General features: G+C 74.0%; 54 protein-coding genes and 1 tRNA gene (2 of these 55 only partly in view). 22 read left to right on the top strand and 33 right to left on the bottom strand.

The genetic code is table 11. From position 1 onward, the window contains the following. From ftsH to dacB, 5 genes are all read right to left on the bottom strand, one after another. Positions 1–876, bottom strand: partial view of an ATP-dependent zinc metalloprotease FtsH gene (ftsH, locus tag QRT05_RS03745; protein ID WP_289445394.1) — the beginning only. Its footprint begins 1155 nt before the window's first position; the window shows 876 of its 2031 coding nt (coding positions 1–876); its start codon is at positions 874–876; its stop codon lies off the left edge, out of view. 119 nt (positions 877–995) lie between these two features. After that, positions 996–1550 (bottom strand): hypoxanthine phosphoribosyltransferase, encoded by a 555-nt coding sequence (gene hpt / locus QRT05_RS03740; protein WP_289445392.1) that lies wholly within the window; start codon positions 1548–1550, stop codon positions 996–998. Between the two features lie 2 nt (positions 1551–1552). Further along, on the bottom strand, positions 1553–2869 hold the full coding sequence (gene tilS, locus QRT05_RS15520; protein WP_326522631.1) for a tRNA lysidine(34) synthetase TilS: 1317 nt from the start codon (positions 2867–2869) through the stop codon (positions 1553–1555). A 4-nt stretch (positions 2870–2873) separates the two neighbouring features. After that, positions 2874–3896, bottom strand: a complete 1023-nt coding sequence (locus QRT05_RS03730; protein WP_289445390.1) for a zinc-dependent metalloprotease — start codon at positions 3894–3896, stop codon at positions 2874–2876. Positions 3897–3961: 65 nt separating this feature from the next. Then, on the bottom strand, positions 3962–5392 hold the full coding sequence (gene dacB, locus QRT05_RS03725) for a D-alanyl-D-alanine carboxypeptidase/D-alanyl-D-alanine endopeptidase (RefSeq protein ID WP_289445388.1): 1431 nt from the start codon (positions 5390–5392) through the stop codon (positions 3962–3964). A gap of 168 nt (positions 5393–5560) precedes the next feature. On the opposite strand from dacB, the gene QRT05_RS03720 reads away from it, so the two are divergent. Beyond that, positions 5561–6055 (top strand): inorganic diphosphatase, encoded by a 495-nt coding sequence (locus tag QRT05_RS03720; protein ID WP_124344043.1) that lies wholly within the window; start codon positions 5561–5563, stop codon positions 6053–6055. 590 nt (positions 6056–6645) lie between these two features. Here the strand turns inward: QRT05_RS03720 and QRT05_RS03715 are convergent. The 3 genes from QRT05_RS03715 to QRT05_RS03705 all read right to left on the bottom strand — a co-directional run bounded on the left by QRT05_RS03715 (position 6646) and on the right by QRT05_RS03705 (position 10430). Beyond that, positions 6646–8070, bottom strand: a complete 1425-nt coding sequence (locus tag QRT05_RS03715; protein WP_289445382.1) for a C40 family peptidase — start codon at positions 8068–8070, stop codon at positions 6646–6648. A gap of 236 nt (positions 8071–8306) precedes the next feature. Further along, complete coding sequence (locus QRT05_RS03710) at positions 8307–8681, bottom strand: hypothetical protein (protein ID WP_289445380.1); 375 nt, start codon at positions 8679–8681, stop codon at positions 8307–8309. 195 nt (positions 8682–8876) lie between these two features. After that, positions 8877–10430, bottom strand: coding sequence for an Ig-like domain repeat protein (locus tag QRT05_RS03705; protein WP_289445378.1), 1554 nt, complete (start codon positions 10428–10430; stop codon positions 8877–8879). Between the two features lie 362 nt (positions 10431–10792). On the opposite strand from QRT05_RS03705, the gene QRT05_RS03700 reads away from it, so the two are divergent. From QRT05_RS03700 to QRT05_RS03690, 3 genes are all read left to right on the top strand, one after another. Then, complete coding sequence (locus QRT05_RS03700) at positions 10793–12112, top strand: bifunctional o-acetylhomoserine/o-acetylserine sulfhydrylase (protein WP_289445376.1); 1320 nt, start codon at positions 10793–10795, stop codon at positions 12110–12112. Positions 12113–12196: 84 nt separating this feature from the next. Further along, a complete protein-coding gene (metX, locus tag QRT05_RS03695) occupies positions 12197–13414 on the top strand; it encodes a homoserine O-acetyltransferase MetX (RefSeq protein WP_407650291.1) in 1218 nt (405 codons plus the stop codon). Between the two features lie 46 nt (positions 13415–13460). Beyond that, the gene (locus QRT05_RS03690) at positions 13461–14183 is read left to right on the top strand and encodes a maleylpyruvate isomerase N-terminal domain-containing protein (RefSeq protein WP_289445374.1); all 723 of its coding nucleotides are present in this window, start codon (positions 13461–13463) and stop codon (positions 14181–14183) included. Here the strand turns inward: QRT05_RS03690 and QRT05_RS03685 are convergent. Continuing rightward, the gene (locus QRT05_RS03685) at positions 14180–14857 is read right to left on the bottom strand and encodes a DUF5995 family protein (protein ID WP_289445372.1); all 678 of its coding nucleotides are present in this window, start codon (positions 14855–14857) and stop codon (positions 14180–14182) included. The genes QRT05_RS03690 and QRT05_RS03685 overlap by 4 nt on opposite strands. A gap of 51 nt (positions 14858–14908) precedes the next feature. On the opposite strand from QRT05_RS03685, the gene QRT05_RS03680 reads away from it, so the two are divergent. The 3 genes from QRT05_RS03680 to QRT05_RS03670 all read left to right on the top strand — a co-directional run bounded on the left by QRT05_RS03680 (position 14909) and on the right by QRT05_RS03670 (position 17668). Further along, entirely contained in the window at positions 14909–15865 is a 957-nt protein-coding gene (locus QRT05_RS03680; RefSeq protein ID WP_289445370.1) for a zinc-binding dehydrogenase, read from the top strand. A gap of 4 nt (positions 15866–15869) precedes the next feature. Beyond that, complete coding sequence (locus QRT05_RS03675; protein WP_289445368.1) at positions 15870–16838, top strand: alpha/beta hydrolase; 969 nt, start codon at positions 15870–15872, stop codon at positions 16836–16838. Positions 16839–16969: 131 nt separating this feature from the next. Further along, positions 16970–17668 carry a PadR family transcriptional regulator gene (locus tag QRT05_RS03670; RefSeq protein WP_289445367.1) on the top strand — a complete coding sequence of 233 codons (699 nt, stop codon included), beginning with the start codon at positions 16970–16972 and terminating at the stop codon, positions 17666–17668. Positions 17669–17792: 124 nt separating this feature from the next. Here QRT05_RS03670 and QRT05_RS03665 read toward each other — a convergent pair whose 3' ends face one another. The 8 genes from QRT05_RS03665 to QRT05_RS03630 all read right to left on the bottom strand — a co-directional run bounded on the left by QRT05_RS03665 (position 17793) and on the right by QRT05_RS03630 (position 26415). Then, entirely contained in the window at positions 17793–18260 is a 468-nt protein-coding gene (locus QRT05_RS03665) for an NUDIX domain-containing protein (protein ID WP_289445364.1), read from the bottom strand. Between the two features lies 1 nt (position 18261). Continuing rightward, positions 18262–19305 carry an NAD(P)-dependent alcohol dehydrogenase gene (locus QRT05_RS03660; RefSeq protein ID WP_289445362.1) on the bottom strand — a complete coding sequence of 348 codons (1044 nt, stop codon included), beginning with the start codon at positions 19303–19305 and terminating at the stop codon, positions 18262–18264. Between the two features lie 40 nt (positions 19306–19345). Beyond that, on the bottom strand, positions 19346–20644 hold the full coding sequence (locus tag QRT05_RS03655; RefSeq protein WP_289445360.1) for a hypothetical protein: 1299 nt from the start codon (positions 20642–20644) through the stop codon (positions 19346–19348). 152 nt (positions 20645–20796) lie between these two features. Further along, positions 20797–21093, bottom strand: a complete 297-nt coding sequence (locus tag QRT05_RS03650; protein WP_289445359.1) for an MTH1187 family thiamine-binding protein — start codon at positions 21091–21093, stop codon at positions 20797–20799. 47 nt (positions 21094–21140) lie between these two features. Next, positions 21141–24059 carry an FAD-binding and (Fe-S)-binding domain-containing protein gene (locus QRT05_RS03645; protein WP_407650306.1) on the bottom strand — a complete coding sequence of 973 codons (2919 nt, stop codon included), beginning with the start codon at positions 24057–24059 and terminating at the stop codon, positions 21141–21143. Between the two features lie 139 nt (positions 24060–24198). Continuing rightward, a complete protein-coding gene (locus QRT05_RS03640; protein ID WP_289445354.1) occupies positions 24199–24612 on the bottom strand; it encodes a VOC family protein in 414 nt (137 codons plus the stop codon). A 1-nt stretch (position 24613) separates the two neighbouring features. Continuing rightward, a complete protein-coding gene (locus QRT05_RS03635; RefSeq protein ID WP_289445352.1) occupies positions 24614–25045 on the bottom strand; it encodes an OsmC family peroxiredoxin in 432 nt (143 codons plus the stop codon). 80 nt (positions 25046–25125) lie between these two features. Then, positions 25126–26415: a M15 family metallopeptidase gene (locus QRT05_RS03630; RefSeq protein ID WP_289445350.1), complete on the bottom strand. Its 1290-nt coding sequence runs from the start codon at positions 26413–26415 to the stop codon at positions 25126–25128. A gap of 131 nt (positions 26416–26546) precedes the next feature. On the opposite strand from QRT05_RS03630, the gene QRT05_RS03625 reads away from it, so the two are divergent. The 4 genes from QRT05_RS03625 (at position 26547) to QRT05_RS03610 (ending at position 32192) form a co-directional block, all read left to right on the top strand. Next, positions 26547–26831: a hypothetical protein gene (locus QRT05_RS03625; protein ID WP_289445348.1), complete on the top strand. Its 285-nt coding sequence runs from the start codon at positions 26547–26549 to the stop codon at positions 26829–26831. 96 nt (positions 26832–26927) lie between these two features. Next, positions 26928–27509: a protein-L-isoaspartate O-methyltransferase family protein gene (locus QRT05_RS03620; protein WP_289445347.1), complete on the top strand. Its 582-nt coding sequence runs from the start codon at positions 26928–26930 to the stop codon at positions 27507–27509. Between the two features lie 143 nt (positions 27510–27652). After that, positions 27653–31552: a S8 family serine peptidase gene (locus QRT05_RS03615; protein WP_289445345.1), complete on the top strand. Its 3900-nt coding sequence runs from the start codon at positions 27653–27655 to the stop codon at positions 31550–31552. 145 nt (positions 31553–31697) lie between these two features. After that, a complete protein-coding gene (locus tag QRT05_RS03610) occupies positions 31698–32192 on the top strand; it encodes a DUF3806 domain-containing protein (protein ID WP_289445344.1) in 495 nt (164 codons plus the stop codon). On the opposite strand, the gene QRT05_RS03605 is transcribed toward QRT05_RS03610, so the two are convergent. Continuing rightward, complete coding sequence (locus QRT05_RS03605) at positions 32169–32669, bottom strand: ribonuclease H family protein (RefSeq protein ID WP_289445343.1); 501 nt, start codon at positions 32667–32669, stop codon at positions 32169–32171. The two genes, QRT05_RS03610 and QRT05_RS03605, sit on opposite strands and share 24 nt — an antisense overlap. Positions 32670–32759: 90 nt before the next feature. On the opposite strand from QRT05_RS03605, the gene QRT05_RS03600 reads away from it, so the two are divergent. After that, positions 32760–33311 carry a hypothetical protein gene (locus tag QRT05_RS03600; RefSeq protein ID WP_289445341.1) on the top strand — a complete coding sequence of 184 codons (552 nt, stop codon included), beginning with the start codon at positions 32760–32762 and terminating at the stop codon, positions 33309–33311. 51 nt (positions 33312–33362) lie between these two features. On the opposite strand, the gene QRT05_RS03595 is transcribed toward QRT05_RS03600, so the two are convergent. The 6 genes from QRT05_RS03595 to QRT05_RS03570 all read right to left on the bottom strand — a co-directional run bounded on the left by QRT05_RS03595 (position 33363) and on the right by QRT05_RS03570 (position 39176). After that, complete coding sequence (locus tag QRT05_RS03595; RefSeq protein ID WP_289445339.1) at positions 33363–34313, bottom strand: 5'-3' exonuclease; 951 nt, start codon at positions 34311–34313, stop codon at positions 33363–33365. Positions 34314–34325: 12 nt separating this feature from the next. After that, the gene (locus QRT05_RS03590) at positions 34326–34949 is read right to left on the bottom strand and encodes a DUF4203 domain-containing protein (protein WP_289445337.1); all 624 of its coding nucleotides are present in this window, start codon (positions 34947–34949) and stop codon (positions 34326–34328) included. Positions 34950–35047: 98 nt separating this feature from the next. Continuing rightward, a complete protein-coding gene (locus tag QRT05_RS03585; RefSeq protein ID WP_289445335.1) occupies positions 35048–36454 on the bottom strand; it encodes a hypothetical protein in 1407 nt (468 codons plus the stop codon). A gap of 90 nt (positions 36455–36544) precedes the next feature. Next, positions 36545–37087 (bottom strand): RNA polymerase sigma factor, encoded by a 543-nt coding sequence (locus QRT05_RS03580; RefSeq protein WP_326522630.1) that lies wholly within the window; start codon positions 37085–37087, stop codon positions 36545–36547. A 109-nt stretch (positions 37088–37196) separates the two neighbouring features. After that, positions 37197–38651, bottom strand: coding sequence for a MinD/ParA family ATP-binding protein (locus QRT05_RS03575; RefSeq protein ID WP_289445334.1), 1455 nt, complete (start codon positions 38649–38651; stop codon positions 37197–37199). A gap of 78 nt (positions 38652–38729) precedes the next feature. Continuing rightward, positions 38730–39176: an ATP-binding protein gene (locus tag QRT05_RS03570; RefSeq protein ID WP_289445332.1), complete on the bottom strand. Its 447-nt coding sequence runs from the start codon at positions 39174–39176 to the stop codon at positions 38730–38732. Positions 39177–39387: 211 nt separating this feature from the next. Between QRT05_RS03570 and QRT05_RS03565 the strand changes: the two genes are divergently transcribed. From QRT05_RS03565 to QRT05_RS03545, 5 genes are all read left to right on the top strand, one after another. Further along, positions 39388–39576 (top strand): hypothetical protein, encoded by a 189-nt coding sequence (locus QRT05_RS03565; RefSeq protein ID WP_289445330.1) that lies wholly within the window; start codon positions 39388–39390, stop codon positions 39574–39576. Further along, a complete protein-coding gene (locus QRT05_RS03560) occupies positions 39558–42449 on the top strand; it encodes a helix-turn-helix transcriptional regulator (protein ID WP_289445328.1) in 2892 nt (963 codons plus the stop codon). Before QRT05_RS03565 ends, QRT05_RS03560 begins: the two co-directional genes overlap by 19 nt. 40 nt (positions 42450–42489) lie before the next feature. Continuing rightward, positions 42490–43557, top strand: coding sequence for a DNA polymerase domain-containing protein (locus tag QRT05_RS03555; RefSeq protein WP_289445326.1), 1068 nt, complete (start codon positions 42490–42492; stop codon positions 43555–43557). Next, positions 43541–44968, top strand: a complete 1428-nt coding sequence (locus tag QRT05_RS03550; protein WP_289445323.1) for a DHA2 family efflux MFS transporter permease subunit — start codon at positions 43541–43543, stop codon at positions 44966–44968. The genes QRT05_RS03555 and QRT05_RS03550 overlap by 17 nt, the downstream gene beginning before the upstream one ends. A gap of 132 nt (positions 44969–45100) precedes the next feature. Next, a complete protein-coding gene (locus tag QRT05_RS03545) occupies positions 45101–46045 on the top strand; it encodes a DUF3806 domain-containing protein (RefSeq protein ID WP_289445321.1) in 945 nt (314 codons plus the stop codon). A gap of 45 nt (positions 46046–46090) precedes the next feature. On the opposite strand, the gene QRT05_RS03540 is transcribed toward QRT05_RS03545, so the two are convergent. Beyond that, on the bottom strand, positions 46091–46384 hold the full coding sequence (locus QRT05_RS03540) for a hypothetical protein (protein ID WP_289445319.1): 294 nt from the start codon (positions 46382–46384) through the stop codon (positions 46091–46093). A 37-nt stretch (positions 46385–46421) separates the two neighbouring features. Further along, the gene (locus QRT05_RS03535; protein ID WP_407650290.1) at positions 46422–47264 is read right to left on the bottom strand and encodes a patatin-like phospholipase family protein; all 843 of its coding nucleotides are present in this window, start codon (positions 47262–47264) and stop codon (positions 46422–46424) included. A gap of 414 nt (positions 47265–47678) precedes the next feature. Here QRT05_RS03535 and QRT05_RS03530 point away from each other — a divergent pair, with 414 nt between their 5' ends. After that, the gene (locus QRT05_RS03530) at positions 47679–48122 is read left to right on the top strand and encodes a hypothetical protein (RefSeq protein ID WP_289445315.1); all 444 of its coding nucleotides are present in this window, start codon (positions 47679–47681) and stop codon (positions 48120–48122) included. 5 nt (positions 48123–48127) lie between these two features. Here the strand turns inward: QRT05_RS03530 and QRT05_RS03525 are convergent, their stop codons facing one another. Beyond that, the gene (locus QRT05_RS03525; protein ID WP_289445313.1) at positions 48128–48652 is read right to left on the bottom strand and encodes a PH domain-containing protein; all 525 of its coding nucleotides are present in this window, start codon (positions 48650–48652) and stop codon (positions 48128–48130) included. 271 nt (positions 48653–48923) lie between these two features. Here QRT05_RS03525 and QRT05_RS03520 point away from each other — a divergent pair, with 271 nt between their 5' ends. After that, on the top strand, positions 48924–49262 hold the full coding sequence (locus QRT05_RS03520; RefSeq protein ID WP_289445311.1) for an STAS domain-containing protein: 339 nt from the start codon (positions 48924–48926) through the stop codon (positions 49260–49262). Between the two features lie 21 nt (positions 49263–49283). Further along, the gene (locus QRT05_RS03515) at positions 49284–49766 is read left to right on the top strand and encodes an ATP-binding protein (RefSeq protein WP_326522629.1); all 483 of its coding nucleotides are present in this window, start codon (positions 49284–49286) and stop codon (positions 49764–49766) included. Between the two features lie 107 nt (positions 49767–49873). Here the strand turns inward: QRT05_RS03515 and QRT05_RS03510 are convergent. The 5 genes from QRT05_RS03510 to QRT05_RS03490 all read right to left on the bottom strand — a co-directional run bounded on the left by QRT05_RS03510 (position 49874) and on the right by QRT05_RS03490 (position 54495). Further along, positions 49874–49949, bottom strand: a tRNA-Thr gene (locus QRT05_RS03510). 71 nt (positions 49950–50020) lie between these two features. After that, positions 50021–51556 carry an alpha/beta hydrolase gene (locus QRT05_RS03505; RefSeq protein ID WP_289445309.1) on the bottom strand — a complete coding sequence of 512 codons (1536 nt, stop codon included), beginning with the start codon at positions 51554–51556 and terminating at the stop codon, positions 50021–50023. 50 nt (positions 51557–51606) lie between these two features. After that, on the bottom strand, positions 51607–52743 hold the full coding sequence (locus tag QRT05_RS03500; protein WP_289445307.1) for a DNA polymerase III subunit delta': 1137 nt from the start codon (positions 52741–52743) through the stop codon (positions 51607–51609). After that, positions 52740–53360, bottom strand: coding sequence for a dTMP kinase (gene tmk / locus QRT05_RS03495; RefSeq protein WP_289446108.1), 621 nt, complete (start codon positions 53358–53360; stop codon positions 52740–52742). The genes QRT05_RS03500 and tmk overlap by 4 nt, the downstream gene beginning before the upstream one ends. A 130-nt stretch (positions 53361–53490) precedes the next feature. Further along, positions 53491–54495 carry a Gfo/Idh/MocA family protein gene (locus tag QRT05_RS03490; RefSeq protein WP_289445305.1) on the bottom strand — a complete coding sequence of 335 codons (1005 nt, stop codon included), beginning with the start codon at positions 54493–54495 and terminating at the stop codon, positions 53491–53493. 28 nt (positions 54496–54523) lie between these two features. On the opposite strand from QRT05_RS03490, the gene QRT05_RS03485 reads away from it, so the two are divergent. Both QRT05_RS03485 and QRT05_RS03480 read left to right on the top strand, forming a co-directional pair. Then, positions 54524–55813 (top strand): alpha-amylase family protein, encoded by a 1290-nt coding sequence (locus QRT05_RS03485; protein WP_289445303.1) that lies wholly within the window; start codon positions 54524–54526, stop codon positions 55811–55813. After that, a complete protein-coding gene (locus QRT05_RS03480) occupies positions 55810–56253 on the top strand; it encodes a hemerythrin domain-containing protein (RefSeq protein WP_289445301.1) in 444 nt (147 codons plus the stop codon). The genes QRT05_RS03485 and QRT05_RS03480 overlap by 4 nt, the downstream gene beginning before the upstream one ends. 5 nt (positions 56254–56258) lie before the next feature. On the opposite strand, the gene topA is transcribed toward QRT05_RS03480, so the two are convergent. Continuing rightward, positions 56259–56535 carry the end of a type I DNA topoisomerase gene (gene topA / locus QRT05_RS03475; protein WP_289445299.1) on the bottom strand. 2450 nt of this gene lie beyond the right edge of the window, so only the last 277 of its 2727 coding nucleotides appear in the window; its start codon lies beyond the right edge, outside the window — the gene reads right to left on this strand; the stop codon is at positions 56259–56261.

Genomic DNA, 56535 nt, shown 5'->3' with positions numbered 1-56535 from the left:
GTTGAGAGTCTGCTCGCGCTCGTCGTGGCCGCCGCCGAGGCCCGCGCCGCGGTGACGACCCACGGCGTCGATCTCGTCGACGAAGATGATGGCGGGGCTGTTCTCCTTGGCCTGCTGGAACAGGTCACGCACGCGGCTCGCGCCCACGCCGACGAACATCTCGACGAAGTCCGAGCCCGAGATGGAGTAGAACGGCACGCCCGCCTCGCCCGCGACCGCGCGGGCCAGCAGCGTCTTGCCGGTTCCGGGCGGGCCGTACAGCAGCACGCCCTTGGGGATCTTGGCGCCGACCGCGAGGAACTTGGCCGGCTCGGAGAGGAACTCCTTGATCTCCTGCAGCTCGTCGAGAGCCTCGTCGACCCCGGCGACGTCCGCGAACGTGACCTGCGGCGACTCCTTGTTGGCCAGCTTGGCGCGCGACTTGCCGAAGCTCATCACCTTCGAGCCGCCGCCCTGCATGTTCGACATGAGGAACCAGAAGACGGCCAGGATGATGATGAACGGGATCACGATGCCCAGCAGGCCCGACCACCAGGACGGCTGCGGGTTCACCGACGAGTAGCCCTTGGGCGGGTCGGCCGCGGTGATCGCCTCGGCCACCGTGGTGCCCTGGGGCTCGGTGTAGCTGAAGTACACCCGCTTGCCCTTGTTCTCCTTGCCGTCGACGAAGTCCTGCGACAGCGTGAGGTCGACGCGCTGGACGCCGTCCGTCATCTTGGCCTGCTCGACCGTGGTGCCCTTGAGCAGCGCGAAGCCGTCGGAGATGTCGATGCTGGAGACCTTGGGCGACGCCAGGGTGCTCATGCCGATCCAGATGAGGATCACGGCGAGGAGCACCCAGAGGAAGGGGCCACGAGTGAGGCGCTTGAGGTTCATCGGCGGTCGGGGCGAGCCCTTCCTCCTGTGTTCGCAGGGCTGGTCGGCTCGAAACTACACGGTGAATCTGTAGGCTCCGGCCGCTGTTCGCCCAGGGCACACACCGCTGAGGCCGTGGCTCAGGCCCCGTAGACGTGCGGCGCGAGCGTCCCGACGAACGGCAGGTTCCGGTACTTCTCGGCGTAGTCCAGGCCGTACCCGACGACGAACTCCGGCGGGATGTCGAAGCCGACGTAGCGGACGTCCACCTCGACCTTGGCGGCCTCGGGCTTGCGGAGCATCGTGGCGATCTCCACGCTCGCGGGCCCACGGCTGCGCAGGTTCGACAGCAGCCAGGACAGCGTGAGCCCTGAGTCGATGATGTCCTCGACCACGAGCACGTGGCGGCCGGTGAGGTCGGCGTCCAGGTCCTTGAGGATGCGCACGACCCCCGACGACTTGGTGCCGGACCCGTACGACGAGACGGCCATCCAGTCCATCTGCACCGACGAGTGCAGGCGGCGGGCCAGGTCCGCCATCACCATGACGGCACCCTTGAGGACGCCGACGAGCAGCAGGTCCTTGCCGGCGTAGTCGGCGTCGATCTGAGCGGCGATCTCGTCGAGCCGCGCGTGCAGCTGCTCCTCGCTGAGCAGGACCTTCTCGAGGTCGTCGCCCATGTCCGCAGGATCCACCGCTACTCCTCGTTCGTGTGCCGGTTCTGGACATCGCGCCGCCGGCCCGCCATCCGCACGCCCGAGAGGGCCGCGGGCGAGCCGATGACAAGCCTGCCACACGCGCGCGCACCCGCCAGCCCGCCCGGCAGCGCCGCGGCGCCCTGCCCGCGCCAGTCCGTGACCAGCGCGTCCAGGGCCAGCACGTGCACGCGGTGCAGCGAGCCCGGCGGGCTCCCGGCCTCGACGGCCGCGGCGCGCAGCGCCCGCCTGCGGACGGCCGTCGCGGCGCGCCCGAGCACGTCGAGATCGAGCCAGACCACTGCTGCCGCGGCCTGGCCGCTTTCGTGGGCGGTGTGCGCGGGGCGCTCGTCGCCTTCGTGCCCGGTGCGCGCCGCGCTCGCGTCGTCCGCGTGCCCGGTGCGCGCCGCGCTCGCGTCGCCCGCGCGCCCGGTGCGCGCCGCCCTCGAGTCGTCACTTCCTCGTCGGGTCGCTACTTCAATGTCACGGTTCGAGGCGAAAGCGCCGACCCGTCCGGGGTCCAGCGACGCGGTGTGCGGCGGGGCCCCGACCGTCGGGGCGTCCGGGGGGGCGACGCGGGACGCCGCGAGGAGCTGCGACGCGAGCGCGTCGAGCGCCTCCGCGTCCTGCGCGAGCTGCTCGGCCGTGCGGGCGAGCGCCTGCGGCACCCCGGGCCCGAGGACGCGCGCGAGGGCCGGCATCACCTCGGCGCGCAGCCGGCTGCGCACGGGGTCGTCGGGCGCTCCCGCGTTGGTGGGGTCGTGCCACGGCTCGAGCCCCTGCGCGCGGCAGGCCGCCTCCGTCTCGGACCGCCGCAGGCCGAGCAGCGGCCGCCGGAGGATCCCCCGGACCGCCGGCATCCCGGCCAGCGAGCGCGCGCCCGAGCCGCGCGCGAGCCCCAGCAGCACGGTCTCGGCCTGGTCGTCGAGGGTGTGGCCGAGCAGCACCGCCCCCGCGCGCTCGTCGTCCGCGGCCTCCTCGAGCGCCGCGTAGCGGGCGTCGCGCGCCGCCTTCTCCGGTCCCCCGCCGCCCGACACGTCCACGCGCCGCACCAGGACAGGGTCCAGGCCGAGCGACCGGCACGCGTCCGCGGCCTCGTTCGCGACGTCGGCCGAGCCCTGCTGAAGGCCGTGGTCGACCACGACGGCCCCCGCGCGCAGCCCGGCGCGCCGGGCGACGAACGCCGTGGCCGCCGCCAACGCGAGCGAGTCGGCGCCGCCCGAGCACGCCACCAGCACGAGCGCACCGGCGGGCAGGTCGGCGGTCGCGTCGGCGACCGCGACCCGCGCGGCGGCGACCGCCGGGTGCGGCCCGCTCATCTCGTCAGCCGTGCACGCGACGCACCCACGCGGGCGGGTCGGCGATCTCGGCGGCGGTCGGCAGGTTGTGCGGGCCCGCCCAGACGGCGTTGAATCCGCCGCGGCCCACGTCGCGCTGGACCGCACGGACGAACCTCGCGCCGTCCCGGTACTGCGCGAGCTTGGTGTCCAGGCCCAGCAACCGGCGCAGCACGCGCGCCGCACCGCCGGCGGAGGCGCCCTGGTCGCGCTTGGCCTCGAACTTGGCACGGATCTTCTTCACGCTCGGCACCACCCACGGACCGACCTCGTCCATCGCGTGGTCCGCGTGTCCCTCGAGCAGCGCCATCGCAGCGCCCATCTCCTCGAAGATGCCGCGCTGGTCCTCGGTGAGCACGTCGAACACCGAGCCGCCGTTCAGCACGCTGCGCACGGACATGACCAGGTCCCCGCGGCGCTCGTCGGTGAAGTCGCCCAGCAGCGCCGCGGACCGCTCGGCCAGGTGGCCGGCGAGCCACGGCGCGGCGGCGAACTGCAGCGCGTGGGTCTGCTCGTGCAGGGCGACCCACAGACGGAAGTCGGCGGGCTCCACGCGCATGGTGCGCTCGAGGTGCAGCACGTTCGGCGCGACGAGCAGCAGGCGCCCGCGGCCGTCGGCGGTGGGCGTGAACGGGTCGAACTGACCCAGCACCTTCCCGGCGAGCAGCGCGAGCACACCGCCCACCTGCGTCGCGGCCGCCAGCCGAGACGCGCTCGTGGTGCGCTTCCCCGCGTCGGCGAGCGGTGCCGCCATGACGGCGAACATCTGGGTGTTGGCCCGGGCCCAGCCGGGGCGGTCGACGACGAGCACCCGGGAGACGTCGGCGGGCGGCCTGCCGTCCGCCGGGACCAGATCCGTGGTCCGCGAGACGTGCTCGGCCGCCGGGCCGGCCACGTCGCGCAGCTGCCCGACGAGCTCCTCGAGCTGGACGCGCGCGGCGCGCGGCCCGGGCGGGGCGAGCCGGCCCGCGACCCTGGCGGCGGCGTCCCAGTCGACCGGCTGATCCATGCGGGCCACGCTAACCCGGCGGGCCGGGGTTCAGCCGTGGTTGCGCCCAGCGCGCAATCGGCGGCTCAGCTGCAGCCGCAGGCCGCCAGCCTGGTGGCGAAGGCGTCGACCGCCGTGCGGGGGACGGCCTGCCCGATGGCACCCGTCTTGTCGGCCAGGACGGCGAACACCAGCTGCCGGCCCTCGGCGTCGACCACGGTGCCGGACAGCGCCGTGACCGACTGCAGGCTGCCGGTCTTGGCCCGCAGCAGGCCGCGGGCGGGCGAGCGCGTGAACCGGTCGGCCAGCGTCCCGGTCAGGCCCGCGATCGGCATCCCGATGGCCACCGGCCGCAGCATCGGCTCAGCCGGGTCGGTGGAGAGCCGCACCAGGTCCGCGAGCATCGCGGGCCGCAGCCGCGAGCCGCGGGCGAGGCCCGACGCGTCGGCCAGGTGCGCGCCGGTGGTGTCCACGCCGGCCTGCTGCACCGCCCGCAGCACGGCCTGCGTGCCGCCCTCGAAGCTCGCGGGCAGCTCCTGGTGCACCGCGACGATCCGGGAGACCACCTCGGTGATGGTGTTGTCCGAGGTGTCGAGGAAGTAGTGCACGATCTGCTCGAGGGGCGCACTGCGCACGACGCCCAGCTCCTGCGCGTCGGCGTCGGCGAGGCCGCGCGTCGGCGTGCCCTGCACGGTGATCCCGGCGGCCTCGAGCCGTGCCGCGAACGTCTTCGCCGCCTCGAACGCGGGCGCGGCCGAGCGCGGCGGGTAGTCCTCGCTGCTGCGGAACGGCCGCGTCGCGGCAATCTGGACCGCGAGCGGTGTCACGGGCGCGACGTAGCCGGCCACGACGTCCGCCGGGTCCCAGTCGGGGTTGATCGTCGGCCCGGAGAAGAGCGAGTCGTCCCACTGCACGCGCACCGCCGTGGTCCCGGCGAGCTTGAGCTTGGCGGCGACCGAGCGCGCGAGGTCACCCAGCCCGGCATGGCCGAGCACGGCGTCGGGGTCGCCCTTGTCGGCCGCGAGCATCATGTCGCCGCCGCCCACCAGCACGACGGTGCCCGCGCCGGCCCGGACGACACGGGTCGGCAGCGTGGTGTCCGCAGGCAACGACGCGAGCGCGGCGACGGCGGTCACCAGCTTGGCCGTCGACGCCGGCGTCCGGCCTCGGTCGGGCAGGTGCGCGCCCAGCAGGTCCCCCGTCAGCCGGTCGGTCACCACGACGCCCACGTGCGACGGGGTGCCCAGTCGGTCGTCGGTCGCGACCTCGTCGACCAGCGCCTGGATCCGGGTGGCCGTGGGGACCGGCGCCTGCGGGTCGAGGTCGCTCAGGGCGGGCTCGGCGTCCGGGGCGTCGACCGCTCCGGGAGCCGTCGGGAACGGGGGCGGCGGCGTGGGCGACGGCTCGAGGGTGAGCGGACCGGGGACCACGTCGTGCGCGTCGCCCGTGAGGTAGGCACCCGCCGCGAGGCTGAGCACGAGCACGAGCGTGCCGGCGACCCGCGCGCCTGTGGCCATGATCACCTGTCCTCACCCAGAACCGACGGAGCACGCGCCCCGGCGGTGCGTCAGACTACTGTCCGAGACAAAGGCGCCCCCGACACCCAGGCGCGCCGTCACCACGACACGTGTCGCGCGTCGCAAGGCCCCGGGACCCGGTCGCCGTCAGCGCGGTGGAGGAGAGCTGTGGAGTTCGACGTCACGATCGAGATCCCGAAGGGCCAGCGCAACAAGTACGAGGTGGATCACGCCACCGGGCGCATCCGCCTCGACCGGATGCTGTTCACCTCGACGCGCTACCCCGACGACTACGGGTTCATCGAGGGCACCCTGGGCGAGGACGGCGATCCCCTGGACGCCCTCGTGCTGCTTGAGGAGCCCACGTTCCCGGGCTGCCTCATCCGCTGCCGCGCGCTGGGCATGTTCCGCATGCGCGACGAGGCCGGCGGCGACGACAAGGTCCTGTGCGTGCCCACGGGCGACCAGCGCGCCGCCTGGCGCCAGGACATCGACGACGTCTCGGACTTCCACCGCCTGGAGATCCAGCACTTCTTCGAGGTCTACAAGGACCTCGAGCCGGGCAAGTCGGTGGAGGGCGCGCACTGGACCGGTCGCGCCGAGGCCGAGGCCGAGATCGAGCGGTCGCGTCAGCGCGCGATCGACGCGGGCTACAACCACTGACCCACGACGAAGGCCGCCCACCCCTGCGGGGGTCGGGCGGCCTTCGTCATGCTGCGGCGGCCGATCAGCACGCCGATCCCGCATCACCTCGCCGATTCGAGTCGGCGAAGCGGTGCGCATCGGCGAAGCGATGAGCAATCGGCGAAGCGATGTGCAATCGGCGAAGCGTGGGCAGGCGGCGACGCGATGAGCCGTCAGCACGCCGATTTGGCATCAGTACGCCGATTCGAGTCGGCGAAGCGATGAGCAATCGGCGAAGCGATGAGCAATCGGCGAAGCGTGGGCAGGCGGCGACGCGATGAGCCGTCAGCACGCCGATTTGGCATCAGTACGCCGATTCGAGTCGGCGAAGCGATGAGCAATCGGCGAAGCGATGAGCAGTCGGCGAAGCGTGGGCAGGCGGCGACGCGATGAGCCGTCAGCACGCCGATTCCGCATCAGTACGCCGATTCGAGTCGGCGAAGTGATGCGGAATCGGCGAAGTGACGGGTAGTCGGCGAGGTGATGAGCAGCCGACGACGTGAGGAGGGGCGGCCCGGGGTGACCTGGCCGGACCGGGCCTGGACGTCGCCAGGCAGCCAGAGCCGCGGTCAGGGGCGGCCGGCGTACGGCATGGTCCCCGCCCATCGCATGGGGACCAGCCGGAGCGGCTTGCCCGGCCGCGCGGCCTCCATGATCTGCCCGTTCCCGGCCCACATCGCCACGTGGTAGATCGCGTCGGCGCTGCCGGGGTCGGAGGACCAGAACACCAGGTCGCCCACCCGCAGGTCGTCGTAGCGGATCTTGAGCACCTGCTTGTACTGGTCGCGCGAGGTGCGGTTGAGGTACACCCCCGCCGCCCTCCACGCCGACATCGTCAGGCCCGAGCAGTCGTAGCCGTCGGGGCCGGTCCCGCCCCAGATGTACGGCAGCCCGATCTTGGTCTTGGCCCACGCCAGCGCCGCGCGGCCGCCGGAGGCCGAGCCGCTCGACACCCCGGTGCCGAGCCCGTACGCAGGCGCCTGGGTCGGCTTGGGGGTCGGCTTCGGGCTGGGTCGCGGAGGAGCGACCGTGGGGTTCGCGGTCGGCTGCGGGTCCGCCGTCGGCCGAGGCTCCTTGGTCGGCTTCGGGTCCGAGGTCGGCTTCGGGTCGGAGGTGGGCTGCGGGTCCTTCGTCGGCCTCGGGTTCGAGGGCGGGTCGGACGGCGGGTTGGACGCGGGCGGGTTGGACGCGGGCGGGTTCGACGCGGGCGGGTCGTCGGTGGTGTCGTTCTCCCGCTCCTGGCGCGCCTCGTCGTCAGCCCGCTGACGACGGTCCGCGTCGAGCTGGTCCTGGCGCGCGCGTTCGACCGCCACGCTCGTCTGCCGGGCGGCGGCGAGCGCGCCGATGAGCTCGTCGCGCTCGATCGCCGCACCCGCGACCGCCTCGTCGGCCTCCTGCTGCGACTTCTCCGCGGACTTCAGCGCAGCCGCCGCAGCCTTCGACGTGCGGGTCGCCGTGGCCGCCGTCGACTTCGCGTGCTCCTCGAGGGTGGTGGCCACGAGGGTGGCCGCGCGGAACTCCTGCACCGCCTCGTCGGCCTTGCCGCTGACGCGGTCGAGCGCGCTGGTGCGCTCCGCCACCTCCTGGAAGCCGTCGGCGGACAGCAGCGCCTCGATCTGGTCCGCGGAGCCGCCCGAACGGGCCATCTCGCGCGCGATGGCGACGAGCGTGCGCCGCGCCTGCTCGGCCTCGTCCGCGGCGCGGCGAGAGGCGGCCGCGGCGTCCTCGGCCGCGTCCTGAGCGTCCTGCGCGTCGACGAGCGCCCGGGTGTAGGCCTCGCCCACCTGCTGGACCTTCAGCTCCGCCGCGTCGCTCGCGACGCTGAGCTCGGCGAGCCTGACCTCCATCTGGGCGACCGAGCGCTTGGCGTCGTCCACCGCGCTGCGCGCGTCCCGGACATCGCTGTCGCTGGGCGGCGTCGGGTCCGCGCTGGCCAGCGGCGCGCCGCCGATGAGCAGCCCGGAGACCGCGAGCGCGGCCACGAGACTGCCCACCACGGGACGTCTGCGCGCGCTGCTGCCCTGCGTCACTGGCCACTCCCTCGCTCGGCGCTCAGGCGGCGCACAGTCGGGGCCGCCCCGAGGGACGCTACCCGGGCGAGTCCCAGAAGTGAACACCAGTCACACGAGTCACACCCGTCACACGGTCCGCAATCGGGCATATCGGCCACCGGTGAGCCAGGATCACCCGTTCGCCGCACGCGCCCGCGCGCCGCGCGGCCGGGCGTCGCTCAGCGCGGGCGCGACGGGGCGCCCACGCGGCGGAACGTGACCAGCGCGGGATCGACCCGCGCCGTGACCGCCAGCACCGCGAACGTCCGGCAGGCGTACTCGCACCGCACCCGGCGGTCCTGGTCGCCGATCCCCTCGGCCACCGGCACGCCGTCCGCCTGGAGGACCCAGTGCCAGCGGTAGGTGTCGGTCAGCCGGAGCACGGTGCTCAGGTCGTCCAGGCGTCCGACGACGGTCGCGACCGCGTCCCGCGCCTCGTCCAGCGATCCCACACCGTGGGGCATGCGCGCCACGCCGCGGCCGTTGGGGCTCACCAGTCGCCACCAGACGAGGTCGTCGTCGGAGAACCGGTAGAGCTGGAACGTTGCCGGCACCGCGCGGACCCCCTCGTCGCGGCCGCCGTGCGCGGCCCCCGAGGTGGCAGTCCACCGTGCCCCGCCGGTGCGTGGGCGTCGGGCGGGCGACGGGTGGACGAACGGCAGGCGACGATCGGCCGACGGCTCTCCGCGCCCGGCGCCGGCCGGCCACGCGTGGTGACCGACCGGCGCCGGGTTGTCAGGTGCCGGGCGTCAGCTCCTGACCGTGAGGTGCACCGTCGGAGCCTGGTCCTTCGCGACGAGCGAGGAGCCCAGGTAGAACACCTTGAGGTGGTGCGTGCCCGGCGAGAGCCGGGGCAGCGTCGCCGTGATCTTGCCGTGGTGCGAGCTCGTGAGCGTGACCGTCACGAGCGGCGTGCTGCCGTCGTAGACCCGCACCTTTCCGGTCGGCGTCACACCGGGCGCCGTCACGACGACCTTGACCTTGCCGTGCGCCGTCCGGCCGATCGTCGGGGCGACCAGCGCCGCCCTTGCGGTCGCCGTCGCCTTGACCACCTTCACGCGCACCGACGTCTTCGACGGCGCCAGCGCGGTCGCGCCGCTGTACTTCACGGCGAGCGTGTAGGTGCCCGGCTTGAGCGCCTTGGCCTTGAGCGTGACCTTGGCCTTGCCCGACGACAGCGCCGCCTTGCCCACGAGCTTCGACCCCTTGAACACCGACACCGTCCCCGTGGGGGTGACGCCGACGGCCGTGACCTTCGCCGTGAGCTTGGCCGTCTTGCCGTACCGCCACACGCTCGGCGCGACGGCCGTCGTCTTCGTGGTCCGGCTGGTCAGCGCCAGGAAGTGGTAGCCACCGCCGGCGAGCGCCGAGTACCGGGTGCCGGCCGGCGCCGCGGGCACGTCCAGGAGGCCGTTCGCCGAGCTGCCCCACGTGACGATCTTGCCCTTGTTCGTCAGTGCGGCGCCCGTGAAGTACGTCGCGGCGACCGCGACGAACTTCGATCCGCTCGGCGGGTGGGGCGGGGTGGCCTGGCCGTCGGAGTTGTAGCCGAAGCCGACCACCTTGCCGTCGGAGCGCAGCGCCAGCGTCAGGCCGTAGGTCGTCGTGACCGCCGTGTAGTGCACGCCGCTCGGCGGGTTGGCGATGGTCGTCTCCCCCGCGATCGGCGAGCCCCAGGCGACGATGCGGCCGTCGCTGCGCAGCGCGGCCGCGTGCGCGTAACCCGCCGCGACCGCCGTGTACCGCAGGCCGGCGGGGAGCGCGGGCACGGTCGTGGTGCCGTACCCCGTGTACCCGGCCGCTGCGATCCGGCCGTCCGACCGCAGCGCCAGGCTCCAGTAGTTCCCCGCCGAGACGGCCTTGTACCGGGCACCAGCCGGCAGGGCCGGGAGGTTGAGCTCGCCGTACGTGTTGTCCCCCGAGCCGCGGACCTGGCCGTCGGAGCGCAGGTAGAGGTAGTGGGCCGAGCCCGCCGAGACGCCGATGTACTTCTGCGACCCTGCGAGGGCCGGTGCCGTCGGCGAGCCGTAGCCGAATCCGGCCACCTGACCATCGGAGCGCACGGCGAGGCTCGCGGAGTCCCCGCCGCTGATCGCGCGGTAGGCGACGCCCGGCGGCAGCTCGGGCACGGTGGTGCGACCGTCGCTGGCGAGGCCCCACGCGACGACGTCGCCGCCCGTGGAGACGCGAGCACCCTCGGGGACGGCGTGCGCCGGCCCGAGGGTGGTGAACGTGAGTGCTGCGGCCGCGAGCAGTGCGACGCCGGTGCGTCGCAGAGCCGGGGCCTTCGAAGCTGTCTGCATGATCGTCCCCTCGTCGTGCGGCGCATCGGTGCGCCGCTGGCATGCAGATCAAGGGCGGAGCGTCGGTGCGCCAGATACGGGCGCGAGAGTGGACGTCTCGGATGTCAAGATGGGCGTTCCACCCACAGGGACGAGCGCCCTACCCTCGGCGCATGACCTGCCGAATGTGTCGCTGACCAGCGCACGCTCGGCTGTGCCCGCGGGCAGGTCGTCGCCGTCGATGACGGACGGACGACGCACCCCGCCACGAGCCTCGCTCGATCCGTGCGCCCCTTCGATCCCCCCGCGGGACGGGCAGCAGCGCGCACAGCTCCCCCGCGGTCGTCCACCCGACTGATCCCGCAGACCTGAGGAGCACCACCGTGAGCAACGAGAACTGGAACTTCGAGACCCGCCAGATCCACGCCGGCCAGACGGCTGATCCGGCGACCGGCGCCCGCGCGCTGCCGATCTACCAGACGACCTCCTTCGTCTTCGACAGCGCCCAGCAGGCGGCCGACCGGTTCGCGCTCAAGGAGCTCGGGCCCATCTACACGCGCATCGGCAACCCGACGCAGGAGGTCGTCGAGAACCGCATCGCCTCGCTCGAGGGCGGCGTGGGCGCGCTGCTCGTCTCGTCGGGCCAGGCGGCCGAGACGCTGGCGATCCTCAACATCGCCGAGGCTGGCGACCACGTGGTCGCGAGCCCGTCGCTCTACGGCGGCACCTACAACCTGCTCCACTACACGCTGCCCAAGCTCGGCATCGAGACGACGTTCGTCACCGACCCGCACGACGCCCAGGCGTGGAAGGACGCGATCCGCCCCAACACCAAGCTGTTCTTCGCGGAGACGATCCCCAACCCCAAGGCCGACGTGCTCGACATCGAGCTCGTGGCGGGCGTCGCGCACGAGTACGGGGTGCCGCTCGTCGTGGACAACACGGTGGCCACGCCGTACCTCATCAACCCGCTGCAGTGGGGCGCCGACGTGGTGGTGCACTCGGCCACCAAGTACCTGGGCGGGCACGGCTCGGCCATCGGCGGCGTGATCGTGGACGGCGGCTCGTTCGACTACGCGCAGTACCCGGAGCGCTTCGCCAACTACAACACCCCCGACCCGTCCTACAACGGGCTCGTGTTCGCGCGCGACCTCGGCGTCGGCGGCCTGTTCGGCGTCAACCTCGCCTTCATCCTCAAGGCGCGCGTGCAGCTGCTGCGCGACCTCGGCTCGTCGCTCTCGCCGTTCAACGCGTTCCTCATCGCCCAGGGCATCGAGACGCTCTCGCTGCGCGTGGAGCGGCACGTGGAGAACGCGGCCAAGGTCGCGGCGTGGCTCGAGGCCCGTGACGACGTGCTGGCCGTGCACTACGCGGGCCTGGAGTCCTCGCCCTGGCACGCCAACCAGCTCAAGTACGCGCCGCGGGGCGCGGGCGCGGTGCTCGCGTTCGAGGTGGAGGGTGGCGCCGCCGCCGGCCAGGCGTTCGTCTCGGCGCTCGAGCTGCACTCGAACGTGGCCAACATCGGCGACGTGCGCTCGCTCGTGATCCACCCGGCCTCCACGACGCACAGCCAGCTGACGCCGGAGGAGCAGGCCTTCTCGGGCGTGACCCCCGGGCTCGTCCGCCTGTCGGTGGGCATCGAGCACATCGACGACATCCTCGCCGACCTCGACGCGGGCTTCCGCGCCGCCAAGGGAGCGTGATCGACGGTGGGCGGGCCGGGGCTGCCCGTCCCGCCCACCGGTCGGCGCCCGCTGGATCCCGACCCCTTGCGTAGATTGGTCGCCGTGCCCGACGATCTCCCCTCCTTCGCGCCCTCCCGCGCCCGCGCCTCGACGCGCGCGAGCCGGGTGCCGGTGCCGTCGCGACCCGCGGTGCCGGCCACCGCGGCGTGGCGTGCGGGAGACCCCGTCGGCCGTCGACAGTTCGCCGACCTCGGGCCGTTCGCGCTCGAGTCGGGCGGGCGCCTGCCCGCCGTCCGGCTCGCGTACGAGACGTGGGGCACCCTCAACGAGGACGGCACCAACGCGGTCCTCGTCCTGCACGCCCTGACCGGCGACTCGCACGTGATCGGGGACGCCGACGAGGCGCACCCGACGCCCGGCTGGTGGTCGTCGATGGTGGGGCCCGGTGCGCCCATCGACACCGACGAGTGGTTCGTCGTCGCGCCCAACGTGCTGGGCGGCTGCCAGGGCTCGACCGGCCCCGCCTCACCCGCTCCGGACGGCCGCCCGTGGGGCAGCCGCTTCCCGCTGCTCACCGTCCGCGACCAGGTGGCCGCCGAGGTGCGGCTCGCCGACCTGCTGGGCGTCGACACGTGGGCCCTCGTCATCGGCGCCTCGATGGGCGGGCTGCGCGTGCTCGAGTGGGCGGCCTCCGAGCCGCATCGGGTCGAGGCGTTCGCGGCCATCGCGACAGCGGCTCAGACGTCCGGCGACCAGATCGCCGGCTTCCACACCCAGCTCGCGGCCATCGCCGCCGACCCGCGGTTCCGCGACGGCGACTACTACGACGCCGCGGACGGCGACGGCCCCCACGTCGGCCTCGGCCTCGCGCGGCAGATCGCGCACCAGACCTACCGCAGCGCCTACGAGCTCGACGAGCGGTTCGGCCGCATCCCCCAGGGCGGCGAGGACCCGCTCGAGGGCGGGCGGTTCGCGGTCCAGTCCTACCTGGACCACCACGGCGACAAGATCACGCGCCGGTTCGACGCCAACACGTACGTGACGCTGACCCGGTCGATGATCACCCACGACCTGGGCCGCGACCGCGGTGGGGTCGAGGCGGCTCTGGCGAGCATCACGGCGCGCGGGCTGGTCATCGCGGTCGACTCCGACCGGCTGTTCCCGCCCGCGCAGTCCGAGCGCATCGCGGCGGGCGTGCCCGGCGCCGGGCCGGTGCGCACCGTGCACTCCGACTACGGCCACGACGGCTTCCTCATCGAGGAGGACCAGGTGGGCCGGCACGTCTCGGAGTTCCTCAACGAGTCCGTGCGGGTGCGCTGACCCGATTCACCCCGCGGGGACTGCCCGGTGCGGGCAGGATGAGGGCGTGAGCGCCACCATCGCCGAGGCCTCGTCGGCCCTGCACGCCCAGTGGGACCGCCTGCGCGGCTGGATCGCGGAGGTGGTCGACGACGAGGTCGGGGCCCAGCAGTCGGTGCTCGAGGGCTGGTCGGTCGCCGAGCTCGTCGCGCACCTGGGCCGGGCGATGGACGCCCTCGCCGTGTGCACGCCCGCACCCGCCGGCACGGTCCCGCTCAGCCTGGCCGAGTACCTGGGCACGTACGTCGCGCGCGCCGCGGACATCGCGCAGACCACGCGCGAGCTGGCCGCCCAGATCTCGGGCAACCCCCTGGCCTGGGTCGACCAGCACGCCGCGGCGGCGTTCGCGCGGCTCGACGAGCTGGGCCCCGGCGACCTCACGGTGCAGGCGCGGCGGGGGCCTGTCCTGCTCTCCACGATGACCATCTCGCGCGTGATCGAGCTCGTGGTGCACGCCGACGACCTGGCGGGCTCCGTCCGTCGCGCGGCCGCCGCCGGAGCCGGCCCGGACCCGATCGACCACGCCGCGCTGACGCTCGTCGCCGACACGTTGCTCGGCATCGTCGTGGCCCGCGGCGGCTGGGACCTCGAGGTCGCCGACGAGAAGCGCTGGCTCCGGCTCGCCGCCGGGCGCAGCCCGTACGACGTCGACGAGCTCGCGCGTGCGCTGCGGCCCCGCTACACGTCGGAGGGCGTCCCCGACCTCGGGCTCATGCTGCCCGTGCTCTAGACCTGGACCAGCAGCTGGCGCCCCACCAGGCCCACGGTCCGGGCGAGCGCATCGCGCGCGGCCCGCGAGACGAAGCCGATCTCGCGCACGGCCCACAGCGTCACGGCGGACGCCCATGCGGCGTCGCGCGCCTTGTCGATGGAGAAGGTGCTGACCAGGTCGGCGACGGGCGACAGCGGGGCGCCGGCCTCGACCACGCACCGGTCGAGGAACGACTGGCGGATCGGCCGCACCACCTCGGCCAGCACCCCGTTGACGCGCTCGAAGTCCGCGTAGACGCCCGCGCTCGCCGGGGTGACCCCGCGCGCCTCGCACGTTGCGACCACCGCGAGCGCGAGGTCGTGGTTGATGTGCGCGTTCATGCCGGCGAGCGCGAACTGGACCGGCTCGATGCCGCGCAGACCACGCCGCTCGACGAGCGGCGCCCACGCCCTGTTCACGCGGCGGCCCGCCGCGAGGTCCCGGGGGACGTCCAGGAACAACCCCGCGAACCGCACGTCGAGGTCCTCGACGAAGCGGGGATCGCGGAACGTGGTCCCCGCCACGCGCTCCTCGACCAGCACGGTGACGCGCCGGTAGACGTCGAGGAACACCCCGAGCCCGTCGTCGCGCGCCCACCCGCCCCGCACGCGGTCCATGGCCGCGACCACCTGCCCGATCGGCGTCTGTGACATGTGCTCACCCTGCCCACTCCCGTCGCGACCGACCAGAGCTAGGTTGGGTCCGTGATCGCTGCCTACGCCGCCCGGTTCGCCGACGACGCCGTCTCGGGGCTGGAGGTGGGCGAGCGGCCCGCCCCCACCGCGCGCGACGGGTGGTCCGTGGTGGACGTGCGCGCAGCCGCCCTCAACCACCACGACCTGTGGTCGCTGCGGGGCGTCGGCCTGCGCCCCGAGCAGCTGCCCATGATTTTGGGCACCGACGCGGCGGGCGTCACCGCCGACGGACGGGAGGTGGTGCTGCACGGCGTGATCGGCGGACCGTCGGGCCGCGGCGTCGACGCCGACGAGCCGCGCTCGCTGCTGTCCGAGCGCTACGACGGGACTCTCGCCGAGCAGGTCGCCGTCCCGACGTGGAACCTCGTGGACAAGCCGCCCGAGCTGTCGTTCGCCGAGGCCGCCTGCCTCCCGACGGCCTGGCTGACGGCCTATCGGATGCTCTTCACCGCCGGCGGCGCCACACCCGGTCAGCGGGTGCTGGTGCAGGGCGCCGGTGGCGGGCTCGCCACCGCGGCGATCCTGCTGGGCGCCGCGGCGGGGCTCGAGGTGGTCGTGACCAGCCGGTCGTCGGCGCGCCGCGAGCGCGCGCTGACTCTCGGCGCGGCGGCGGCCGTCGAGCCGGGAGCGCGCGTGCCCCGGGTCGAGCTCGTGCTCGAGAGCGTCGGCCGCGCCACGTGGTCGCACTCCGTGCGGTCGGTGCGGCCCGGCGGCACGATCGTCGTCGCGGGCGCGACGAGCGGCGACGCGTCCCCCGCCGAGCTCACGCGGATCTTCTTCACCGAGCTGACCGTGCGGGGCGTCACGATGGGTTCGCGCGACGACCTGCAGCACCTGCTCGCGTTCCTGGCCCGCACCGGCGTGCGGCCGCTGGTCGACTCGACGTTCCCGTTGACCGACGCACGCGGGGCGCTCGGCCGGCTCGCGGAGGGTGAGCAGTTCGGCAAGATCGTCGTGGAGCCCTGACGCCGTGCCGGTCGAGTGGGTCCCGGACGTCCTGGGCGACGGGTTCGAGGTGGCGACCCTGGAGCTCGTGCCCGACGAGGAGGGCCCCGTCGTCGCCAGCCTCGTCCGCTACCAGCCGGCCACGCCCGAGCCTCAGCGCCCGTCCCGCGCGGTCGTGTACCTCCACGGCTGGTCGGACTACTTCTTCCAGACCGCGCTCGCCGAGTTCTGGCACGCGCGCGGCGCGGCGTTCTACGCCCTCGACCTGCGCAAGTACGGGCGCAGCCTCCGGCCGCACCAGACGCCGGGCTACGTCGACGACCTGTCGGCGTACCGGGCCGACATCAGCGCCGCACTCTCGGTGGTGCGTGCGGAGATCGGCGCGCACGGGCGCGTCATGCTGCACGGGCACTCCACCGGCGGGCTGGTCGCCGTGCTGTGGGCACACCACTTCCCCGGCACGGTGGATGCGCTGGTGCTCAACAGCCCGTGGCTCGAGCTGCAGGGGTCCTCGGTGATCCGGCACCTGTCGGGCCCGGCCGTCGCCCAGCTGGCGCGCTTCCAGCCCAAGACCCCGTTGCCCAACATCGACCCCGGCTACTACAACCGCACGCTCAGCATGGACTCGGGCGGCGAGTGGACGTTCGAGACCCGGTGGCGGCCCACCCCCGCCTTCCCGGTGCGCGCGGGCTGGCTCCGCGCCGTGATGACCGGGCACGCGCAGGTGGCCCGCGGGCTGAGCATCCGCGTGCCGGTCCTGGCCCTGATCTCTGCCCGGTCGCTGATCAGCCCGCGCTGGAGCGAGGACATGCGCAGCGCCGACATCGTGCTGGAGGTCGACCAGCTCGCACGCCGCGCCGTGCAGCTGGGCTCGCACGTCACGGTGGTGCGGATCGAGGGCGGCATGCACGACCTGGCGTTGTCGGCCCGCCCCGCGCGTGAGCGGTACTACGCCGAGATCGACCGCTGGACGGCGGCGTTCGGCTGGGGATAGATCGTTGGGGGTTGTCGTCGACGTATCAACGATATATCGTTACGTCGTCTGGTCGACGCCCCCGTGTGCGGACCGTCCCGGACGCCCTCCGACGAGCACCGCTCGTCCCCACACATCCCCCAGGAGTTCCCATGACGTACGACCACATACCCCGCCACCCGGGCGACCACCGCGAGCGCGGACCGCGTCGCCCCGACGTCACCGACCCCCTCACGGGTCGTCTGGCCGGGCGCCGCTGGCGCCCCGAGGGCTTCGGCCCGCAGGGCTTCGGCTCCCAGGGCCACGGCCCGCGGGGCCACGGCCACGGCTTCGGAGGCCCGCACGGCCAGCCCGACGAGGCCCGCGGTCGCGGTCCCGGCCGGGGCCCCGGCCGTCGGGCCGGCCGCGGTGACATCCGCGCTGCGGTGCTGCTCCTGCTGTCGGAGCAGCCCATGCACGGCTACCAGCTCATCCAGGAGATCGGACAGCGATCGGGCGGTCGGTGGCGACCCTCGCCGGGTGCCATCTACCCCGCCCTCGCGCTGCTCGAGGACGAGGGCCTGGTCGGCATCACGGCCGACGCGGGCCGCAAGCTCGCCTCCCTCACGGATGCGGGCACCGCCTACGTGGCGGAGAACGCCGCGGAGCTCGGCTCCCCGTTCGACGACGCCCAGTCCCGCCCCGGCCACCCGGGTCGGCCGCTGCGAGACGCGCTCGAGGCACTCGGCGCCGCCGCGGGCCAGGTGGGCCGCACGGGAACGGACGAGCAGGCCGCCGCGGCACTCGCCGTCCTGGACCGCGCCCGCCGCGACCTCTACCTGATCCTGGCCGGCGAGCCACCCACCGCCTGACCGGCCACCCGGCCCGGCCACCCGGCCCGGCCGGCTGCCCGGGCCGAACCTGTGGTTGTCCACGTCTCGCGGTCCGGGAGCGAGGACAACCACAGGTTCGACTCGAGCCGGCCTGGCCGGCGGGTCAGGTCAGCGCCGCCACGAGGCGGGTGAGGAACGCGTCCTGGCCCGCGACCAGAAGGGGCGCCGCCGCCGCGGGGGTCAGCCACGCGGCGCGGTCCAGCTCGGGCACCTCCAGCTGCCGGCCCGAACGGGGCGGCCACTCGATGACGGCGGTGTTGCCCACGATGCGCGCCACGTCCAGGTCGCCGCGGCGGGCCCAGGCCCGGACCACCTTGCCGCTGCGCTGCCGGACCTCGCCGAGGTCGATGTCCGGCTCCGTCGCGGCCGGGACCGCGACGCCGAGCTCCTCCGCGAACTCGCGCAGGGCCGCGGCGTGCGCGTCCTCGCCGGGCTCGATCTCCCCCTTGGGGATGGTCCACGCGCCGGCGTCCTTGCGGGCCCAGAACGGGCCGCCCATGTGGCCCGCCAGCACCTCGACCCCGGAGTCGGCCGCCCGGAACAGCAGCAGCGCCGCGCTGGTCCGCGGCACGTCAGATGGTCGTGGTGTCGATGACGAACCGGTAGCGCACGTCGCTCGCGACGACGCGGTCGTAGGCGTCGCCCACCTCGTCGGCCTTGATCGTCTCGATGACGGAGCCGATCCCGTGCTCGGCGCAGAAGTCGAGCATCTCCTGGGTCTCGGCGATGCCGCCGATGTTGGAGCCCGCGAGCGACCGACGTGCGCCCACCAGCGCGAAGACCCCGAACGTCTGCGGCTGCTCCGGCAGGCCGACGAAGACGAACGAGCCGTCCAGGCGCAGCAGGCCGAGGTACGCGTCGAGGTCCAGGTCGGCCGAGACCGTCGACAGGACCAGGTCGAACGATCGGCGCAGCTCGCGGAACGTGGCCGGGTCGCTCGTCGCGAAGTAGTGGTCGGCGCCCAGCCGGCGACCGTCGGCCTCCTTGGACAGCGACTGGCTCAGCACCGTGACCTCGGCGCCCATCGCGTGCGCGATCTGCACCGCCATGTGCCCCAGCCCGCCCATGCCCACGATCGCGACGCGGCTGCCCGGGCCCACGCCGTAGTGGCGCAGCGGGGAGTAGGTGGTGATGCCCGCGCAGAGCAGCGGCGCGGCCACGTCGAGCTCGAGCCCGTCCGGGATGCGCAGCGTGTAGGCCTCGTCGACCACGATCTGCGTGCTGTAGCCGCCGAAGGTGCGCTCGCCGTCGTAGAACTTCCCGTTGTAGGTGGCGACCATGCCGCGGGAGCAGAACTGCTCCTCGCCGGCCAGGCAGTTCTCGCACTCGCGGCAGGAGTCGACGAAGCAGCCCACGCCCACCCGGTCCCCGACCGCGAACCTCGTCACCTCGGGACCCACCTCGCTCACGACGCCCGCGATCTCGTGCCCCGGGACCATGGGGAAGAGCCCCGCACCCCACTCCGCGCGAGCCTGGTGGATGTCGGAGTGGCAGATGCCCGCGTACGCGATCTCGATGCGCACGTCGTGGCCGCGCAGGTCGCGGCGCTCGATCGTCGTGCGCTCGAAGGCCGCACCAGCGGCCGGGACGGACAGGGCGGGGACGACGACGGGCACAGCGGACCTCCGGACGTGACGGGACGGATCGGCGCCCGGGTCAGCTCGTGGTGAAGCCGGTCGCCTCACCCAGTGTCGGTCCGCCGTCGCCGAGGCGCCAGGCGCGCCACCCGTCGATGACGCTGTCCGTGCCGATCGCGGCCGCCGCGGCGTGGCCCGGGTCGGCGAACACCTGGCCCGCGCCGAGCTGGATGAGGCCGTCGTTGCGGAGCATGGCGAGCACGCGCTGGTTGCGGCGTTCGCGGTACCAGACGAGGGTCGTCATCGCCCGCCGCTGCTTGGCCAGCGTGGCCAGCCGCGGATGAGGCACATCGACCAGGCCGGGCGCGGAGATGGCCGGCACCGCCGGCTTCGGCGCGTGGTTGACCGGTGCCGGCGGGACGAGCTCGGCGGGCGACGGCCCGGCCGGGATGGGGGCCGGGGCGGTGGGAACGGGGGCGGCCGGGGCCGCGGGGGCAGGGACGGCAGGCGCCGCGGCGGCGGGGGCCGGGGCGGCGGGTCGCTCGGGCGCAGTCGGAGCGGCCACCACGGGCGTCGGTGCGGTGGTCACCGGCTGCGGCACGAGCGGCGTGGGCGCGGGAGCCCGCGGCATGGGCGGCGGCGAGGGCACCGCGCGCAGCTCGCCCGACGACGGGTGGTCGGCCCACGGCCGGCTGGGGATGGGCGGGAGGACCCGCCGCTCCGGCTCGTGCGCCATCGCGGACGCGAAGGTGGTCTCGCTGGCGCGGACCAGCCGCAGCGCGGTGGGCTCGACCGCGCGCCGGCTGCCCTCGTGCTTGGCCAGCGGGGAGACGTCGATGAGCCGGCGGTCGTCGCTGCCCCGGACGACGCCCACCTGCAGGATGTCGACGTGCCGACCGGGTCCGCGCAGGAACCCGAGCGTGTCCGTGGCCTCGGCCGCGACCTCCGAGCACAGCAGCACCAGGCGCACGCCCTCGCGGCGGCTGGTCTGGGCACCGAAGGCGACCTGCTCGCGGAAGGCGGCGAACTCCACGCCGAACCGGCTGGGGTCGGCGTGGTAGGCCCGCGACAGGTCGGTGGTGGTCATGCGGGCGGCGGCACCCGCGTGCCGCAGCGCGCTGACCACGGCGTCGTCGTCGACGACCTGGACGATCTCGACGACCACCGGACGGCCGGTCGCGTCGAGGGCGAGCAGCGCAGGCAGGTGCGCGTGGTCCGGGGCGCCCGTGCGCGAGCGGACCGGGAACAACGGCTCACCGGCGATCGCCGTCAGGTGGTGCGTGAGCAGCGCCTCGCACTCCTGCGCGAAGGATCCGGCCAGCGGCTGCATCGGCTGGACGAGACGCGGGCGCCCCTCGTCGAGCTCGAAGATCGGCATCCCGTCCTGGCCTTCCTGCGCGGCTCACGTGCGCGCGTCATCCCCGCCGATCGGTCCTCGTCCCAGACCCGGCGCCCACACTCTGGCACAGCGCGAGGGCCGCGTCAGCCCGCCGGACGGGTATGGCATGCGGGAGATTCACCACACCCGCGTCAGCCCTCGGCGAGGCCGGCCTCCACGCGCGCGACCTTGGCGTCGAGCTGCCCGGTGTGCCCAGGGCGGATGTCCGCCTTGAGCACCAGGCTCACGCGGTTGCCATGCCTGCCGACCGCCTCGGTGGCACGTTTGACCACGTCCATCACCTCGTCCCACTCGCCCTCGATCGTGGTGAACATCGCGTCGGTGCGGTGCGGGAGCCCGGAGTCGCGGACCACGCGCACGGCATCGACGACGGCCTCGGTGACGGACTCGCCGGCACCGAGGGGGGCGACGGAGAAGGCGACGAGCATGCCCCCACCCTCACCCGACCCGGGTGCCGATGTCCAGGCGTCGGGTGCTACGCGCCCGCCGGTGCGATGCGGCTGGCCAGCAGCTCGGCCAGGTGCACGCCGGCGGCGCCGGCCAGCTGCTCGCCCTGCGTCCGGCACGAGAACCCGTCGGCCAGGTACACGTCGCCCGGCTCGGCCGCCCGGAGCGCCGGAAGCAGGGCGTTCTCCGCCACTGCCACCGACACGTCGTAGTGGCCCTTCTCCATGCCGAAGTTGCCGGCGAGACCGCAGCAGCCGGACAGCGCGGAGAAGCTCGCCCCCGCGTCCGTGAGCAGCGCGCGGTCCGCGTTCCACGTCATGACCGAGTAGTGGTGGCAGTGCGGCTGCACGACGGCGGTCACGTCGGACAGGTCGGGGACCTGCCAGCGGTCGCCGGGGCCGACGGGGGCCGGTGCCGTGAGCAGCTCGGCGAGCGTGCGCGTCTCGCGCGCCACGGCGGCCGCGCGCGGGTCCTCGGGCAGCAGGTCCAGCAGGTCCGACCGCAGCACCGCGGTGCAGGACGGCTCGAGCCCGACGATCGGGATCCCGTTGACCGCGAACGGCCCCAGCACCTCGAGCAGGTGCGTGAGCTGCGTGCGGGCACCGTCCAGCTGGCCCGTGCTGATCCACGTCAGCCCGCAGCACGCCTGGTGGTCCGGCACGAGCACCTCGTAGCCGGCGTCGCGCAGCACCACGACCGCCGCCTGGGCGACCGACGGCGACAGGGCGTCGGAGAACGAGTCCGTCCACAGCAGCACGGGCGGCCGCGGCACCTCGGGGGCCGCGTGCCCGGTGCGCGGCGTCGCCGCGTGGTCGGCGGCTCGACGGGCCACGGTCACCTGACCCGCACCCTGGCCGCGCACCCAGCGGCGGAACGGCTCGGGCGCGAAGCTGACCATCGCGCGCCTGGTGTCCATGCCCCCGCCCGCCAGGACCGCCTTCGCGACGGGGCGGACACCGAGCACGGAGTTGACGAGCGTGGTGAGGGCGCGCGACGAGGTGACGAGACGAGCCCACCGGGGCAGCCAGCCCAGCGCGTAGTGGGAGCGGGGACGGAGCCGCCGGCGGTATGTACGGTGCAGCACCTCGGACTTGTACTGCGCCATGTCCACCCCTGCGGGGCAGTCCGACGAGCACGCCTTGCACGACAGGCACAGGTCGAGCGCCTCGTGCACCTCGGGCGAGGACCACCCGCGCGAGACGAGGGACCCGTTGGCCATCTCCTGCAGCACGCGCGCCCGGCCGCGCGTCGAGTCCTTCTCGTCCCTCGTCGCCACGTAGGAGGGGCACATGAACCCGCCGGCCGCGGTGTTGTCCGCGCGGCACTTGCCCACGCCCACGCACCGGTGCACGGCCGTGGTCAGGTCGCCCGCGTCGTGCGCGAAGGAGAAGCCGGTGGTCGCGAGCAGGGGCCGGGCCGCGGGCCGGCGCAGGTCCGCGTCCAGGGCGGCCGGTCGCACCAGCACGCCCGGGTTGAGCAGGTCCCGCGGGTCCAGCAGCGCCTTGAACTGCCCGAACAGCGCGATGGCGCGCTCCGAGTACATGACGGGCAGCAGCTCCGAGCGGGCGCGCCCGTCGCCGTGCTCGCCGGACAGCGAGCCCCCGTGCGAGGCGACGAGGTGCGCGGCGTCGGTCATGAACGCGCGCAGGGGATCCCCGGAGCGCTCCATCGGGACGTCCAGCCGCAGGTGCACGCAGCCGTCGCCGAAGTGCCCGTACGCGAGGCCGTCCACGCCGTGCGTGGCCATGAGCGCCTCGAGCTCACGCAGGTAGGCGCCCAGCCGGGCGGGTGGCACCGCCGAGTCCTCGAAGCCGGGCCATGCCTGCGCACCGGACGGCGTGCGGCCGCCGAGCCCGGCGCCGTCCTCACGGATGCGCCACATGGCGGTCGCCGCCGGCCCGGGCGGGAACACGGCGACCGCGGAGGTGCCGGCGTCGGCGGCCAGCGCGCCCGCGGCGGCCATCGCCTGGTCGAGCGACTCGCCACCCACCTCGACCATGAGCCAGCCCGCGCCCGGCGGGAGGTCGGGGACGGCCGCAGCACCGCGCACCCGGCGCACCACGTCCACGAGTCGCGAGTCCATGCCCTCGATCGCCAGCGGACCGTGCGCCAGCAGGGCGGGCACCGCGTCCGCAGCGGACGGCATGTCCGGGTAGCCGAGCACCACCAGGACGGGCGCGGCCGAGATCGGGACCAGGCGCACGGTGGCCCCGAGGAGCGTCCCGACCGTGCCCTCCGTGCCGACGAGAGCCTTGGCGAGGTCTGCGCCGCGCTCCGGGAGCAGGTGCTCGAGCGAGTAGCCCGACACCTGGCGGCCGAACCGCCCCAGTTCAGTACGGATGACGTCGAGGTTGCTGCGGACCAGAGCGTCCAGACCCGGCACGGGGTCGAGCGACCCCGCTCCGGCGGTGAGGCGCCGACCCGTGCCGTCCACGACGTCGAGCGCAAGCACGTTGTCCGCCGTGCGTCCGTACGCCACCGCGCGCGGACCGCAGGCGTTGTTGCCGATCATCCCGCCGAGCGTCGCGCGCGCCTGCGTCGAGGGATCGGGGCCGAAGCGCAGCCCGTGCGGGGCCGCGGCCTTCTGCAGCGACGCCATGACGACGCCCGGCTCGATGCGCGCGGTCCGGGCGTCCGGGTCGATCTCGAGGATGCGGTTGACGTGCCGCGAGAAGTCGAGCACCACCCCGGTGCCCACCGCGTTGCCCGCCACCGACGTGCCGCCGCCGCGCGAGGTGATGGGGACGCCCGCGTCCCGTGCCACGACGAGGGCCGCCTGCACGTCGTCGGGGTCCTGCGGGAAGACGACGATCTGGGGGACGACGCGGTAGTTCGACGCGTCGGTGGAGTACTCGGCGCGCCGGCGGGTCGAGTCGTCGACCGCGCCGCGCACGGACGAGCGCAGCGCGGCCACGACGTCGGTGCGGGTTCGCAGGTCGTCGGTCACGGCAGCCACGGGGGCATCTTCGCACCGCGGAGCGGTGGGTCTGCCGCGCCGTCCGCTGCGGAAGACGTGCGGCACCGCTGGTCCAGCACGGACGGGCGGCTCCGCAGTGACCCGCCCGTCCGTGCAGGACGCACGGCGCTCAGCTCGTCGTGATGTTCACCAGCCAGCTGACGCCGAACTTGTCGACCAGCATCCCGAAGGTGTCGCCCCACGGTGCCACGGCGAGCGGCATCGTGATGGTGGCACCGTCGGACAGACCTTCCCAGAAGCGGGTCAGCTCTGCCTGGTCCGCCGCGCCGCCGCTCAGCGACACCGAGTGCGCGCTGCCCGGGGTGTACGCCATCGACTTCGGCGTGTCCGAGGCCATGAGCACCAGGCCGCCCGGGCCCTCGAGCTGTCCGTGCATCACGTTGTCGGCCTCGCTCGGGTCCTCGCTCGCGTGGAACTCGGCGAAAGTGCTGATGGTGAGGTCACCGCCGAACACCGAGTGGTAGAACGTCAGCGCGTCGCGGGCCTGGTCGCGGAAGCCCAGGTACGGGTTGAGCGTGGTCATCTCAGGACACCTCCAGCGTGATCTCCGTCCCCGTGAGCGCCTTGCTGACGGGGCACGTGGCCTTGGCGGCCTCGGCCGCCTGCCGGAATCCGTCGGCGTCGAGACCGTCCGTCTCGCCGCTGACCTTGAGGACGATCCCCGAGATGCGGAAGCCGCCCGCGGGGTCGGGACGCAGCGTCACGTCGGCCGTGACGTCGAGCGAGACCGGGGTCCCGCCCGCCTCGGCGACGAGTGCCGACAGCTGCATGGCGTAGCAGGACGCGTGGGCGGCGGCGATGAGCTCTTCCGGGCTCGTGGTGCCGCCCGCCTCGTCGGCCGCGCGCTTGGGGAACGACACCTCGAACGACCCGGCACCCGAGCTGGTGAGCTCGGTCTGACCGGCACCGTCGGCGAGGGTGCCCTTCCAGGCGGTGTGTGCAGAACGCGTAGGCATGCGGGCTCCTCCGTGCGGCGTAGGGGGCCGGTCGACCACCAGCACCCCACGCTAGGAGCACCCGCCCACGCGCGCGAGGTCTAGCCGGCGTACTCCCAGTGCCACGCCTCCGGCTTACCGCCGCCCGCCTGCGCCCACGCCGGGTGGTGCCATCCGAACGCGGCCGCGTGGTCCACCATCCACTGGTGCTGGCGGCTGCCGAACGTCTGGATCCCACCCGCGAAGTCCACCGCGACGCCGCTGCCGTGGTTGGACGTGCCGGGGACCGCGCACAGGGAGCCCTTGCGCGCACGGCAGGAGACCTGTCCGGCGTACGACCGGTAGGAGTCCGTGAGCTCGACGTTGCGCCCGAACTGCGCGCGGTAGGCCGTGTTCAGCTTCTCCAGCCCCTGTGCGGCATCGCAGCGCAGCAGCGCGTGGGCGTCGAAGGACGGCCGGCACAGGGCACTCGCCGGCACCTGGCCGTTGGGATACCCCTGCAGCGACCTCTTCCAGGCGGCGCGCTGCGCGGCGGCCCGACGCTCGGCGGCCTCGTCGGCCTTCTTGTGCACCTCGGCGCTGTGCTCGACCGAGGCCGTGATCGCGACGACGTCCTCGACGGCGTCGCGCAGCTGCTCGGTGGTCGCGTCCTCGGGTCCGGTCACCGCGGGGACGACGAGATCGTCGACGGAGTCGGGCCGTCCGCTACCGGCCGCCGCAGCGGCCGACGGGCTGAGGTCGAGCGAGAAGACCTGCGCGGACTCGGCGGCCGACGTGAGCGGGCCGTCGACCTCGGGGGCCCGCGGCGCGACGTCGGGCGCCACCGGAGCGCTCGCGGCGGCGTCCGGGGTCGCGGCCGCCGCATCGGACGCTGCCGACGTGGACCGGTCGGCCGGCTCGGACGACGAGCCCGGCTCCGGTGCCAGGCGCGAGGCGGACCGCGACGCCGCGGCCTGCTTGCGCGGGGCGGCCGTCACGGGGGTGGTGCGTGCCTTCTCGACGAGCGCCTCGAGCTTCACCGTCGCCGCCTTGAGCTTCGTGAGCTGCGCGGTGTCGACGTCGGTGGCCTTGCCCGTGGACTGCGCGGCGCGAGCGACCTCGACCGCGTCGGCGGCGACGTCCACCACGGCCGTCCGCGCCGCGGCGACCGTCCTCGCGGAGTGCGTCGCGGACGACGACACGCCGCCCGTGCCACCGCCCGTGGCGCCGGCCTCCGCCGCACGCCCGGAGGCGACGAGCGTCGAGGCGGACTCGCCGGGGTTCGACTCCGCGACCGTGGCTGTCCGCGCCACCGCCGCCGTGGCGGTCAGCCCGCCGGCGAGGACGGCGACGAGTGCGCCCTTGGTCAGGCGCACGGCAAGTCGCTCGGCGCTCCGAGTCACGTTACTCATCCGTAACACCGTAAGGGGTCGAATCGGTCGTGAATCCGGACAAAGGGCCTGATCAGGGCACTATTCGGCGTGACCCTCATCACGTTTGCGCCGCGCATTCGGGGGGTGCGTGCGCGACTAGTGTTCCTCCCGTGCACGCCACCTCCGGCAACCTCGACGACCTCTACGACATCGGCCGTCTCGCTCACCGCCTTGAGGTCGAGAACGCGACGATCCGCGTGTGGCTCTCGCGGGGCGTGCCGTGGCTCCCTCGCCCGGACGGTCGCCTGAACGGCGGCGCCGTGTGGCGCGCGAGCACGCTGGAGGGCATCGAGGACCGCCGCGTGAAGGGCCGGCCAGGCCCCAAGCCCCGCGCGACCGTGGCCGCCCCGGTCTCCGTCGTGGCCGCCGTCCCGGTGGCGGCCGACGCGGGCTGACGCGTCTCTCCACTGCCCCATAGGACCGCCGTCGACGACGGGCCTAGCGTGGTGACCGGTGGCATCGCCACACGGTGCCGCGGGACGGAGCCGGTCATGTCGCACGTGCAGGACCCGGACGACGACGCCGTCGCCCGTGCGATGCGCGCCCAGCCCCGCGCCCGGTTCCTCCCGCGTCGCCGGCGCCCGTTCGCTGCGCAGGACCGGCCGCTGCCGCTGTGGCACGGCCAGACGAGCTCGCAGCCGAGCACCGTCGCGGCGATGCTCCGACTCCTGCAGGTCAACCCGGGTGCGGCGGTCCTCGACGTCGGGGCCGGATCGGGATGGACCACGGCGATCCTCGCGCAGCTCGTCGGGCCGACGGGCGAGGTGCTGGGAGTCGAGCTCGACCCCGAGCTGGCCGCCTGGGGCGCGGCCAACCTGTACGCGAGGGGTATGGGCTGGGCTCGCATCGAGCGGGCCGTGCCCGGCTCCCTCGGCCGCGAGCGCGCGGGCGGGTGGGACCGGATCCTCGTCTCCGCGGCCGCGACCGAGCTGCCCGCCGCACTCGTCGAGCAGCTGGGCCCGTCCGGACGGATGATGATCCCGGTCCGCACCACGATGCACCTGGTGGAGCGGACCGCGGACGGGGTCACGGTCAGCACGCACGGCTCGTACTCGTTCGTCCCGCTGCGATGACGCAACGAGACGGAAACGTCCGAAGTCTTCCGAAACTCCGTACCGGTAAGTAACGTGCCCCCCGGCGCCCTCGGTGAACCAGGTCACACCTGCGTTCGGCCTGGGGCGCACCGTGTCGTTCGAGCTCTCAGAGGTGTGTGCGCATGATCCGTCGACCGATCCTCGCGTCCGTCACTGCCGCATCGGTGGTGCTCAGCGCAGCCATGCTGGCCAGCCCAGCAACCGCCGCCCCACCACCCGACGTCCCCTCACCGAGCAAGCTCAGCGACGTCTCGTCCTCGCTGCGCGACAAGGCAGCGAAGGACGCGCGCAAGGTCGTCGGCCTCGCCGGTGCGACGGGCACGGTGACCGCGTTCGTCCAGCTCAAGGCGCCCTCGGGCGTGGAGGTTGCGAAGAAGGCGGGCACGGACGACGCCGACGTCAAGGTGGCCGCCCGCGAGACCCGGGCCCTCGCCGCCGACGTCGTGCCCGCCACGCTGACCAAGACGAACGTCGACAGCGCCGCGCCCAAGCGCCTCGGGACGCTGACCAACCTGGTCGCCGCCACCCTGGTCACCGGCGACGCCGCGCGGATCCGCGCGCTCGCCGCCGACCCGGACGTGGTCGCCGTGTACCGAGTCGCGCGCAAGAAGGTGGAGAACGCGAACTCCGACGCCTTCACCAAGGCGCTGGACACGTGGAAGGCGACCGGCAACACGGGCTACGGCGTGCGGATCGGCATCATCGACACCGGTCTCGACTACACGCACGCCGACTTCGGCGGCCCCGGCACGGTTGCCGCGTACAACGAGGCGTACGGCACCAACGGCACGGCCCCCGTGCCCGACGGCTACTTCGACCGCACCAAGTTCATCGGTGGGTACGACTTCGCGGGCCCCCTCTACAACGCGGACCCCGACTCGCCCGACTACAACCCGGTCCCCAGCCCGGACACCAACCCGATCGACTCGCTGTCCACGTCGGACAACTCGGGTCACGGCACGCACGTCGCGGGCACCGCTGCCGGCTACGGCGTCGACGCCGACGGCAAGACGTTCACGGGCGACTACTCCAAGCTCGACTCGCTCGCGGGCTGGGAGATCGGCCCGGGCACCGCGCCCGAGGCGCAGCTCTTCTCGCTGAAGGTCTTCGGTGACATCGGCGGCTCGACCGACGTCACGGCGCTCGCGCTCGACCGCGCGGCCGACCCGAACAACGACGGCGACTTCTCGGACCGGCTCGACGTGGTCAACCTGTCCCTGGGCAGCGACGGCACCCCGGCGGACGACCCGGACAACCTGGTCATCGACAAGCTGAGCGCCCTCGGCACGGTGGTCGCGATCTCGTCGGGCAACGCCGGCGACATCACCGACATCGGCGGCGGCCCGGGCAACGCGGCCAGCGCGCTGACGGTCGCGAACTCGGTCGCGACGCCCGTCCTCGACTCGGTCGAGGTCACCGCGGCCGGCGACGACTCGCTCGAGGGCAAGAAGTTCGGGGCCCAGAACTCGGTCGCCTACACCGGCACGTCCGACGTGACGGCGCCGGTCTGGTACTCCGGCAACCCGGCGTTCGACGGCTGCACCCCCTTCACGGCGGAGCAGGCTGCGGGGGTCGCCGGCAAGATCGCCTACCTGTGGTGGGACGACAACGACGCGACGCGCAACTGCGGCTCCGTCGTGAGGTTCACCAACGCGGCCAACGCCGGCGCCGTCGGCGTCATCCTGCCCACCGAGGTCCCGGTGTTCGCCGCCGGCATCTCGGGCATCGCCAGCATCCCCGGCGCGCAGCTCATCGCCTCGGCGACGGATGCGCTCCTCCCGGAGATCGTCGCCGGCACCCTGACGCTGCACATCGGCCCGAGCCTGGCGATGACCGGCGTCCAGGACGGCGCGGGCGACCTGCTCAACAGCAGCTCGTCGCGCGGCGTGCACGGCTCGCTCGGCGTCATCAAGCCCGACGTGGCCGCTCCCGGCACCGGCATCAGCTCCGCAGCCTCGGGTGCGGGCGACGCTCCGCACGTGCTCTCCGGGACGTCCATGGCGTCGCCGCACGTCGCGGGCATCGCGGCTCTCGTCGTCCGGGCCCACCCGGCGTGGAGCAGCGCGCAGGTCAAGGCCGCGGTCATGAACACGGCCACGCACGACGTCACCACGGGCCCCGGCGGCACGGGGCTGAAGTACGGCCCGCAGCGTGTCGGTTCGGGTCGCGTCGACGCTCTCGACGCCGTCAACACCAAGGTGATCGCCTACAACAAGGCCAAGCCCGCGCTCACCTCGGTGACGTTCGGCGTGGTTCCCGTGGGCGCCGCCAAGGTCGTGCAGAAGCAGGTCGTCACGGTCAAGAACTTCGACACCAAGGCCGCCAAGACCTTCACGACGGGCGTGACGCTCGCGACGAGGTCGGGCGGCGCGACGATCACCGCCTCGCCCGCGACGATCTCGGTGCCGGCCGGCGGCAGCGCCGACGTCACCCTGACGCTCACGGCGGACCCCGCCACCCTGAAGAAGGAGATCGACCCGACCTCGGAGAAGGAGGTCAGCGGCATCCCGCTCGACCGCGAGTTCGTCACGGAGGTGGCCGGACGCCTGGTCCTCACGCCGCCCACCGGCACCGAGCTGCGGGTGCCCGTGCAGGCCGCTCCCAAGCTGGTCAGCGCCCTGACGGCCACGTCGCCGGTGTTCGCCTCGTCGGCGGCCTCGTTCGGGGAGATCCCGATCAAGGGCCGGGCCGTGACCACGGGTGGCTTCGACTCGCTCAGCGCGCCGTTCATCCTCGCGGCCACCAGCCCGAAGATCGCGGTCAACCCGGCCCTGCACACCTCGCAGTCCGCGCTGGCCTCGGGTGACCTGAAGTACGTCGGCTGGTCCTCCACGGTGCCGTTCGTGGCCGAGCTGGACGACCCGACGCACATCCCGCCGGCGGCCTACAACAAGCTGGAGATCGGCATCGCCGTCCACGGCAACTGGGCCTCGCTGGGCCGGGTGGTCACGCCGGTGATCGACATCGACATCGACAAGGACGGCACCCCGGACGTCGAGGCGATCGTCACCAAGCTCAACGCCGACAGCGACCTCACCACGGTCGAGTCGTACGACTACGAGTCGGGCGACCTGCTGGGCATCGAGCTCGTCAACGAGGAGGCGGGCGACGTCGACACGAGCGTGTTCGACAACAGCGTCCTGGTGGCACCGATCAACCTGGCGGACAACGGGATCACGGCCGGCGCCAAGCCGTCCATCAAGGTCTCGACGTACTCGTCCTACGCCTCGGCGGAGGACGGGCTCGTCGACACGACCCCGGCCTTCACCGTCGACCCGTTCGCGCCGCCGTTCTGGTTCGTCACGGACGACTTCGCGAACACGTGGATCGACGGTTCGGACGTCACGTCGATCACCGTCCACAAGGCTGCTGGCGTCACGTCGGGCAAGCTGCTCGTCCTGACCCCGCAGAACTCCAGCCCGACCACCCGGGCGCAGGTCGTCGACGTCAAGACGGCGTCGAGGACCAAGCTGGCGATCAGCCCGACCGCCGTGAAGTTCGGCACCGCCGCCAAGGCCACGGCCACGGTGACGGGCTCGTCCGCACCCACCGGCAAGGTCGAGTTCCGCGAGGGCAGCAAGGTGCTCGCCACCGCGACCGTCGTGGTCAGCGGCAAGACGGGCACGGCGAAGGTCACGCTGCCGAAGTCGCTCAAGGTCGGCAAGCACACCCTGACCGCGGTGTACCTGGGCAACACCTCGGTCGCGTCGTCGAAGGGCACGGCGAGCCTCACGGTCGCCAAGGCGACTCCGTCGCTCACCCTCTCGACGAGCTCGTGGACGGTGAAGAAGAACAGCACGCCCAAGCTGTCCGTCACCGTCAAGGGCTCCACGGGCGCTCCCCTGCCCACGGGCAAGGTGGTCGTGACGGTCGGCTCGAAGTCGGTCACGGCGTCCCTGTCCAGCGGCAAGGCGACCGTCCGCCTGCCGAAGATCACCAAGGCGACGACGGTGACCGTCACCTACAAGGGCAGCAGCAGCTACACCTCGGTGTCGAAGAGCCACTCGATCAAGGTGAAGTGACCTGACAGCCCAGAAGGGGCCGCGCCGACCACCCGGTCGACGCGGCCCCTTCGTCGTCCGCCCTCAGGGCGTACGCCACGGTCCGAACGGGGGAAAAGCGCCCGAGCCGGTCAAGCGCCCGCCGGACGAGGTCGATGCTCAGCCCATGGACCTGCTCCCCTCGCCGCACCTGCCGGGTGACGACGAGCCCTCCGGGTGCACCGCTCCGCTCAACGCGGCCGAGCAGGTGTGGGCGGCACAGCACCGCGAGCTGGTCTCGGAGCTGTGCGACGGCGACGTCGACGAGTGGACGGTGGGCCACCTGTTCGACCGCGTGCACACGACGTGGCTCGAGTCCGAGGAGCAGCCCGACCCCGCTCCCCTGGTGCACGCCTTCGGCGTCGCCCTGGGAGACCTCGTGCTGCGCGAGGTGCGCGGCCTGGCGTGGGTGTCCTACCGCGACGACGACACGCGCGTCACGCTCGCCCTCTCGAGCCCCGACAGCCCCCTGGTCGTGTTCCCCATCGCCTCGGTCGAGGAGCACTGGGGCATCGCGGCCGACGGGTGGTTCACCGCGCACGTGCACGCCGTGGTGCACGAGACCGTGCGCCAGCTACGACGTTCGACGGCCGACCGCTCAGAACAGGGTGTCGACGACTGACCCCGCCTCGACCGGCACGCCGACCGGCCCCGAGGGCACATGGCTGCCGTCCCGCATGGCCCGAGCCGCGATGCCGGCCAGCTCGTCGGCCCGCTCGTTGAACCGGTCACCCTGGTGCCCACGCACCCACACGAAGCTCACGGGCCCCGGACGCTCGGTGATAGCCCGGTCGATCGCCTGCACCAGCGCGAGGTTCTGCACCGGGCTGCCGCCGGCGGTGCGCCAGCCCTTGCGCCGCCAGCCGTGCACCCACTCCGACGCGCACTTGATGGCGTACTGCGAGTCGGCCTGGATGCACAGCGGCTCGTCGCCGGGGTGCGACGTGATGGCCTCGAGCACCGCCATGAGCTCGGCGATCTGGTTGGTCCCCGCGGCCACCGCACCGCTCGCGTGGGAGCCGTCGTGGTTGGCCCAGGCCCAGCCGATGGCCCCACCCGGGTTGCGCAGGCAGGAGCCGTCCGTGCTGACCGTGATCACGGTGCGCCATTCTGCCCTGCCGGCACCGGATCTCGACGCGCGGGCCACATGGGCTAAGCCTCGAGCCCGTTCCGTCCGATACTGGAACGTATGACGATGTTCGAGGACCTCGATCTCGCAGAGGCGTTCGGCGACGACTTCCCAGCGCAGGACGATCCGCCGCGCCGTCATGCGGCCTGGATCACCGTGGTGGCGCTCGGTCTCGCCGTCCTGCTGGTCGCCGGTGGCCTCCTGTGGCTCGGCGCCAGCCGGCACTCCACGCCCCCGGCCGCCGTCGTCACGCCGGTCGTCGCGCTGCCCGCGCTCGGCGAGCCCCAGACTCCCTCCGACCAGATCAGCGCGACCGGCCTGGACGGCACCGGCGTGCGCACGGCGAGCACCCGGTTCCTCGGGCAGACCGACCTGGGCCGCGTCTACGCGGGGGTGGGCGCCGACGACAAGCTCTGCCTGCTCGCCGTCCCCGAGGGGGACCTCACCTCGACCACCTGCCTCACGCCGCGCGAAGGCTCCGTCCTGGAGCTGCGGCCGGACGCCGACGGGCCGGGCATCGCGCTCGTCACCACCGGCGGCACCGCGCCCGACGAGGCGGACGGCTGGACCGAGACGAGCCCGGGACTCTGGGTCGTGCCGGCCTCGTCCTGACGCGCCACGTGCCGACCGGCCGGTCCTGAGCCTCTCTTCGACCCGGCCGCGTCAGCCGGCGAGCACGTCCACGAGCCGCCGGACGCTCGACGTCAGCCCCCACCGCTCCGCGAGCGCGACGAGCGCCTCGGGGTCGGCCGGCGTCGCCGGCAGCCGGTCGTCGACCACCGCGACCGGCGCGTCGGGTGCCACGCGCACCACGTTCGGTGCGACCGCCAGATAGTCGGCGGCCTCGGTCAGACGTCGCAGCTGCGTGGCCGTGAGCCCCTTGTCCTGCGCGTCGCGCGCCTCGAGGATGCCGACCAGCGAGCCGTACCGGTGCACCAGGGCTGCCGCCGTCTTCTCGCCGATCCCGGGCACGCCGGGCAGCCCGTCGGAGGGGTCGCCGCGCAGCACCGCCATGTCGGCGTAGCCCTGGCCCGTGGCGACGTCGTAACGCTCGGCCAGGCGCGCCTGGTCCACCGCCTCGAGGTCCTTGATGCCGCGCACGGTGTACAGCACGCGCACGTGGGCCTCGTCGTCGACCAGCTGGAACAGGTCGCGGTCACCGGTGATCACGTCGATCGCGTCGCGCTCGGCCGGCGCCTTGGCCCGCTCGCGCGCGACCAGCGTGCCGATGACGTCGTCGGCCTCGTACCCCGCCGCGCCCAGCCGGGCGATGCCGAACGCCGCGAGGACGTCCGCGATGACCGGGACCTGCGGCGCCAACGTGTCCGGGATCTCCTCGACGTCGCCGTCGGGGCGCTCTTGCGCGACACGGTGGGCCTTGTAGGAGGGGATGGCCTCGACGCGGAACGCGGGTCGCCAGTCGTCGTCCCAGCACGCCACCAGCCGCGTGGGCCGGTGGTCGGCCACCAGGCGCGCGATCATGTCGACCAGACCCCGCACGGCGTTGACCGGCGTGCCGTCGGGCGCCTTCACCGAGTCGGGCACACCGAAGTACGCGCGGAAGTACAGCGAGGCGGTGTCGAGCAGCAGCAGGCGTCCGGTCGGCGCGGTCATGGCCCGAGTCTGTCAGGCCGGCCGCGTGAGGTCGCCACCCTCGCCGCGGCCCACGGGGTGCGTCCCGGCGGCCGCGACCTGGAGCCGGCGCCCGAAGAAGCGGCGCTGCACGTACCAGCCCGTGCCGGCCACGCAGATCCACACCAGGAACATGACGGTCTGCTGCCATCCCTGCTCGGGATGGTCGAGCGCGCCCATCTGCTCGGGCCACACCACCGCGACCCCGGTCATCGCGACGCTCGCACCGCCCAGCGCGGTGGTCCACAGGATGACGCGGCGGCCGAACCGGTCCGCGAGCATCGCCGCCGCCGCCGCCACGGCGAGCACCAGGACGACCGACAGGAGCACGTTGGTCTGCCGGTTGCCCAGCGCGGCCCACAGCTTCGCGCCGATCACCGCTCCCGTGACGGCGCCGATGACGAACGGCGCGAGGTGGAAGACGTACATCGCGACGAGCCAGACGATGACGGCGGACGCGACGGCGACCCAGATCGCGTCCCAGTCGGTCGCCCCGAACGCCTCCGCGAGCAGGTAGGCGCCGCCGAAGCCGGAGGCGAGGAGCGCAAGGTTGATAGAGACGATGCCGCCGAAGCACAGCACGAGGCCGACGGCGACGACGATCAGCCCGGACACCATCCGTCCACGCTAGGCGCGATCGAGCCACCCGGCCCGGCGGGGAGACGAGAGGGACCGGCCGACGCCCCTCCGCGACGGCCGGTCCACCTCGAGCTGGGTCAGCGGGACGCGAAGTCCAGCTGCTGGTCGACGACGGCGACGACCGACCACGTCGATCCGTCCGTGCCCGTGAGCTCGTAGCTCGGGACGAGCGTCGTCGAGCCGTCGGGCGCTGTCTGCGTGGCCAGGCCGAGCCGGGCCTTGGTGATCGTCACCTCGGTCACCGGCCAGCTCAGCGGGTCGCCGGCCGACGCCGTCGGCGGCACGGTGGGCTTCGGCTCCTGGGTGGGCGCCACGGCCACGTCGTCGGAGGCCGAGGCCGAGGCCGCGACGCCCTCACGCGCGGCGTACGGAACGGGCCCTCCGCCCGACGCCCCGAAGCGCGGGTCGCCGAGGCGCTCCACCGCCTGCGCCGGGCTCACCACGTCGTAGCTCCCCAGCCCGACGAGCGGCGCGACCGGCCCGTTGACGGACGAGACACCGTCCGCCACCAGGCTGACCGACCAGGGGTTGTCCGTGCGCTGCCCGTCGACCACCCGGTAGGCGATGACCGTCGTCATGCGGTCGTCGCCGTCGCCCTGCGACTCGAGCTCGAGCGCCCCGGTGTCGACCCCGAGCGACTCGAGGACGTCCTTGGCCTCGGCGACGGCCTTGGCCCCGCGCGGTGCCGCGTCGCCGTCGCACTCGATCGCCGCCGACCCGAGGTCCGACGCGACCTCTCCCGCGGCGGGCGTCTCGATCGAGTCCGGCGCGGACTTGTCGAGGCACGCCCACGGGTCCTTGGCGGGGTCGTAGTAGCTCATGCTGGCGACGCCGTCGGGCGCGAGCGACACGGTCGCACCCGTGCCGTCGTTCGGGCCGACGGTCCAGCCCCAGTCCTCGCGCGGGGTACCGGCCACGCCGAGGGCCTCGGCGAGGCGCGCGGCCGTGCCGGCGGAGTACACCGAGGCCGCGTCATAGGCCCAGGAGTCGGCAGACGAACCCGCGGTGGACAGCCCCCGCGCGGTGAACACCGTGTGCAGCCCGTAGCCGGCCGGGAAGAACGAGGAGGCCACCCGCTTCGAGGAGTCAGCGCTCGCGGCCGCGCCGACGCCGAACGGGTTGGACTGCGGCGCGATCTCGCCCTGCGCGCTCTGGGCGTCCTGGGCGCCGGCGGCCTGGCGGGAGGCCGAGTCGCTCAGGGAGATCGGCGGGGCGCCGGCCACCGTGCTCGCCGAGTCGCGCTGGTTGCCCAGTGCGTAGCCACCGCCGCCGACGAGCGCCACGCCCGCCACGGCCGCGGCCACCTGGATCCAGCGCGGCGTGCGCCGCGAGCGCCGGGCGGCGAGCTCGTCGTCGCCCAGCTGCACGCCCGTCGACTCGGCCAGGGCGGCGTGCAGGCGAGCGAGGTCGGGAGCGGAGCCGGCGGCGGGGTCGGCCGCGCGCACGGCGTCCAGCGCGTTCTGGTCGTTCTCAGGCGTACTCACCATGGGCTCCGAGGGTCACGAGGCGGTTGCTTCCACCCCGTCTGTGTCCCCGGCTCGGCGAATCTTGCAGCCGCGACCAGCAGCGCGGGCTCAGCCCTGCGCTGCCCACGCCGCGGCGAGTCTGGAGCGGGCGCGGCTCAGGGCGGCGTCCGCCCCACCCCGGCCGATCCCGAGGACCTCCGCGAGCCCGTCGCCGGTGAGTCCCTCCCAGGCGTGCAGCAGCACGATCTGCCGGTCCCGGGGGCTGAGGGCGGCCAACGCACGGCGCGCCTGGTCGTCGCGCACGGCGAGCAGGGCGGGGTCGTCGTCGTCCGCGTCCTCCGGGACGTCGGCCATCAGCACCGGACGTGACTTGCGACGGTGGTTCGCGACCACGAAGCCCGCCGTGCGGTACAGCCAGGGCAGCTCGGCGCCGGAGGGCACCTCCTCGCGTCGTCGCCACGCGATGGTCAGCACGTCCGCGGTCAGGTCCTCGACGTCGTCGGCCGCGACCCTGCGCGCGAGGTAGCGGTGCACGGGCGTGGCGTGGTCGCGCACCAGGGCCTCGAACCACGGCGCGCCCCGCTCGGCGCGCGGCTCATCGCCCTGCTCGCGCTCGTCGTCCACGCCCACCGCGGCTTCCTCGGTCTGCACGCCCACCCTGCCCCCTGCGCTGCACCAGCGAATCGACGGGCGACAGACGTCGCCCCACCCGCTTGTGTGGCGGCCGGGTCGAATCTTGCACGGTGGGAGGAAGCAGCCGCTACAGGCCGTCGGCGACGACCGCCGTCGCCCGCAGCCACGCCTCCCGGGTGGCCGGCTTGAGGCTGTCGTAGTCGATCGGTCCGCCGGCGACCAGACCCGAGTCGTGGGGAACCTCGACGATCGCGCGGGTGAGGGCACCGAAGTGGCTGCGCAGCCGGCGTCGCAGGTCCTTGTCCACCTTGCGGTCCGGCTCCGAGAGCACGGTCACGGCCCGGCGGACCGCGTCCTCGTGGCCCGTGGCGCGCAGGGCGTCGAGCGCCCACGCGGCCGACTGCGCGGTGTCCTCGCGGATGGTGCTGACCACCACGATCTGGTCCGCGGCGGCGACGGCCGCCTGCCAGTTCGAGGCCCGCATGTTGTTGCCCGTGTCCACCACCAGCACGCGGTAGAAGCGCGAGAGGACGTCGTGCAGCGACGTGAACGCCGCGGCGTCGATCGAGGCGGCGGACGCGGAGTCCTCGTCGGACGCGAGCACGTCGAACTGCTGCGAGGACTGGGTGCGCACGTACCCGTCGAGGTCTCCCACGCGCACGGTGCCCTCGTCGCCGAGCGTCGGCAGCGCACGCAGCAGGTCGACCGCGGTGTTCGCGTGGTCCGTGTGCGCCGAGCGCCAGCCCAGCGTGCCGCGGGTCTCGTTGTTGTCCCACGCGAGCGTGTAGCCGCCCCGCTCGAGCCCGAAGGTCGCGGCGAGCATCATCGTCGCGGTGGTCTTGTGGGCCCCGCCCTTGGGATTGATCACGACGATCGTCTTGGGCCCGTCGAAGCCCCGGCGCACCGCCGCCTGCTGCACCCGGTGGCGCTGCTCCGCGCGGCCCGGGCCCGGCGAGACGGCGCCGAACGTCACCCGGCGCAGGCCCACGCGCCAGCCCCGTTCCGCCGGCCCGGCCGTCACGGGGTGCCGCGCGGCGAGCAGGTCGTCGAGCGTCGGCAGCGTGGCTGAGCGGTCGCGCGGCGGGACGGCGGCAGGGATGAGCCCGGCTGGTGGCTCGGTCGCGGCGGCCGGCTCCGGCGCGGCGTTTTCGGGGGCCGGGACGGGGTCCGGGGTCGCGGGCATCGGGTTCGCAGGCTCCGCCGCGGCCACCGGCTCCGACGGCTCGTCGACCGCGGTCACGGGCCCGGAGGTGGGCGCCGGTGCGGCCGGCTCGGATGCGGCCGCGGGCAGATCGGCGGGCTCGTCGACCGGCGCCTCGTCGACGGTGCCGTCAGGGTGGATCAGCAGCGCCCACACGCCCTCGGGGTCCTTGACCTGCACGGGCAGCGGCTGGCCCACCTCGTCGGCGAGCTCGGCGATCCGGGTGGTGATGGCGGCGCCGGCCTCTTGGAGGGTGTCGCGCTGGATGCGCTCGATCCTGCCGTCGACGGAGATCTCGCCCGTGCCGTCCTCACGCACCTCGGCGCTGATCTGCGGCACCCGGATCGTCGTCACCACCCGCTGCACCTCGTCGTCGCTCATCCCGGTCCCACTCCTCACGTCACGCACGTCCCGTGGCCGAAACTACGCGAAACGGGCCGAATGTCCAGGCCAGAGCGGTCAGGCGTCGGCGTCGACCTCGAACCACACCGACGTCCCGGACTCGTCCGGCCGGGTTCCCCAGGACCCCGAGAGCGCCTCGACGAGGGCCAGGCCGCGGCCGCTCGGCGCGGTCAGCTCGGGATGGCGGACCGTGGGCGACCCGTGGCCGGTGTCCTGGACCTCGACCCGCACGCTGGACCCGGCGACCCGCAGCTGCACCCGGATCTCACCCCCTTCGGGTCCGTGCACCACCGCGTTCGAGACCAGCTCGGCCGTGAGGAGCTCGACCACCTGGTTGGCCGCTCCGGTCACCCCCAGGCCCGCGATGGTGCGCATCACCCAGTGCCGCACGGCGCGCGGCGCACGAGGCTCGGCCCGCAGCACCATCTCGTCCTGGAACGACGGCGTCTGGCGTTCGGCTCGGCGCACGCTCGGCGCGCTGCGCAGATCCCTGACGTCTCCCACCTGACCAGGGTGCACGACGGCGCCGCGATCCGCCGGGTGGGAGCGCCGCAGGAGCAGGACTGACACCCGTCTGAGGTACCTCAGACCACCTCAGAGCGTTCTCGGCGCCAGAACCCGTCGATCGTCCGATCCGCCGGCTGCGACCTCAGGACGAGAGTCGTGGGTGTCAGCAGGGACCGGAGCACCGGCCCACCGAGCGGAGGAGAAGTCGATGAACGAGATCTGGGGACCCGGGCTCGACGCCGAGCTCGCCTACCGGCGCGAGAGCATGCGCGCGGACGTGGCCGGCACACGCGCACGCCGGACGGCGCGACGCACCGCCAAGCGCCGCGACGGCTCGGGCGCCACCGCGCGTCGGTGGCTGCTGCGAGGATCGGGGGCATGGCACGCGGCCCGATGAACGCACCTTTCGTCGCCCGCGCGGACGAGGTCGCCTTGCTGGTGGAGGCGCTCGACCGCGCGGGCACCGGCATGGCTGGAGCCGTGCTGCTCGCGGCCGACGCCGGCGTGGGCAAGACGCGGCTGCTGCAGCACGTCGCGGCGCTGGCCGCGGAGTCCGGGGCGCACGTCGTCGTCACGCACTGCGTCGACCTGGGCGACGTCGGGCTGCCCTACCTGCCGTTCGCGGAGACGCTCGCGCAGCTGCGCGCGCTGGCTCCCGACACGGTCGACGAGATCGTCGCCGCCCGGCCCGCGCTCGCGCGCCTCATGCCCGGACAGGCGCCGGGCGACGGCTCGGCCAACCGCCTGCAGCTGTTCGAGGGCCTCGTGGAGGTGCTGGGCGCGGTGGGGGCCGAGGGCCGGCCGCTGCTGCTGGTCGTGGAGGACGTGCACTGGGCGGACGCGTCGAGCCGCGACGTGCTGCGCTTCCTCGTCTCGCGACTGCGCGACCAGCACCTGCTCGTCGTGGCGAGCTACCGCACGGACGACCTGCACCGCCGGCACCCGTGGCGCCCGGCCGCGGCCGAGCTCGTGCGGCACCCCCGCGTGCAGCGGCTCGACCTGCCGCCCTTTACGCCCGAGGAGCTGCGCGAGTTCACCGTCGCGGTGACGGGGTCGCCGGTCGCCGAGCAGGAGCTGCGCCGCGTCGCGGACCGGTCCGAGGGCAACGCCTACTTCGCCCAGGAGCTCCTGGAGGCGGGCGCCGACGCCGACGAGCTGCCGTGGTCCCTCGCGGACGTCCTGCGCACCCGGCTCGAGGTGCTCGAGCCGGAGGTGCAGCAGCTGGTGCGCGTCGCGTCCGTGGCCGGGCGGCGGGTGGACGAGCGGCTGCTGCGCGCGGCCGTCGGCGAGGGGTTCGCCGGCTTCGACGCCGCCCTGCGTGAGGCCGTCGCGCACCACGTGCTCGCCGTCGAGGACGACAACCACCTCGCGTTCCGCCACGCCCTGCTCGCCGAGGCCGTCGCGGCCGACCTGCTGCCGGGAGAGGTGTCGTCGCTGCACCGCGCGTACCTGCGCGCGCTGCAGGCCGACCCGACGCTCGGGCCGTCGTCGCAGCTCGCCAGCCACGCGCTGCGCGCTCCCGACCTGCCCGTGGCCTGGTCCGCGTCCCGCAGCGCAGCGCACCAGGCGCACGAGGTGCTCGCTCCCGCCGAGGAGCTGCGGCACCTCGAGGCCGTGCTGCGCCTGTGGGACGCCGTCGGGGAGCCTGCGACGGCGGACGGGGAGGACCACGCGGCCGTGCTGTCCGCCGCCGCGACGGCCGCGAGCGCGGCAGGTCTCGTCGACCGGTGCGTGCAGCTCGCGCGTGCGGCCGTCGAGGACACCGCCGACGACGTCCCCCGCCAGGCGGGCCTGCGCACGCGGCTGGCTCGGCACCTGCTGGCCGCCGAGCACCTCGAGGAGGCCATGCTCGAGGCGGAGCGGGCGCTCGAGGCGGTCGGGGACGACCCCACGCCCGCCCGGGCCTGGGCGCTGGCCACCTACGCGCGGTGCGCGCTCAACGTGGACCAGGACGAGGCGGCGGTCGAGGCCGGTGAGCAGGCCGTGCGCGTGGCACGCGAGGCGGGCGCGGGCGACGCCGAGTCCGACGCGCTCACCACGCTCGCCGTCCTGGTGGTCGACGACGCCGACCGCGCGGCGACGCTCCTGGCCACCGCACTCGATCGCGCGCGGGAGGCGTGCGACCTCGACACCGAGCTGCGCACCACCTACAACCTTGCGCTCAACCGCTTCTACGCCGGCCACCTCGCCCCGTCGCTGCTGCTCGCCCGCGAGGGCCTCGACCGGGCCCGGTCCGTGGGACTGGGCACGAGCACCTACGGCCTGGAGCTGGCCCTGTCGGTGCGCCTGATCGAGTACACGCTCGGCGACCTCTCGCCCTCGCCGCCGGTCGCGGACGTGCCCGACGACCGCACGGGCCCGCTCACCGCGGTGGACCTGTACGCCGCGACCGCGCGCGGCGACGACGACGTGCCCGAACGGGCGGCGGCGCTGCAGCCCGAGTGGGTGCGCGACGGCTTCCACGCCCTCGTGGCGGGAGGCTGCGCGGCCGACGCGCTGACGTGGCGCGGGGCGTACGACGAGGCCGTCGCGATGGCCCTGCAGGTCATCGACTTCCTGGGCCGCGCGTGGACCGACTACTTCCTGGGCGGCATCTGGCTGTCGGCGCTCGGGCTCGCCGCGCTGGCCGACGCCGCGGCGGAGGACCGGCTGCAGGGCCGCGACCCCGCGCCGCGCCTCACCGTGGGCGACGCGCTGCTGGAGCGCGCGCTGACCACCGCCGAGCGCGGCCGCCCGCGCGGCGGACGCCTGGGTCCCGAGGGTCGCGCGTGGCTGGCCCGCGCCCGTGCCGAGCACGGGCGGCTGCTCGGCCCGGCCGGCAACGACCCCGCGCTGTGGGCGGACGCGCTGCGCGAGTTCGACTACGGCTACCGCTACGAGCTGGCGCGCACACGGTTCCGCCTCGCCGAGTCGCTGCTGGAGCAGGGCGACCGCGACGGCGCGCGCGAGCACGCGGCGATCGCGCTCGCGGAGGCCGACGACATGGGGGCGGTGCCGCTCGCGGGCGCGCTCCGCAGCCTGTCGAGGCGCGGTCGCCTCACGCTCGTCGGCGTCCCCAACCCGGGCGCCGACGTGCTGACCGCACGGGAGGCCGAGGTGCTCACGCTGGTCGCGCAGGGCCTGTCCAACCGGCAGATCGGCGAGAAGCTGTTCATCTCGGGCAAGACCGTCTCAGTGCACGTGTCCAACCTGCTGGCCAAGCTCGGCGCGTCCGGTCGGGCCGAGGCGGTGTCGATCGCGCACCAGCGAGGGCTCATCGGACGCGCGTGAACCCCGGCGGGTGTGGGCCCCCGGGCCTACGGTGAGCAGCATGCCGACAAAGACGCCCGCCGTGGAGCTCGAGGTCGAGGGCCGTACCGTGCGCGTGAGCAGCCCGGACAAGGTCTACTTCCCCGAGCGGGGCATCACCAAGCTGCAGGTCGTGGAGTACTTCGTCAGCGTGGGGGCCGGGATCCTCGGCGCGCTGCTGGACCGGCCCACGACGCTCGAGCGGTGGCCGAAGGGCGTCTTCGAGGGCGCCAAGCTGGCCACCCGGGCGGACTCGTCGGGCGACGCGTTCTACCAGAAGCGCGTGCCCGCGGGCGCCCCGGAGTACGTCAAGACCTCCCGCATCGGGTTCCCGAGCGGGCGGACCGCCGACGAGGTCGCGCCGAGCGAGGTCGCCGTGGTCGCGTGGGCCGCCAACCTGGGCACCCTGACCTTCCACCCGTGGCCGGTGACGTCCTCGGACGTCGACTCGCCCGACCAGCTGCGCATCGACCTCGATCCCCAGCCGGGCACGGACTTCTCCGACGCCGCGCGCATCGCGCCCCGCGTCCGCGAGCTGCTGACCGAGCACGGGCTGGAGGGCACGCCCAAGACGTCGGGCGGCCGCGGGATCCACATCTTCGTGCCCATCCAGCCGCGCTGGTCGTTCGTCGATGCGCGCCGCGCGACGATCGCCCTGGGGCGCGAGCTCGAACGGCGCATGCCCGAGGAGGTGACCATGAAGTGGTGGAAGGAGGAGCGGGGCTCGAAGATCTTCGTCGACTACAACCAGATGGCCCGCGACCGCACCATCGCCTCGGCGTACTCCATCCGCTCCAACGCGCGCGCGACCGTCTCCGCCCCGCTGACGTGGGACGAGGTGCCCGACGTGCACCCCGACGACTTCGACGTGCTGACGATGCCCGCCCGCTTCGCGGAGGTCGGCGACCGGTTCGCCCCGCTCGTCGCCCACACCGAGCCGCGCGGCTCGATCGAGTCGCTGCTCGAGCTGGCCGACCGGCAGGCGGCCGACGAGGGCCACGGCGACCTGCCCTACCCGCCGGAGTACCCGAAGATGCCGGGCGAGCCCAAGCGCGTCCAGCCCAGCAAGGACCGTGACCGCCCCCGCTGACGCACCCGCCTACGCCTCTGCGCGCGGGCGGTGGGTGCTGCTGGCCACGGTCCTCGGTTCGGCGATCGCCTTCATCGACGCGACGGTCGTCACGATCGCCCTGCCCCACATCGCCGAGGACCTGGACGCGACCACGGGACAGCTGCAGTGGACGGTGAACGGCTATGCGCTCACGCTCGCGGCGTTCCTGCTGCTCGGCGGCTCGCTGGGTGACCGGTTCGGCCGCAGGCGCGTGTTCCTGGTGGGGGTGGTCTGGTTCGGTCTCGCGTCCGTGCTGTGCGCGCTCGCTCCGGGAATCACGGCCCTGATCGTCGCGCGCGTGCTGCAGGGCGTGGGCGGCGCCCTGCTGACGCCGGGGTCGCTCGCGCTCATCCAGTCGACGTTCGTCGGCGAGGACCGCGCCCGGGCGATCGGCGCGTGGTCGGGCCTGTCCGGCGTGGCCGGCGCGCTCGCACCGTTCCTCGGCGGCTGGATCGTCGAGCTCGCGTCCTGGCGCTGGATCTTCGCGATCAACGTCCCGCTCGTCGCCGTCGTCGTCGCCGTCACCCTGCGGCACGTGCCCGAGTCGATGGACAGCTCCGCGGCCAAGCGGCTCGACGTCGGCGGCACGGTGCTCGGCGCCCTCGGGCTCGCCGGCCTCACCTACGGGTTCACGGCGTGGACGGACCACGGCTCGGCCACCCCCGCCGTCGTCGCGACGCTCGCCGGCGGGGTCCTCGCGCTCATCGCCTTCGTGGTCGTCGAGGCGCGCCACCCCGCACCCCTGCTCCCGCCCGCTCTGTTCCGCTGGCGGCCGTTCGCGGGGGTGAACGGCGCGACCCTGCTCATCTACGCCGCACTGTCGGGCGTGTTCTTCTTCGTCGTCGTCACGTTGCAGGTGGTCTCGGGGTACTCGCCTCTCGCCTCGGGGCTCGCGCCCCTCCCGGTCACCGTCCTCATGTGGCTGCTCTCGCCCCGCATGGGCGCGCTCGCCGTGCGCATCGGCCCCCGCCTGCCGATGAGCATCGGCCCGGTGGTGTGCGCGCTCGGCGCGGCGCTGCTGGCCGGCATCGACGCCTCCGCGCCGTACGTCACCGCCGTCCTGCCGGGGATCCTCCTGTTCGGCATCGGCCTGTCGATCACGGTGGCGCCGCTGACCACGACCGCGCTCGCTGCCGCACCCGACCACCTGGCCGGCGTGGCCAGCGGTGTGAACAACGCGGTCGCCCGCATCGCCGGACTGCTCGCGATCGCCGTCCTGCCCCTCGTCGCGGGAGTCGGCTCCTCCCTCACGGACGCGGCGACGCTGGCGCCCGCCAACCGGACGGCCATGCTGGTGTGCGCCGGCCTCCTGGCCGCGGGGGCGCTCGTCGCGTTCGCCACCATCCCCAGCTCGTCCGCCGCGGTCCGGCCCATCGACACCGCGAGCTGACGCTCCTGGCGCGGGCGGTCGTGCGCGCTGGTGCGTCCACGACGGCCGGCCGCGCGGAGCCCGAGGCACCCATACGGTGGAACCACCCGACGGTGCCTCAAGGGCGACGGCGATGACGCCGATCTCCCCGGCATGGTGCCTGCTCCGGTCGTCGTGGGGATGCGCCCGCTCACGCCCGCGGAGCACGCTCACCTCGACCGCCTGCGGGAGTTCCTCGCCGCGAGCAGGACCGACGTGAGCGACGCCCGTGCCCTCGGTGCGCTGCTCGACACGCAGCGTGCCCGGTGGGAGGCCGCGGGCTCCTCGGAGCTGCCCGAAGCCGTGCTCGCCGCGTTCGGCGTCGGCATCGGCGACCTCGTGCTTGCCTCGGCCGACGACGCGCACTGGGTGCTGCGGACCGCGAGCGACCGTCCGGCGCCCGCGCTGCTCGCCGAGGGCGGTGCCGCGGTGGTGCCCCTCGACGACGTCCGCGACCGGTGGATCTCCGGCGCCCGCGACTGGGTGCCCGCGTACGTGGCCGCCGCCGCCCGGCACCTGTCCCCCGTCGCGGACTCGCCGGCCGCCGACACACCCGCGCCTGTTCCCACGCCGCTCGCCGGCGCGGCGCCGCCCGCGGTCCCGACCCCGCTCCCGAGCCGCAAGCCGGCGCAGCCGGACCTGCCGAGCCGGCGCTCCTCGCGCGTGCCGCGGCCGCGCATCCCCGCCGACCTGCCGGTCCCGCCGTCGGTCCGCGTCCAGATGATCGCCTTGCGAGCGCTCGACCAGGGGCTCGAGCTGGCGTGCGCGTCGCCCGATCCGGCCGGGCTGGCGTTCGTGGTGCACGGCTCGGAGGGGGCGCTCGTGCCCGTCGCGAGCCAGGCCGCGGCACGGCTCGCCGCAGCGGGCGGCGGGGCCGAGGTCGCGGCGGTCGTCTGGGTCTCGAGCCTCGACGACGAGGGCCACGTCGGTGCCGGTACCCCGGCCGTGCTCGTCGAGGCCGGCGAGCGCGGCGTCGCCACGCTCGTCGTCGCGCACCGCTTCGCGGCCGCTCCGGTCGACGACCTGGTCATCGTCGGGCAGGGCGCCCCGCTGCTGTAGCCGGACGACCGCGTCGCGACCGGGCGGCGCGGCCGGACGCGGCGCTCAGGCGCGCAGCGGCAGCCAGCGCGCACCCCAGCGCCGCGTCACCTGCCGTCCGCTGATGTCCGCGAGCTCGTCGAGCCGCGCCAGGACGCCCCACCCCACCTGCCGCGCCGTCTGGTCGTCGGGCGCGTCGAACCGGAGCGTGACGCGGGCCTCGCCCCGCACCACGGCCAGGTCGAACGCCTCGACCACCACGCGCTGCTCGGCGACGGCCACCGCCTCCGGCAGCACCTGCGCGGCGTCGGTCCCGGGCTGCAGCAGCCCGACGGCGGCGCTCACGCGATACGACGGCATGCGCCCATCCTGCCGGGCGGCGGAGCGCCGGCGGACCTCAGGCCCAGAAGCCGGCGAGCGCCCCGGCGCGGGCGAGGCCCTGCTCGTAGCCGGCCAGCGCGGCCGGCGTGCGCAGCGTCGGATCCATCGCGTCGACGCCGAACAGGTGCTCGGCCGCGGCACCCGGGAACAGCGTCTCCACGGTGCTCCCCTGCGCCCGCAGCTCCTCGACCTGGGTCGCGAGGTCGCTGCCCCAGGCGGACGGGTGCCTCGACCGGCCACCGAAGGGCGACAGGACCAGCACGCGCGCGTGCCCGGCCGCGAGGTCGGCGTTCTCGTTGCGCCGGTAGCCGCCGTCGATGAACCGGCCGTCACCGATGCGGTACGCCGCGCCGCTCGAACAGCTGGCCGCGACGGCGTCCGCGAGATCGACCCCGCTCGTCGCGTCGAACACCACGGGCGCGCCCGTCACGGCGTCGACGGCCGTGAGGATCACCCGGCGCGCGGGCCACTCCTGGCGGGGCAGCCGCGCGGCCACGATGGCGCGCCACCGCGCACTGCGAGAGCCGTCCGGCTCCAGGTCGAGCGCCGCGGCACCGAGCCGGCGGCGCATGTCGGCGGCATCGCTGGAGGCGTCGATGATCTCCCGCGTCCGGGCGAGGTGGTCGACCACGGGTCCGCGCGCTGCGCCGGCTGCCCCAGACCGCTGCGGGACCTGCGCGTCGACGATCTGGGCGAACAGGGCGGGCGGGTCCGCGGCGGTGAGCTGCGCAGCGGCTGTCGCGCCCGCGGACGTACCGACCAGGAGGTCGGCCTGCGTCACGTCGAGCCCCGCCTCGTACAGGCCGGCGACGACGCCGATCAGCCAGGCGTTGCCGGTCGACCCGCCTCCGCCGAGCACGAGCGCCCGTTCAGGAGTGAGAGGCGGCCGAGGGCTGGCATCAGGCGTCGCGGAGCGGACCGAGGACGGCGCGGGGCGGACGGCGGACGTCGCGGGGCCGACGGCGGACGTCGCGGCGCGGACCGAGGAAGGAGTGGTGTCCATGGGGGTGGCCTTTCACGATGAACCGGAGGGCTCCCATGGCTGCGACGGGTTCAGTCGCGCGGTCGTGCCTGACAGGGAGCGCCGGGGGCGGGAACTGCATTCACGGGGCTCACCTCCTCAGGACGGTCGACGATCGACGGTCGACGACCAGCGGTCGACGATTCGCGGCGACGCTAGCATGCGGCACGGGCGCGGCCACAGGCCTTTGTCCGGCGCCATCGGGGGCGTCAGGATGCCCAGCACGCCGAACCATGCCCCCGGGAGGGACCGTTGACCACCACACCCGCGTGGAAGCCCGCCGACGCCGACCAGGGCGGCCGGGCGTTCACGGCCACCGTCGGCGACACCGCCGTGCTGGTGAGATTCGCGGGTGACCCCACGGGCGCGCTCGCCGGCCCGTGGACGGCCCATGACGCCGACCACGGCACGCTGCTGCTGGAAGGCACCGACCCCGACCTCGTCGGCACGCGCTCGGCCGTGCAGGTCTACGCGTCCCTGGTCGCGATCTCGCAGCGACTGTCCGAGCTCCTGGTCCTCGCCACGGCTGCCGGTCCCGTCGTCGAGTACCGGCTCCTTCGCCTGCCCGACGACGACCGGGCTCCGTCTTTCGCGCCGGTCGTCGAGGCTGCGCTCGCCGAGCACGCAGCCGCGGGCTGGCGCCTCGTGTCTGTCAACGGTCCGTGGGCCTACCTCGAGCGGCCGCTCGAGTACTGAGGGGATCAGCGCGGCGCGATCGGTTCGTCCTCGCCGTCCAGGGTGTCCTCGAGGCGGGCGTAGAGCAGAGCGTGAACCCGCTCGACCCGGGGGATGTCGTCGAACTCGAGGGGGTCGTCGGAGGCGGACTCGATGATGAGCGTGCCCGTGCGCAGCATCCGGTCGATGAGCCCGTGGCGGAACTGCACGGAGTTGATGCGGCGCACCGGGATGTCGATGCCGGAGCGCGTCAGCACCCCCTTGCGGAACATCACGCGGCGGTCGGTGATGACGAAGTGGGTCGTCGCCCAGCTGATCAGCCGGAGCAGGAACAGCACGAGGACCACGAGCCACACCACGGTCAGCGCGATCTGCAGCGGCGTCCGCGCGCCGTCGACCGAGTCGCTCGTGCCCGCCCAGGCGGCACCCCAGCCGCACAGGACCGTCGCGAGCAGCAGCAGCAGTCCTCGGCCGACGAGCGCCTTGATGTGCGGGTGGTTGTGGACGACCACCTGCTCGCCGTCGGTCAGGACGTCCTGGGGGTAGCTCACGGATCTCCTCGTCGGGGTGCCCGGTACATCGCGTCGACGGCAGCATCCCACCTGAGGGCGGGCGCGCACGGGATCTCGCGACCGGCGCACCGGGCACTTCGCCTCGTCGACCAGGCGCGCGACATCCGAGCCACGGGACGCCAGCACTTGACAGCAGGGCGCATGGTGAAGGGGTCGTCGGCTTTCTGAGCCTGCTCACCTTCGAGTGGACCGTCTTAGATGAACGGCTCGCAGCAGCCGGACCGTCGCTGGTCCCCGAAGGATCGTCACCATGAACGACACGTCAGCCGTCCCTACCCCGTGCTCGGGGATACGGGCGACCGCGTCCGACGCCGAGCTCCTCGTCACCTTCGCGGGCGAGCTCGACATGTCGCTCGCCGACCACTTCGCGCCGCTGCCCGCGCTCGTCGAGGCTCGAGGGCTGCCGCTGGCGGTCGACCTCAGCGAGGTGACGTTCTTCGGCGCGTGGGCCGCCGACGCCCTGGTCGCGCTGCGAGCGGCCGCTCCGGCGGGCGCGTTCTCGGTCCGCGGAGCGAACGAGGCCGTCCGCCGCACCCTCGAGGCGTGCGGGCTGGCCGCCGCCTCGAAGGTGAACATTCTGCACGTATGACCGTGCGGCCGTCGTGCCGGCATGCGCACGGCCTCGTCAGGGCACATGATGTGCCGGGTGCGGATCTCGCACCTGTCTTCCGGGAGCACGTCCGTGCGTTTCATCGCTCACCCCTCTGCCATTCCGCACGCCCGCCACTGGGCGGCGGAGCAGGCGCGCGTGCACGGTTTCGCCCCGCACTCCGTGCACACCGTGGAGCTTCTCGTCACGGAGGCGGTCACCAACGCGGTCATGCACGGCCCGCCCGCGGGCGCCGTCCAGGTCAGTCTCGACCCGACGGGTGCCACGCTCCGCGTCAGCGTCCGCGACGACAGCGATGCCCTGCCCGTGCTGCGCACTCCCCCGCCGACCGCGCTCAGCGGGCGCGGGGTGCTGCTGATCGACCGGCTGGCCGACGCCTGGGGAGTGCAGCCGCACACCGACGGGGGCAAGACCGTCTGGTTCGAGGTCGTGCGCGAGGAGGGAACCGTCCCCGGACCGCGGAACCCGCACGCTGCGGGGTGACCGAGGCGCCGGCGGGCCGCGCACCCGGCGCCCGCCCGGTCCGTGTCTCGCCGCGCTTCACGACGAAGGCCCCGCACCAGCGTTTCCGCTGGTCGGGGCCTTCGTGGTGGAGCCGCCTAAGAGAATCGAACTCTTGACCTTCTCATTACGAGTGAGACGCTCTGCCGACTGAGCTAAGGCGGCATCGTCGGGGCCCGAAGGACCCGGCGAGCGCGCCCACTGTACCCGCCCGGACGGGCAGGTCCAAAGCGGAGTCAGCAGCGGGTGCCGTCGTCGGGGACCTTCCCGTCCACCAGGTACGCGTCGACCACCTTCGCGATGCACGTGTTGCTCGCCCGGTAGGCCGTGTGGCCCTCCCCCTCGTAGGTCAGGAGCACGCCCGACGTCAGCGTCTGCGCGAGCGACTGGGCCCACGCGTACGGCGTCGCGGGGTCGTTGGTGGTGCCCACGACGAGCACCGGCGGTGCTCCCTTCGCGCTGTAGTCGTCGAGGCCGCCGACCTCGGGGACCGCCCAGTCCGCGCAGCCCGTGGCCCCGTAGGAGAAGAACGAGCCGACGGTGGGGGCCACCTTCTGGATCTGGGCGGCCTCGGCGCGCATGACGTCGAAGTCCGGGTCGCTGCGGTCGTCGAGGCAGTTCACCGCACGGAACGCCTCGGTCGAGTTGGTGGAGTACGTGCCGTCCTCGTCGCGGTCGTAGTAGACGTCGGCGAAGGACAGCAGGATCGAGCCGTCGTTGTCGTGGATCGCCGCGGCGAGGCCCTGCGTCAGCGCGGCCCAGTAGCTCTGCGAGTACAGGGTCACCGCGATGCCGGAGAACGTCAGCGACTGGGTCAGGTCACGGTCCGTGCCGGTCGGCAGCGGGTTCACCTTCGCGCGGTCGAGCAGCGCCCGGATCTGCGTCATCCCGTCGTCGACCGAGCCCGTGAGCGGGCACGAGCTGCCCTTGAGGCAGTCGGCCACGTAGGCGCGCAACGCGTTCTCGAACCCGCCGGCCTGGCCCGACTCGATCTCGCCCTCGGAGAGCGTGGGGTCGAGCGCGCCGTCGAGCACCAGCCGCCCCGCGGTCTTCGGGAAGAGCGCGGCGTACGTCGCGCCCAGCTTGGTCCCGTACGAGAAGCCCAGGTAGTGCAGCTGGTCGTCGCCGAGGGCGGCCCGCATGATGTCGAGGTCCTTGGCCGCGCTGATCGTGTCGACGTGGCCGAAGACGTCGCCCGAGCGGTTGACGCACTCCTTGGAGAAGGTCGCGCTCTCGTCGATCATCGCCTGCAGGCCCGCATCCGTGGAGGTGTCGGGGTCGAGCGCGATGATCCGGTCCATCTCCTCCGGGTCGACGCAGGTGATGGGCGCCGAGCGCTGGATCCCCCGCGGGTCGAACCCGACCAGGTCGTAGTTCTTCTTGAGCTTGCTGGTCGCCTCGCCCAGGAACGACTCGAGGAAGTCGATGCCGGAGGCGCCGGGGCCGCCCGGGTTCATGAGCAGCGAGCCGATCGGCGTCCCCTCCGCGGCGTGCCGCGAGATCGCCAGGCTGATCGTGGGGCCCGACGGGTCGTCGTAGTCGAGCGGCACGGTCACCTTCGAGCACTCGCCCGCGTCGCACGTCGTCCAGTCGAGCTGCTGCCCGTAGAAGTCGGCGAGGTCGCCGTAGTCCTGCGCGGGGACCGACGAGGACGCGCTCGCCGACGAGGCCGGGGCGGTGACCTGGTTCTTCCCCGGGGCGCAGCCGGCCAGCACGAGGGCCGCGATGCCGACCAGGACGACGAGGGGGCGCAGCGCGCGAGGGGTCGGCATGCGACGAGGGTAGTGCGCGATCCTGACAAGCCGGGAACCGCGCGGAGGCCTCAGCCCTGCGGTCGCAGCGCGATCGTCATCGCCTCCACCGCGAGCAGCGGCGCGACGTTCCCCGCCAGGCGCGTGCGGGCCTGGCCCACGGCGTCCATGCGGCGCAGCGTCTGCTCCGCCGTGCTGCTCCGGGCCAACCGCCGCACGTCCTCCGCGTGCTCGGTGTTGACCAGCTCCACGTCGGCGCCGAGCTGGACCACGAGCACGTCGCGGTACAGCGACAGCAGGTCGACCATGGCGCGGTCGAGGACGTCGCGCTGCGCGCGGGTCGCGCGACGCTTCTGCTCCTCCTCGAGCGTCTTGACCTGCGAGCGGACGGCGGGCGGGAGCGTGGCCGCCCCCTCCGCGCCGAGCGAGCGCAGCAGCGCGGCGCGCTCGTCGGCGTCACGCTCCTCCGTCGCCGCCTTCGCGTCGGCCTGCGCGGTCGCGACGAGGTCACCCGCCGCGAGGACCGCGTCGCCCACGCCGCGGATGCGCGCCGCGACCGACAGCACGGCGTCCCGGCGGGCCCGAGCCTCAGGGTCCCGCGCGAGGCGTCGGGCGATGCCGACGTGCGACTGCGCCGCACGCGCGGCGACGGCGGCGACCTCGGGCGCGACGCCGTCGCGGCTGACCAGCAGCGCGGCCACCGCATCGACCGGCGGCACGCGCAGAGCGACGGACCGGCTGCGCGAGCGAAGGGTGACCAGCACGTCCTGCGGGCTGGGGGCGCACAGCATCCACACCGTGCGGGCCGCCGGCTCCTCGATGGCCTTGAGCAGCGCGTTGCCGCTCGTGTCGTTGAGCCGGTCGGCGTCCTCGACGATGATCACGCGCCAGCGGCCCTGGGACGGCGCGCGCTGCGCGAGCTCGACGAGCGGACGAGCCACCTCGGCCCGGATGAACACGCCCTCCGTGGCCACCACGGTGACGTCCGGGTGGGTGCCGTGCAGCGTGGTGAGGCAGTCGTGGCAGTGCCCGCAACCGTCGTCGGCGCACTGCAGCGCCGCCGCGAACGCACGAGCCGCGTTCGAGCGCCCGGAACCCGGCGGGCCCGTCAGCAGCCAGGCGTGCGTCATGGCCGCGGCGTCGGCGACCGCGGCGCGCAGCACCTCGACCGTCGGCTCCTGGCCCACCACGTCGTCCCAGACGCTCACAGCAGCCCCTCGACGCGCGCACGGACGGCGGTGGCCAGCTCGTCCGGCCCGCGGGAGGCGTCGAGCACGAGCCAGCGGGCCGGGTCGGCGGCCGCGCGGTCCAGGAACGCCTGCCGGGTGCGGCGGTGGAAGTCGTCCCCGGCGCGCTCGAGACGGTCGGGCGCGCCCGTCAGGCGTCGCTGCCCCTCCACGGGGTCCAGGTCGAGGAGCACGGTGAGCGCGGGCAGCAGCCCGCCCGTGGCCCACATCGACAGGCGCTCGACCTCGTCGGCGCCCAGGTCCCGGCCGCTGCCCTGGTACGCCACCGAAGAGTCGAGGTACCGGTCGGTGACGACGACGGCGCCGCGCTCCAGGGCGGGCCGCACCAGCGACGCGACGTGGTGAGCACGGTCGGTGGCGTACAGGAGCGCCTCGGTGCGGGCGTCGACGTCCTCGCCGTGCAGCACCGCGTCGCGCAGCGTCCTGCCGAGCTGCGTGCCCCCGGGCTCGCGCGTCAGCACCACCTCGCGGCCCGCGGCCACCAGCCAGTCCCGCAGCTTGTGCGCCTGGGTCGACTTGCCCGCACCGTCCCCACCCTCGAGGGACACGAACAGGCCTGGTGACGTCACGTGCGACAGAGTAGCCGCGCGTGCCCACACCGCCCGGCCACCCGTCCACCGTCGGCGCACCCACGGGCTGACGTCATCGGGTGGGCAGCGAACTTCCCGCCCGGCGGGCAGAACGCTGCCCGCCGGACGGGAGCCGGCATCACTCGCCCGGGTAGACGACGCCCACCTGGGAGCGGATGGTGTCCATGGTCCGCATCACGTCGAGCGTGCCCTGCCACGTCATGCGCGGGCTCTCGAGCACACCCTCGGCGACGCGGCGCGCGACCTCGGCCGCCTCGAACTGCAGGCCCTTGGGGCCGGGCTGGTCGAACTCCCAGATGCGCCCGTCGCGGCGCTGCACGCGGAACGACGTGGGCCCGTAGAAGTCGCCCGCGACGGAGATGAAGCCCTCCGTGCCGGAGATCGTCGCGATGGTCGGCGTCTTGGCCCACAGCGTCGTCGCGAGCGTGGCCAGCGTCCGCCGGCCGTAGGACAGCACCATCGAGATCTGCCCGTCGACGCCCGTGTCGGTGAGCGTGCCCACCGCGGTGACGGAGTCCGGGACGCCCAGGAAGTCGTGTGCGAACGCGACCGGGTACACGCCCAGGTCCAGCAGCGCCCCTCCCGCGAGGTTCGGGTCGTACAGGCGCGAGGCCGGGTCGAACGCCATGAACTGGCCGTGGTCCGCGGACAGGTTGACGATCTCGCCGATCTCGCCCGCGTCGATGACCTGGTGCAGCGCGTCGACGTGCGGCAGGAACCGCGTCCACATCGCCTCCATCACGAACACGCCGGCCGCCCGCGCCGCGTCGAACACCTCGCGCGCCTCGGCCTCGTTGCGCGTGAACGCCTTCTCGACGAGCACGTGCTTGCCGGCCCTGATCGCGAGCAGCGCGTGCTCGCGGTGCTCGGAGTGCGGCGTCGCGACGTACACGGCATCGACCTGCGGGTCCTCGACGAGCTCCCGGTAGCCCACGTGCGTGGTCGGGATGCCGTGCGCGGTGGCGAAGCGCTCGGCCCGGTCACGGTTGCGGGATCCGACGGCGACCAGCTGGGCGCGCGTGTGCTGCGTGACGCCGCTGGCGAAGACGGAGGCGATGCCCCCGGCGCCGAGGATGCCCCAGCGGATCGGAGGTGCGGTACGGGGGTCGGGAGTGCGAGCCATGCGGTCAACCTATCCGTACGGTGGGGCCATGGGCTGGGTCGAGCACGCCGTGTGGTGGCAGGTGTACCCCCTGGGGTTCGTCGGGGCGGTCGATGAGGATCCCGCCGACGCACCGGCAGACGCGCACCGGCTGCTCCGGCTCGTCGGCTGGCTGGACTACGCGCGCGACCTCGGCGTCTCGGGCCTCGCGCTCGGCCCGGTCTTCGCGTCGAGCACGCACGGCTACGACACCGTCGACCACCTCCGGATCGACCCACGCCTGGGGACGCTCGACGACCTCCGCACGCTGGTCGCCGAGGCGCACGCACGCGGCCTGCGCGTGCTCCTCGACGGGGTGTTCAACCACGTCGGGCGCGCCCACCCGCTGGTCGCGCAGGCGCAGGCCGCAGCGCGCGAGGGGGGCGCCGGCCTCATCCGCCTGAACGACGACGGCACGTGGCACTCGTTCGAGGGGCACGAGGACCTGGTCACCCTCGACCACTCCGCTCCGGCGGTCGCCGACCTCGTCGCTGAGGTGATGACCCACTGGCTCGACCTGGGCGCCGACGGGTGGCGGCTGGACGCGGCCTACGCGGTGCCGCCCGAGTTCTGGAAGCCGGTGCTGGCGCGGGTCCGGGCCGCACACCCCGACGTCTACGTGGTCGGCGAGGTGATCCACGGCGACTACCCCGCGATCGTCGCGCGCTCGGGCTTCGACTCCGTGACCCAGTACGAGCTGTGGAAGGCCATCTGGTCCGCGCTCGCCTCCGCCAACTTCTGGGAGCTCGCGTGGGCGCTGGACCGGCACGCCCCCTTCGTCGAGGCCTTCGCGCCCTGGACGTTCGTCGGCAACCACGACGTCACGCGCATCGCCACCCAGCTCGACGACGACGCGCTCGTGGCACTCGCGCTCGTGGTGCTGTTCACGGTCGGTGGCACGCCCGCCGTCTACTACGGCGACGAGCAGGCGTTCCGCGGCCTCAAGGAGGAGCGGTTCGGCGGCGACGACGCGATCCGCCCCGAGCTCCCTGCCTCGCCCGACCAGCTCGCACCCGAGGGCTGGTGGGCCTACCGGCTGCACCAGGAGCTCATCGGCCTGCGCAGGCGGCACCCGTGGCTGCACCGGGCGACCACCCGCACCGTCGAGCTGAGCAACGAGCACCTGCTCTACGAGGTGCGAGCGGGCGACCAGGCCCTCCTCGTCGGCCTGAACCTGGACGCCGGGGAACCCTGGACCTGCGCGATCGGCTCTGCGACGCTGAAGGCCGGGCTCGCCGAGCCCGTCGGCCCGGACTGGACCCTGCCTCCCCGTGGGTGGGGGGTGTGGGAGGCAGCGTGACGACCGCCGACGAGCCCGAGCGCGTGCTCGGCTGGGGCCAGCAGCTCATCCAGGTCCACGACGCGCTGCGAGCCGACCTCGCGCGCGTCCGGGAGTCGCTGGGAGAGCCCGGGGTCACCCTGGCGCCCGACGTCCGCCTGCACTGCGCGACGTTCTGCCAGGCGGTGGGTGAGCACCACACGCGTGAGGACGCGGGCATGTTCCCCGCGCTCGCTGCGGCGCACCCCGAGCTCCGCGAGACGCTCGACGGGCTCGCGCAGGACCACGTCGCGATCCACAGCCTCCTGGGCCGGCTCGAGACCGTGCTCCAGACCGCCGGCGCGGGCGGCGCGACCGACGACCTGCGCGCGGAGGTCGACGGTCTCGCGGCACTCCTCGTGTCGCACCTCGCGTGGGAGGAGCGCGCACTCGTCGCCGCGCTGGACGCGACGCCCCGCTGAGCCGGTTACTTCTTCTTCGCCGTCGCCGCCTTCGCGCGGGCCGGCGCCTTGCGAGCCGGTGCCTTCTTCTTCGCCGGCGCCGACGCGCGCTTCTCCGCCAGCAGCTCGATGGCCTGCTCGGGCGTGATCGACTCCGGCGTGAGGTCGCGCGGAAGCGTCCGGTTGGTGGTGCCGTCGGTCACGTACGCGCCGAACCGGCCGTCCTTGACCACGATGGGCTTGCCCGACGTGGGGTCGTCGCCCAGCTCGCGCAGCGGCGGCGTGGCCGTGGCCCCGCGCCCG

Origin of the sequence: Cellulomonas edaphi, assembly GCF_030362815.1 — a bacterium.
GTDB lineage: Bacteria > Actinomycetota > Actinomycetes > Actinomycetales > Cellulomonadaceae > Cellulomonas > Cellulomonas edaphi.
The sequence above is the reverse complement of the archived record's forward strand: the minus strand, read 5'-3'. Positions and strand labels throughout refer to the sequence as shown.

What these genes read in the sequence shown, in the direction of transcription:
- tilS (WP_326522631.1), bottom strand. Translation starts at nt 2,869, where the DNA reads ATGAGCGGGCCGCACCCGGCGGTCGCCGCCGCGCGGGTCGCGGTCGCC.
- QRT05_RS03730 (WP_289445390.1), bottom strand. Translation starts at nt 3,896, where the DNA reads ATGGATCAGCCGGTCGACTGGGACGCCGCCGCCAGGGTCGCGGGCCGG.
- dacB (WP_289445388.1), bottom strand. Translation starts at nt 5,392, where the DNA reads ATGGCCACAGGCGCGCGGGTCGCCGGCACGCTCGTGCTCGTGCTCAGC.
- QRT05_RS03705 (WP_289445378.1), bottom strand. Translation starts at nt 10,430, where the DNA reads ATGCAGACAGCTTCGAAGGCCCCGGCTCTGCGACGCACCGGCGTCGCA.
- QRT05_RS03685 (WP_289445372.1), bottom strand. Translation starts at nt 14,857, where the DNA reads ATGTCACAGACGCCGATCGGGCAGGTGGTCGCGGCCATGGACCGCGTG.
- QRT05_RS03670 (WP_289445367.1), top strand. Translation starts at nt 16,970, where the DNA reads ATGACGTACGACCACATACCCCGCCACCCGGGCGACCACCGCGAGCGC.
- QRT05_RS03655 (WP_289445360.1), bottom strand. Translation starts at nt 20,644, where the DNA reads ATGCCGATCTTCGAGCTCGACGAGGGGCGCCCGCGTCTCGTCCAGCCG.
- QRT05_RS03650 (WP_289445359.1), bottom strand. Translation starts at nt 21,093, where the DNA reads ATGCTCGTCGCCTTCTCCGTCGCCCCCCTCGGTGCCGGCGAGTCCGTC.
- QRT05_RS03640 (WP_289445354.1), bottom strand. Translation starts at nt 24,612, where the DNA reads ATGACCACGCTCAACCCGTACCTGGGCTTCCGCGACCAGGCCCGCGAC.
- QRT05_RS03635 (WP_289445352.1), bottom strand. Translation starts at nt 25,045, where the DNA reads ATGCCTACGCGTTCTGCACACACCGCCTGGAAGGGCACCCTCGCCGAC.
- QRT05_RS03630 (WP_289445350.1), bottom strand. Translation starts at nt 26,415, where the DNA reads ATGAGTAACGTGACTCGGAGCGCCGAGCGACTTGCCGTGCGCCTGACC.
- QRT05_RS03620 (WP_289445347.1), top strand. Translation starts at nt 26,928, where the DNA reads ATGTCGCACGTGCAGGACCCGGACGACGACGCCGTCGCCCGTGCGATG.
- QRT05_RS03615 (WP_289445345.1), top strand. Translation starts at nt 27,653, where the DNA reads ATGATCCGTCGACCGATCCTCGCGTCCGTCACTGCCGCATCGGTGGTG.
- QRT05_RS03610 (WP_289445344.1), top strand. Translation starts at nt 31,698, where the DNA reads ATGGACCTGCTCCCCTCGCCGCACCTGCCGGGTGACGACGAGCCCTCC.
- QRT05_RS03600 (WP_289445341.1), top strand. Translation starts at nt 32,760, where the DNA reads ATGACGATGTTCGAGGACCTCGATCTCGCAGAGGCGTTCGGCGACGAC.
- QRT05_RS03595 (WP_289445339.1), bottom strand. Translation starts at nt 34,313, where the DNA reads ATGACCGCGCCGACCGGACGCCTGCTGCTGCTCGACACCGCCTCGCTG.
- QRT05_RS03590 (WP_289445337.1), bottom strand. Translation starts at nt 34,949, where the DNA reads ATGGTGTCCGGGCTGATCGTCGTCGCCGTCGGCCTCGTGCTGTGCTTC.
- QRT05_RS03575 (WP_289445334.1), bottom strand. Translation starts at nt 38,651, where the DNA reads ATGAGCGACGACGAGGTGCAGCGGGTGGTGACGACGATCCGGGTGCCG.
- QRT05_RS03565 (WP_289445330.1), top strand. Translation starts at nt 39,388, where the DNA reads ATGAACGAGATCTGGGGACCCGGGCTCGACGCCGAGCTCGCCTACCGG.
- QRT05_RS03560 (WP_289445328.1), top strand. Translation starts at nt 39,558, where the DNA reads ATGGCACGCGGCCCGATGAACGCACCTTTCGTCGCCCGCGCGGACGAG.
- QRT05_RS03555 (WP_289445326.1), top strand. Translation starts at nt 42,490, where the DNA reads ATGCCGACAAAGACGCCCGCCGTGGAGCTCGAGGTCGAGGGCCGTACC.
- QRT05_RS03545 (WP_289445321.1), top strand. Translation starts at nt 45,101, where the DNA reads ATGGTGCCTGCTCCGGTCGTCGTGGGGATGCGCCCGCTCACGCCCGCG.
- QRT05_RS03540 (WP_289445319.1), bottom strand. Translation starts at nt 46,384, where the DNA reads ATGCCGTCGTATCGCGTGAGCGCCGCCGTCGGGCTGCTGCAGCCCGGG.
- QRT05_RS03520 (WP_289445311.1), top strand. Translation starts at nt 48,924, where the DNA reads ATGAACGACACGTCAGCCGTCCCTACCCCGTGCTCGGGGATACGGGCG.
- QRT05_RS03515 (WP_326522629.1), top strand. Translation starts at nt 49,284, where the DNA reads ATGCGCACGGCCTCGTCAGGGCACATGATGTGCCGGGTGCGGATCTCG.
- QRT05_RS03505 (WP_289445309.1), bottom strand. Translation starts at nt 51,556, where the DNA reads ATGCCGACCCCTCGCGCGCTGCGCCCCCTCGTCGTCCTGGTCGGCATC.
- QRT05_RS03490 (WP_289445305.1), bottom strand. Translation starts at nt 54,495, where the DNA reads ATGGCTCGCACTCCCGACCCCCGTACCGCACCTCCGATCCGCTGGGGC.
- QRT05_RS03485 (WP_289445303.1), top strand. Translation starts at nt 54,524, where the DNA reads ATGGGCTGGGTCGAGCACGCCGTGTGGTGGCAGGTGTACCCCCTGGGG.